The following is a 57671-nucleotide window of genomic DNA, read 5'->3' as shown; positions in this document are numbered from 1 at the left end:
GGTTCCCTTGGCGGCAACGCCGTAATTGTTATCACTCTGGTTTGTTCATCCCACTCCACCTTTTGATTCAGCGACTCACTAACAAATCGTAGAGGAACATAAGTCCGACTATCGCGGAGAATAGCTGGTGCATCCAAGCGCTTCGTATAATTTGCAACTTCTGCCCTCTTCTCTCCAATTTTCAGCGAAATTTTTTCTCCTGCACGATCGATCTTTACTGTGTTTTTCGAACCATCCCACGTTACTTTGCCACCCAGTGCCTCACTCACAAACCTCACCGGCACCATCGTCCTGCCCGTTTTAACATCGAGATAAGGCTTGGCATCGGGAAACTCGACCTCCTTGCCCTCCACCACTACTTTGATCTCGCTCGTTGAACTGTCCACCGCCTCTTCGGCCTCCACTGCCTGGCCAACGGCTCCCAGCCCAATAGCAAGTGACGCTACCACCAACAAGTTCATCAACCGCTTCACGCTAAATCCCCTCCACTTTCCATTCCTTCTCTATATACACGTCATCCATTTTCCTGATCAAAGAGGCTGCCTGCTCATAGGTAATATTCTGCTCGGCATCCCCCGCGGGCTTCGCCCAGGATTCGATTTGCTCCCAGGAGACCACCTGCTGATTTCCCTTCCGATTGATCCCCAGCATCACGAATTTGGCCGCTTCTTTCAGCGTGAGCGGAAAATCAGGTTTGATCTCACAAGAGCAGTCGATGACGCCCTTTGCCTGGGCAAGCGCGTAATACTCAGAGGCCCAATGATTCTCCGCCCCGGTTGGGACGCGAAGGCCGCCCTGCTTCTCCCCGTACACTTCCATCACCATCTTCATGAACTCCGCTTGCGGGATCTCTGCTTTTGGGTCGGTGCTGTCTTTGAGATATCCGACTGACCTTGCCCAATCCATACTCGAGGTATGTACCGCAGCCGCCGGCATCGTTCCTGCACTTTGGGTCGCCAGCATCCCGCCTAGAAACGAACAGAGTCCAACCGCCGCCAGCACCAGTGCAAATCCAAGTGATTTCAGTCTCACCTTTTTCATAGCCATTTCCTTTCCTTTTCCCTTTGGAAATCCAAACGACACGTATTCCGCTGAAAATTCAGTCACCTGCTGCCAATGCAGGCTCCTGCTCCATTATCCGCTATAACGTTGGGACAATAAAAATTGATACTGCATTCGGAAGGGTTTTCATCCGTTCCTGTCATCTCCAAAATGAAAAAAGATTGACCCGCTTAGGAGGGATCAATCTTGTATGCCTGTCCACTACTGCTTAATCATGTCACGCAGCTCGTCCATAAACGCGAGCGCCTTTTGGATTTCCTCTTCCGTATACTTCTGCATGCTTTTTAAGGTGAAGACTTTGCTTTTCATCTGTTCGTAGGGAAGGTGCTCAAAGTAGAGGACTGTCGAAACCAGCTCCAAAAAGCGCGAGTTTTCCTGGTTCATCCGGGAGATGAGCCGATCGCCGTAACCGATGTCCACGTTGTGGTACTGCAAAAATTCGCGCCCGTCTTCGTTTAACTTGTAGCGGTAAAGTTCGATTGCCCCTTTGCTTTCTTTTGTCTCGTCCAACATGCCGAGGCTGCAGAGTTCATCTACACGGAGTGTCAATTCCTCAGAGTACGGCCCGTACATGTGAAATTCAAAGCGTTCGTCGAAATCCACCTGCAGTTTCTTCGCTATGTACACCATCTTATGCAGCTTCTTTCGTCCGGTCACTTCACCCGCCACCTCGACGAGCCGCATAATTTTGGCATGTGCCTTAAGCATCCTCCATCACTCCTAGACGTTCTCGAATCAAGCCGGCGGCATCTTCCGGCAAAGACATCAGCTTATCATAAGGGAAATAGAGTTTGTGGTCAAAACGGCGCTTTCCGCTAATGGCCTGGACGATTTCCGATTTTCGCGAGAGCTCGATCAGTTCGCCGGAAGACATCCGAAGCATGATCGGTATACGTTCCTGCTCTTCGCCAGGGCGATAAAAGTCATAAGGAAGGTCCGAGGTCGAGTCAACCTCTACATAATACGCCGGGTCGATTCCCGCTTCAAGGAATAGTTTTTTGATCTCTTCCAGATTGATAAAGTCCCTCGGATTATATTCGACGTATTGAAACAGATTCCTGTCCATAAATCGGGCGCACAGATCGGACAGGATCGGATCTTTCTCCATCCGCCACTGCCCCATATAGTAGAAAGCCACGTTTTCATCAAGCATCAGATAGTCAGCCAGCGTAATTTCCCCGCGAAAAAATGGGAGATAATGCCTAGGCTCCTGCTCAAAAATGTATCCAGAGTCATACAACTGCCTTGCCCTTTGGAAAATTTTGCACAGGATCACTTCGGCGCTGCGGGTTACGGGATGAAAGTATACCTGCCAGTACATTTGATAGCGCGACATAATGTAATCTTCCACCGCGTGCATGCCGCTAAACTTAAATACTACGCCGTCTTCGTGGGGGCGCATGACGCGCAAGATCCGCTCAATGTCGAAGTTGCCGTAATTGACGCCGGTGTAGTACGCGTCACGCAGCAGGTAATCCATCCGGTCGGCGTCGATCTGACTGGATATCAAACTGACGATTAATTTATTTTCATAGGTCTTCCCAACGACTTCCGCCACTTTCTGCGGAAAGTGCTCGCCCACCGACCGCAAAATCCGATTGATCTCGGTATCCCCGGTCAATATTTTCCGCGTCCACTCTTCGTGGTCAAAGCGAAACACCTTCTCGAATGTATGGGAGAACGGCCCGTGCCCGACATCATGCAGCAGCGCCGCGCAGAGACAGAGCAGTTTTTCTTCCCGTGACAGCTGCACCCTGCCCTCAAAGGTCTCCAGGATCCGCCGCATGATCTCGTAAACGCCGAGCGAATGATTAAAGCGGCTGTGTTCGCCACCGTGAAAGGTCAGATAGCTGGTGCCGAGCTGCCTGATCCGGCGCAAGCGCTGAAACTCCCGCGCATTGATCAAATCCCAGATCAGCTTTTCCCGCACGTGTACATAACGGTGAACGGGGTCTTTAAAGACTTTTTCTTCACTTAAAAGCTGTGGTTCCTGCATCGGGCATGCCCCCTTTTGCGACCAGCGGTATTTTCTGGCTACAGTATAGCACAAAACAACCGCTTTTCTGCGAAAAAAAGAGGCAGGCAGCTAGACTGCCGCTGCCTCCTCCGTCCTTTTTGCCTTTCTCTTTTCCTTGCGAACGGCCAGCACCATGTAAAAAGCAGGCACGACGATCAGTGTCAGCATCGTGGAAAAGAGCAGCCCAAAGATGATCGTCACCGCGAGCGGTTGGAAGAGCACGTCGCCGGAAATCACCAGCGGCATGAGACCGGCAACCGCGGTAAACGTGGTCAACAGGATGGGCCGAAGCCGCGCTTCACCCGCCTGGATCACCGCCTGCTTCAGCTCAGCACCGGCATGCCGGGCGTCCTCGATAAACTCGATCAGCACGATTCCGTTGCGCACGACAATCCCGGACAGTGAAATCACTCCCATCATCGTCATAAATCCAAGCGGTATCTGCGTGAGGAACAGCCCAATCATGCTGCCCGCAGTCGAGAGGTAGACGGTGCTCATCACGAGAATCGGCAAACTCAGCGAGTAGAACTCCATCGCGATCAAAATGATGATTAAGAACACCACAATGACAGACAATTTCCCCATGTCGATAAAAATATCGGCCTGTTCAGAGGTTTCTCCGCCCGTCTCCAGGCGATATCCCTCCGGCAACGAAAATTCCTTCAACAGCGGCTTCACATCGTTCATGACTTCCGTCGCAGTCCGTCCCTTCACGTCGCTGTAGACAGTCACCGCCCGCATCAAATTGCGGTGCCGGATCGATTGGATGCTGAAGTCCGGCTTGATTTGAGCGATTTCCGACACAGGGATCTGCTGCCCCAGTGCATTTGGCACAGTCAGCCGCTGGAACAGCGTTGACATGTCACTGCCCTGTTTGTCAGCGTAAAGAGTCATATCGTACAGATCACGGCCATTGTCAAACTGGCCGATGGGGATTCCCTCGCTGACCAGCCGCAGCGTTCGCGAAAGATCGGCTGAATTGACCAGTTTCTGATCCATCAGTTCGCGATTCACTTGAAACTCCAACGTGTAGCGCTCGATGCCAAGGTTGTCCTTTACTTCGTGGGTACCGGGCACTTTTGCCAATTTTTGCTTGAGTTCTTCGGCAAGCGACCGCAAAACGGCCATGTCTTCCCCATAAATACGGATCACGATCGGATCGCCCACCGGCGGACCGGCCTCAAGCTGCTTCAAGACAACATTTGCCTGCGGATACTGCGCGGCGAGCTGCTGCTGCCACTCCTCCAGCTTTTCTTCCAGTTTCACCTGTTTTTTGTCGAACTGGGCGACCAACTGGCCGACCTCGATGCCTTCACCTGCCGCTGTATCCCCGCTGAACATCTTCGGTGCGCTTCCGCCGCTGTATCCCGCAATCGTCTTGATTCCCGGCTGCTGAAGCATCCAGTCGGAAATGCCTTTGACAACATCAGCTGTCGCCTCGACGCTGCCTCCGACCGGCAAGTTGACATTGATTAAAAATTGGTCGCGGTCATCGGGCGGAAACAGCTGGACCGGAGTAAACGGAATCAAACCGTAGCCGCAGGTGCCGATCAATACACCGATCAACCCTGTCCGAAGCGGCCGTTTCAGTGCACTCGGCATCAGCTTGCCGGCATACCACTTGGTTAGTTTATTGATCTGGTTGCCCAGCAAGCCGGCGGGTTTGCGGTAGATGTCTGCGCTCTTCTTCCGGCGTTCCTCATTCCACTTTCGGTAGATGGGAATAATCGTCAGCGACATCGCCATCGAGGCCAGCATCGCCGAAGAGATAATGACCGGCACCGGCTTGATAAACTGGCCGACATCTCCCTTCAAAAACATCAGCGGCCCGAATGCAGCGATCGTCGCCAGCGTGGCCGTCACGATCGAAATGGCCACTTCTTTGGTGCCGTTCACCGCCGCGTCAAACGGCCGTTCACCCAGCACGGACAGGCGGCGCTCGATGTTGTCATTCACCACGACGGCGTCATCGACCAGGATTCCGAGTACGATGATGAGGGAAGCGATCGAGATCATATTCAGCGAAATCCCCAGAATCGGCAGCAGAATGAACCCGATCGCGATCGAGATCGGAATTGCCAGCGCCACGACAAACGAAGTGGTCAGATTCAGCCCCAGTGTGCAGACGACGAGAACCGAGATGATGGCGATCAGCATCTCGCGGGAAAGGTCGCCAAACAGTTCATCCACACGCTCGTTCTGCGAGTAGATCGAGTCTTTCTTGGCCCAGACAGGCAGCGATTTTTCCAGCGTCTGCATCATTTCGTCCACACGCCGCTGCAGCGAAGGAACATCGCTGCCTGTTTCCGCGTTGATGCTGAGCGAAATGGAAGGTCTGCCGTTGAAATACGCGTAAAGATCCGCTTTTTTCGTTGTCAGCGCTGCTCTCCCCACGTCTTTGAGGTATACCGGAAAGCCCTCATGAGTACGGGAGATGATAATATTGTTCAACGCAGCCGCATCGTATGTATCGGATAATTTTAGCTGGTACGTGCGATCTTGGACAACCAGGTCGCCCAGCGGCGTCTTTTCGTTTTCCGCCTTGATCGCCGACATGACTTGCCCCCAGGAGATCCCGTACTGCTGGAGTCTTTGGGTGTCAATGTCGATTCGCACTTCCTGCTCAGGCAGGCCGGTTATCCCTACGTCGGCAACCCCGGGGATGGTCCGAAGCTGTTCCCGCCAATTTTTTACCAGATCGCGCAAGCTGTAGACCTGTTCGAAGGTATCGGCGGAAAGAGCAATGGTTTCGACAAAGGTTCGATTCAGGTCGTCATTGATGATCGGCTGTTTGGCATCGTCGGGCAGATCAGCTTCCGCGTCTTTCACTTTCTTGCGCAGTTCATCCCATTTTTGCTTGGGATCAACACCGTCTTTTGCTTCCACAACAATGGTCGACAGACCCAGGCTGGAGGTTGATGTGACCGATTTTAACCCCTGCAGCTCATTGATTTTTTCCTCGATTTTTTTCGTCACCGTCTGCTCCACTTTTTCCGGTGAGGCACCCGGCAGGGCGGTTATCACCATCGCCATGTTGATGATGACTTCCGGCTGTTCGCGCTTGGGCAGTTGCAAAAAGCTGAACAATCCGATCATGATCAGCATGACAAAGAACAACAGGGTGATTTTGCGCTTCCTTACGACGTAATCGATCACGGCTGACTACCCCCTGCCGACTCGACCGGGTCACCGTCAAACAGGCGATCCACCCCTTTGACGATTAACGAATCACCTTCCTGCAAACCGGAGGAAATCTCCAGTTTATTATCGTGCAATTCTCCAATGGTCACATGCGTTTTGACCGCTTTTCCGTCAACCGCGAGGAAGACGAACGGCTTCTCTTCTCCCCGGCTGATCACTGCCTCTACCGGGACAAAGATGCTTGGGCTGCCTGCGAGCTTGCGATGGGCGACGACAACCTGCCCCGCATACCAGTCGTGCTGCGGATTCGGCACGCTTACTTCTACCCCGATCGTCCCCGTGCTTTGATTGGTCGCCGGGTAAATCTTGCTTACAGTGCCCTCGCGCTTCTCCCCGTAGAGCTCAAGCGTTACGCTGTCTCCTGTCCTCCAGGCCGCGATCTCCTTGTCCGGGACGGGGAGCACGACCTTCAAAGCATCAATATTGCCAATCTTGTAAATAGGCGTACCAGCATTGATCAGCTCGCCGACCGAGGAGTATTTGGCAATGACGGTTCCCTCAATCGGCGCCTTCAACCTGGTCTTGTCAAGGGAAAGCGCAGCCTGCTCCTTGGCAATGACCGCCAGATCGTAGGCGGAACGGGTCTGCTCGCGAACCTCTTGGCGGGCTCCCTGCGTCACCAGAGAATACGCCTGCTCTGCCGTCTGCAAATCTTTCTCGGCAAGCACGAGGCGATTTTTCATGTTCTCGTAGTCATTTTGGGAGATGGCGTCCTGCTGGTAGAGGACTTCAAAACGCTCATAATCGCTTTTTGCCTGGTTATAAGCGACGGTCGCTTTGTCGAGAGCGGCTTTTGCCTGTGCAATCTCTTGTTCGCGTGCCCCGTTTGTCACTTCCGCCAGACTGGCCCCGGCTTGCTCCACCCCGGCATTGGCGCGAGCCAACTGCAGCGACAAGTCACTGGTATCGACCCGGGCCAAAACTTCCCCCGCCTTTACCTTGTCTCCTTCGCTGCGGCCAAGCTCGACCAAACGGCCCGGCACCTCAAATGAGACAGTCGCTTCCTCGCTGGGCTCAAGCGTCCCCGACAGTTCAAAAGTGCGGACTGACGGCTCTCGCTTCACCTGTGTAACCTGTACTTTTTTCACATCCCGCAGTGAGTCAGCACTGTCTGACCCCTGGCTGCTGCACGCGGTCACCAGCATGGACCCGATGACAGCGGCAGCGATCCATCTCTTTTTGTACAACATGGCATACACCCCATCTTCTTGAACCTTTCACTCCAATTCTTCTTCGATGGCGGCTATCAACTGTTTGATTTGTGCGAGTGCAGGTCCGACTTGCAAAGAATAATAGTTTTCTTTTCCTTTTTGTTGAATCTCGACGAGCCCGGCATCCCGAAGCAATTTCAAATGGTGGGAAATGGCTGGGCGGGAAAGTGATAATTGTTCTGTAATCTGTTTGACATTTAATTGTTGGCAGTAACCGAGCAGCAGGATGATTTGTTGCCGGGCCGGGTCCCCCAATGCCTGAAACAGCGGAGTGCATTTTTGGAACAACTGCAAGCCCGGGCAGTCTGCCCACGGGTCTTTCCCCATCAATTAGTCTCCTCTCCGGCAAAATAAAATCGGACATTCATGTTTATACGTTTAAACCTATCGACCTATTACATTATATGCGGTACAGATTTCCTTGTAAATATGTTCCTGTTCCTTTACAGTACAATCTCTCCCCAGCGTTTCCGAATCAACTGCGCCAAATCGTCCGGCAGCGATGCTGTGCACTCCACCTGCTTCCCGCTGAGCGGATGGATAAACGACAGCTGATGGGCATGGAGGGCCTGCCGGCGGAATCCGCCTTGTTTTTGTCCGCCGTACAGACTGTCTCCGACGAGCGGATGGCCGAGATGGGCAAAGTGAACACGGATCTGGTGTGTCTTCCCCGTCTCCAGTTGAATTCGCAGCAACGTGGCGTCTGCTTGCAGGGCCAGTACCTGGTAATGTGTGATCGCTGCGTCGCCCCGCGGACTGACCCTCCGCTTCAACGGATGGCGCGGATCGCGGCCAATCGGCGCCTGAATCGTTCCCCGGTCCGTTTCAACGCATCCCTCTGCTACGGCAAGGTACGTCCGTCGAAGCCTCCCCTCCCGGATGAGCCGGTCGGCCAGTTGATGGGCATAACTGCTTTTGGCCAAGAGCACGGCTCCGGATGTCTCCTTGTCCAGACGGTGCACGGAATGCGGCACCGACGTTTGTCCGCCGCTTTGCAGATACGCCGCGAGCCGGTGCACCAGCGTGTCTGCCTGACCGCTCTTTACCGGGTGAACCAGCATGCCCGCCGGCTTGCTCGCGACAAGGAACCACTCGTCTTCGTAGAGGATCTCAGGCACTTCGAGCTCCCCCGAGTGTCCAGGCGGTAACGGAGCCGGGGAACGGGGCTGGTCGGCTGCCTTGACGGAGACAATGTCCCCCTCCTTTACCTGTCGCTGCAAATAAACGGGTTTGCGGTTTAGCTGAATCCCCTTGCTCCGGGTCAGCCGCTGCAGCATGCGGCCGGAGACGGATAGTTTTTGCCGGGCAATCTGTTCTACCGTCATGCCCGCATCTGCCGAAGTTACGGTATACATGAGCCATGATGATGATGACAATGGTCTTCCCCCTGACGTCAAAGGCTTCTCTGGTGTCGATTGTAGCGAATCACTGACCGGAAGCAAAACAGCCCGGGCACATACGCCCGTGCTGATCAGAGCTTGCTTCTACGATTTAAGGTTATCCGGGTTGAGACCGAGTAAGGCTTCATGGACAAACAGGCCGTCTTTGCGGATCAACACGCCGTCAAACCAGATTTCCCCGCCGCCGTACTCAGGACGCTGGATATTTACCATATCCCAGTGTACCGTGCTGCGATTCCCGTTATCGGCATCTTCGTAAGCCTGCCCGGGCGTAAAGTGGAAACTGCCGGCGATCTTTTCGTCGAATAAGATATCGTTCATCGGGTGCAGGATGTACGGGTTGACCCCGATGGCAAATTCCCCGATATAGCGGGCCCCTTCATCGCTGTCCAGGATTTGATTGAGCCGTTCGGTATGATTGGCGCTCGCCTCCACGATTTTCCCTTGCTCGAAGGTAAGCCTCACCTGGGAAAATTTCGTCCCGTGGTACTGGCTCTCGGTGTTGAAGGTAATCGTGCCCTGCACCGAATCACGCACGGGCGCGGTAAAGATTTCGCCGTCCGGAATATTGTTTTCCCCGGCACAGATCACATTGGGAATTCCTTTGATGGAGAAAGTCAAATCGGTTCCCGGCCCGACCAGCCGGACCTGATCGGTCGCATTCATCAATTCCTGCAGCGGCAGGAACGCAGCCTTCATTTTTTTGTAGTCGACCGTACAGACATTGTAGTAAAAGTCGGCAAAACCGTCTGTAGACATGTTGGCCTTTTGCGCCATGGATGGAGTCGGGTAATTCAGCAGCACCCATTTGAGGTTGGCAGTAATGTGATCGTTGATCGGCTTCATCACCTTTTGCTGGATAAGCCTTTTCTCCACCGGCACATCGGACATCTCGCTGTCATTGGGCGCCCCGGCGATCACGATAAATGCCTGCATCTCCTGCCACATCGGCTCTTCCCAGCGTTTGATGAACCCCGCCCGCTCTTCTGACGTGTGCATCATCAACTCCCGCTGAATCGCCATGTCCAGGAGGCGGACATGCGGGTAAGCCCCCCGAGCATACGCCTGTTTGACCAGTTCCTTGGCCAGTGCTGCTCCTTCCCCCCGCACCTCGATCATCACATTTTCCCCTGCCCCGAGCCGGACAGAGTCATCCAGCAGATTTTCCGCCAGTTTTGCGATCCGTGGATCCAACATAAAACAACCGCCCCTTTTCTGATGAATTCCGCGTTATTGTATCACATGCGGGCCGCTTTGGAATCGCTGTGCAACAAAATTGATGATGTCAGCTTCCGCGTCGTCCAGCCGGGTGGCGTCCACCTCGTAAAAATCGCCGTTATAGCCGCTTCCCTGCTTATGAGTGTAGCGCGGGTCGTAATAATGGACCAACAGAGCGGCTATCGCCGTCTTGTAATCCTCTGTCTCAAGCGCGTGCCGCAAAAGGTGGGCCTGTTCCGTAGGAATTCTCCGGGAGATCTTCTGAAAGGCCTCCATCGTATTCTTCCGAAAATCAGGGCGCCAGGAAAATGGCACGATGTACTCGTCGTACAAACGCTGCACTCTCACCTCAAGCGGCGCGGTGATGTTGAGGTGAATCGAATCCGACTTCAACTCGTACAGAAATGCGGGTATGACTGCGTTGCCGATGCGTTTGCTCTCTGCCTCCATCAAGAAAAACGGGGCATCCTTGTATTTTCGCAGCGTCTCAAACAGGCGGGCATCAAACATTTTCTGATTGGCCGGACGCCCTTTGCCGATATGCCCAAACACAGAACCGCGGTGGCCCGCCAACCGTTCCAGATCCAGTACCGGCAAGCCCTTTGCTTCCAGACGGCGCAGCAGCTCCGTTTTGCCTACGCCGGTAAGACCGTGCAACAGAATCAGCGGCACCTTTAATTCGAAAGGTTCAATCGTCTTTACCACGTGCTGGCGATAAGCCCGGTATCCACCGATCAACCGCCTGACGGGGATTCCGGCATAGGTGGCAAAAGTGGCCATCGCCCGGCTGCGCATCCCGCCCCGCCAACAAAAGATTGTCGGCGGCTCGCCGGCCTCGATCCCCCGCTCGCGAATCGTCTGCATCAGCAGTTCCATTTTGGGCGACACAATCTGCATCCCAAGCCACTGGGCGGCGGCCTGTCCCTCCTGTTTGTAGGTAATGCCGACCTGCGCCCTTTCCGCATCGCTAAATAACGGTATATTCACAGCCCCGGGAATCGTGTCGCGGGCAAACTCACCCGGGGAACGTACGTCAATCAAATTGCCGTAGCCTTTTAACAGCATCTCTTCCACAGTGATTTCTTGCAATGAACAAATCCCCTTTTTTCTGGTATGCTAGAGAAGAAACCAAGTATCTTTGGATGGATACCCTTATCTTTCATTATACATGAATCAAAGGAGGTCAAAACGTGAGTACTTCTGTAAAACTTACTTCCCTGACGGCCAAAGGAGGCTGCGGCTGCAAAATAAGCCCCGACGCGCTCTCCTCTGTACTGAGAAACCTGCCTCGCCCGGGACAGGACGACCCCCGGCTGCTGGTCGGGGTGGAAACTTCGGATGACGCCGGCGTGTACCAACTAACCGATGAGCTTGCCATTGTGCAGACATTGGACTTTTTTACCCCCATTGTCGATGACCCGTACTGGTTCGGACAAATTGCCGCCGCCAACGCTCTCAGCGACGTATTTGCGATGGGAGGAACACCGATAACCGCACTCAACATCGTCGGATTTCCGATCAGCAAGCTGGACCCGGCGATTCTGACGGAAATCCTGCGCGGTGCAGCCGACAAGGTGGCCGAAGCAGGAGCGGCATTGGTCGGCGGCCACTCGATCGACGATCAGGAACCAAAATTCGGCCTCTCCGTCACCGGGACAATCCACCCTTCCCGGATTCTGACCAACGCCGGAGCAAAGCCGGGAGACGTGCTGATCCTAACCAAGCCGATCGGCGTCGGGATCCAGACGACCGCAATCAAGCGGGATGCCCTGACTCCGGAAGCGACCCAGACGGTGATGACGATCATGGCCACCCTAAATAAGCAGGCGGCCCAGTGCATGCTCGCCTTCCCGGTCAACGCATGTACGGACGTCACCGGCTTCGGCTTATTGGGACACGCGCTGGAAATGGCGGAAGGGAGCAGCGTCGGCATACGCCTTCACGCTGCCAATGTGCCGATATTGCCCGGCACGCGCGATTTGGCCGAGCAAGGCATCATCCCCGGCGGCAGCAAGTCCAATTTCCGCTGGGTAGCAGGCCGCGTCCGCTTCCCGGAAGAGATGGCCGAAATCGACCGCCTGATCCTCTGTGATGCGGTCACGTCCGGCGGCCTGTTGATCAGCCTCCCGGCAGATGAGGCCGAGCAGCTGCTCGCTTCCCTGCATCAGCACGGAGTCGAGTGGGCCCGGATCATCGCCGACGTCACGGCAGACCATCCCGGAACGATCGTGGTAGAGCAACGGTAAACGAATACGGCTAAAAACAAAAACAGCCCCCTGTTTCCGGTACAGGGGGCTCTACTGTTTCCATTTTAACCTCGTGAATCTGCTTTTGAAGCATCCGATCTGCCCACCTGCTTGACCGCGGCTTTTCGGCCCAATGCCACCAGGATGACGACAATGGCTGCTGTCCATATCGTCTGGCTGGTGACGATCTCGCCGAGCAGGAAAGCAGACGCCACTATCGTCAAAAACGGCTGCAAATACTGTACCTGGCTTACTTTTGCGACACCGCCCAGGGCCAAGCCGCCGTACCAGGCAAAAAAGCCGAGATACTGACTGATCAGGCTGACATAGGCAAAACTTAGCCAGGCTGCCGGAGTGGCACGGAGAATCTCCGGAGACAGGGAGCTTGCTACCGGCCAGATCAAGAACGGCGCCGAAATGACCAGCGACCAGCTGATGACCTGCCACCCGCCTAGCTCTCGGGCAAGCCTTCCGCCCTCTGCGTACCCGACAGCAGCAGATATGACTGCCCCAATTAACGCCAGGTCGGCCACCTGCAATCGGCCAAACCCTGCGCTAAACGCGTAGATCACAACTGTCGCGCTGGCAGCCGCACTCGCCAGCCAAAAGCCGATAGACGGGCGTTCCCCGGCCCGCAAGGCAGCTACAACCGCCGTGGCAATCGGCAGCATCGCGATGACCACCGCTCCGTGTGAAGACGGCACCCGCTCCATTGCCCAAGAAGAGAAAAAGGGAAAACCGATCACCACTCCAAATGCTACGACAGCCAGACTTTTGATCTGGTTCCAGTTGGGGATGCGCTCCCGGCGAATCCACAGCACCATGCCGGCCAATACCGCAGCAACCAGTGCGCGTCCCAATCCGGTCACCGTGGGATTGAAAAATTCCACCGCGACACGGGTAGCGGGCAGAGACAGGCTAAACCCGGCGACACCCAGCAGGCCGTAGAACATGCCAAGCCCTTCTTTGCCCTTTTGTACGCTGCTTGACGCTGAAACATCCGCATTTGGTTTCATCTCACCGATACTCCTTTGCCCTTGTTCTACATCGTGTATCACCATCCTACCTGTCAGCCTGGAATCCTGCTCCAGCCAATTGGCTGTCATTTTGACCAGCCAATTTTTTCTTTTCTCCTGTCAGCCGTCGGTTTATGATACAAGTATCAAGAACAGTCGGAAAAGAGGGACAATATGCCTTGGCAACCTGATATGGCAAGCGATGAGCCGATCTTTCGGCAAATCGCCCGCCACTTTGAAACGAGCATCATCCGAGGTGATCTTCCGCCAGGCACCCCGCTTCCCCCGCAGCGAAAGCTGGCCCGCCAGTTCAATGTGAACCGCAGCACGATCACGCAGGCCTACGATGAACTTCATTCGCTCGGACTGGTCCAATCGCATCAGGGGAAGGGAACCTGGGTAAGCGAAAACATGTGGGGTGTCTCGTACCGCCGGATCCCCAATTGGCATCAGTATACAAGCGGAGGAGCCTTCCTGCCTTCGCGTCCGCTGGCAAAGCTGATCCGCGAGGCAAGCAGCTACCCCGGAGTGATCAATTTGGCAGAGGGCGGCTTGTCCCCCGAATTAATGCCTTCGGAAGATATCGAACGGCTGCTTCGGCAAATTTCCTTGCCTCCTTCCCTCAGTTATGCAAACCCGAGGGGAGACGGGGAACTGAGGGAGACCCTGGCCGTCCATTGGGCCAAAGAGCACAACTTGTACGTCGATCCGGACGAAATCCTCATCACGACAGGATCGCAGCAAGCCTTGCACCTGATCACGCAATGCCTGCTCAGCCCTGGTGACGCCATCGCCATGGAGGGGCCTTCCTTCGCCTATTCCCTGCCGTTATTCACATCCGCGGGACTCCGCCTGTTTCGGCTGCCGCTTGACGATCAAGGCTTGCTGCCTGAAGAAGTCATTTCGCTGCATCGAAAGCACAAGATCCGCATGATTTTCACCAATCCAACCTATCAGAATCCCACCGGCACCGTACTTGGCGGGGCCAGAAGGAAGCGTCTGCTTGCCATCTGCGAAGAATTGCGGCTGCCGATCGTAGAAGACGACGCATACGGATCGCTGACGCTTATCGGCTCTGGAAAACCTCCCCGCCCTTTGAAAGCGATGGATATGGGAGGCTCTGTGCTCTACATCGGCAGTCTTTCGAAAACCCTGGCCCCGGGGCTGCGCATCGGCTGGCTGGCTGGCCCGAAATCGGTCGTCGAGCGCCTGGCGGACGCCAAGCACGTGATGGATTCGGGAACGGGGATCATCTCGCAAAAATTGGCTCAGGCGTATCTCTCATCGCAAATATGTCAGCAGCGTCTCGACGAACTGACTGTCGCTTTGACAGAACGGCGGGATTGCATGCTGGAGGCGCTTGAGAAAAACCTTATGGAACTGGCGGATTGGACCCGCCCCAAGGGGAGCTTCTACGTCTGGTGCCGCCTGCGCCAAAGCATCAACGAGGCGGATTTGCTTGAGCTGGGAATAAAACACGGAGTCATCTTCTCACCGGGCGGCATCTACGGGGCAGAACGGGGATATGTCCGCCTCACCTATGCCCAGGCCAACCGCCGGGACATTACGGAAGGAGTACGTCGGCTGCGTGCCGCGTTGGTTGAAGCAAATCCTGTATTTCGTTAAAACCCGATAAAAATTTTTCTTGCGTTTTTCACAGATTATGACATATGCTAATCATGTAAATGTTTTTTATTGAACAATAACGGGAGTGTTGTACTGATGGCAATTCCTGCAAAATCAATGATTTGACGGGGCCTTTCCGGGGGTCCCGTCCCCCGGAAAACCTGTCATGTCGATTGAATCGCAGGATGCACTTGTCCGCTTCCGTTTCCATACGTGTCATTGTGTGGAGGCGAACGCTTCTTTCCGTGTATGTACTACACCGGATGGGCTTTCGCCTTCCCTTTTTATCCTCTGTCTCCAAAAATGGGAATTCATTGTGGTCACGATCCCAATTGATTGGGCGGTTAGCGAAAATCCTGCAACACCGAAACAAACAGTTGGGAGGAGAAAGACGTGTTCTGGTCCACGTGGGATTTAAATTTAAAGGTGAGATTGATCGGGGAAACGATATTCCATACGTTTTACTGGATGTTTTTCCCCTTTATGGCGCTCTATTTTTCTGATGCGTTCGGCAAGGACCTGACCGGTATTTTGTTGATGTTCCCGCCGCTGCTCGGAATCCTTGCCAGTCTTTACGGGGGACAGTTATCCGATCGGGTCGGACGCAGACCGGCCATGCTGATCGGCGCCGCTACGGAATGCCTGATGTTTGCCCTGTTCGCTCTCTCCTGGTCCCCCTGGGTTGACTACGCCGCATTTATCGGCCTGAACATCGCAAGCTCCATTTACTGGCCTGCCAGTTCGGCGATGGTTGCCGATTTGACCAGGGAAGAGGATCGGCGCGAAGTCTACGCCACTTTTTACACCGCAATGAACATCGGTGTTGTGCTGGGGCCGGTCTTGGGCTCGTTCTTTTTCTTCCAACACCGTCCGCAGCTGCTGCTGGTCTGCTTTCTTGTCAGCTTTGCCTTCACCCTTACGCTGTATTTGGTCATCAAGGAGACTCTGCCAAACAAAGGCCGCTCCAAACATAAGGCTCATGGCTTAAAGGAACAATGGCGGAGCTACACCGTGATTTTCCGCGACAAAGTGTTTGCCTTGTACATCCTCGCCGGAATTCTGGTAGCCGTCACCTTTTTACAAATGGATCTGTACATGGGCGTCTACCTGAAGGAATACGTTCCCCTGCAAAATCTCATCTCATGGGGAGACGGGTCGATTTCCGTGGGCGGAACCCAGGCGTTCGGCTGGATGATGAGCCTTAACGGATTGATGGTCGTCCTGTTTACACTGGCGGTCACCCGCCTGTGTGCCGCCTGGAGCGACCGGCGTTCGTTGATTGTCTCCTCGGTATTATCCGGGCTTGGCTTGTTCGCCATGTCTTTGACCGTGAACGTCTGGCTGTTGTTCGCCTGCATGGTTCTTTTTACAATTGGCGAACTGATTCGCACGCCGGTCACACAAAGCTTCGTCAGCAAATACGCGCCGGAAGATCGGCGCGGACAATACATGGGGGCGTCCACCCTGCAGTTTTCAATCGGCCGGTTTATCGCCCCCCTGACTATTGCCCTGTCTGAGTGGTTTGCCCCGATCGGGGTCTTTGGCATCATCCTGATGTTCGCGCTGGTGGCTGCGCTGCTTTACCACCGGATGTTTATCCTGCTGCCTGCCGCCATGTTAAAGGACACAGGAGCGGCGCAGCAGCAGGATTCCGCCCAGCGGCAGGAGGATATCATTTAACCGGGAAACTCGTCTGGCTTCGGCCTCGGCGGCCTGGGGCCGAAAAACTGATAGTAGTCTACCTTGATATTCCCGTTGTACAGCTTCCGTTTTTTACTGGCTCTTCGCCCAAAGTGCTGCTCAAACTGCTCGTCCGAAGTAATAATGTAAAACGACCAGGTATCGAGCTGTCCAAACACCTTGCCCATTTCCCGGTAGAGCCGTTCCACCTCTGCCCGTTCGCTGAGACGCTCGCCATAAGGAGGGTTGGAAATGATGCAGCCGTATTTTTTCTTGGTCCGCAAATCGCGCATCTCCATCCGCTGAAAGTGGATCGACTCGTCCACCCCTGCTTCCCGGGCGTTGCGGCGAGCCACTTTCAACACCTCGTCATCGAAGTCCGTGCCGATGATCTCCATGGGCCGATCGTACTCGGCCAAATCGTGGGTCTCGGCTCTGGCCTCCCGCCAAAGTGTTTTAGGGATGACAGGCCAACTCTCCGACGCGAATTCCCGGTTCATGCCGGGGGCGATGTTCTGGCCGATCAGTGCCGCTTCGATCGGAATCGTTCCCGACCCGCAGAACGGGTCGATCAGCACGCGATCGGGTTTCCAGCGGGCTAATTGAATCAAGGCGGCGGCCATCGTCTCTTTTAACGGAGCGGTTCCGATCCATTCCCGGTACCCTCGTTTATGCAGTCCGGCACCGCTGGTATCAATCGTCAAGGTGGCGATGTCTTTGAGCAGAGCCACCTCAATTTTATAGAGCGGGCCATCTTCCGAAAACCACTCCCGCTTGTACCTCTTCTTTAAACTCTCCACCACTGCCTTCTTCACGATTGCCTGGCAATCCGGCACACTGTACAGTGTCGACTTGACCGACTTGCCCTCTACAGGGAACGTTCCGTTTTCCGGTATCCAGTCAGCCCACGGCAGCCCCTTGGTTTGTTCAAACAGTTCGTCAAACGTCTTCGCTTGAAACTCCCCTACCTTGAGCCGGACGCGGTCGGCTGTGCGAAGCCATAGGTTGGCACGCGGAATCGCCCCCAAATCGGCGCTGAACGTCACCTTCCCGTTGTCCACACGCACCTGTTCATAGCCCAATCTTTTCACTTCTTCTGCAACCACAGACTCAAGGCCGAAAGTAGCGGTCGCAATCAGTTCCACATTTTGCATAGAGGTAACTCCTATCTCCCCGAACAAGGGGATACTAAATCATTCCTATCATACCCCAACGAAGGCCAAGGTTACAGCCCGGCTGTGCATCGGGAACGAATTGAAAAAACAGGCCTTTTAGCTCAGTTTGATTGGATTGGGTGAAAGGTACTTAATATAGGTACTTTATTCGAGGGCTATGGAGGAATCATTTATGAGGTATCTTTTGTTAATGCTGCTCATTCTCTTGATGGGATGCTCCACAGGGTATTCGCAAGTGTCTGCCGATCAGGAGGTGGGGAAAATGGCGGCTGGAGAAAAAATCAGGGCTACGTGGTTGTGGAATACGCCGATTATCGCATCGGAAAAGGATCAAATCATCTCGTTTGCAAAAGAAAACGGAATCAATTTGATCTATCTGCAGGTCAACAGGCGGGTGGTCACCCCGGAACAATACCGAGCTTTTCTCAAATCGGCGCATGCGGCCGGCATAGAAGTGCATGCTCTGGACGGAGCGCCTGACTGGGCACTCGGCAAAAAACAGGATCGCTTGGCAGCACTGGTCACATGGGTCAAAGACTACAATCAAAGTGTCGCGGAAGATGAGCGTTTTCGCGGCGTTCACGTCGACATTGAGCCCTACCTGCTCCCCGAGTGGAAACAGGACAAATCCGCAGTCATTCGCCAGTGGCTGGACAATGTTCAGGTTCTCGTGCAGCAGGCCAAAGCCGATCCAGAGCTTGCGACGGGCGCCGACCTGCCGTTCTGGCTCGACACGCTGCAGGTGCCTGACGACACCGGCGCAGAGTCAGTCAGCCGATGGATGGCCCGCACCTTTGACCACGTGACGCTGATGGCTTACCGCAATCATGCCGAGGGGCCCAATGGCATTCTGCAGATCGTCTCGAACAAGCTGGCGGAAGCAGATGAGCTGGGCAGGAGAATCGTGATCGGCGTCAACATCCGGGAAAGCACGGAAGGTGATTTCGTCACCTTTTACAAGGATGGATACGAGGAGATGGAGCGGCAAATCGCCATCGTCGATGACCGCTTGTCCGGCCGCCCCTCCTATGCGGGCATCTCCATTCACGATTACCAAAGCTGGAGAAACAGCGTCGAAAATAGCCGCTAAAGCAGGCAAAGCCGAACACTCCGTTTGCCGTATCGGGAAGCACGCGATGAGCCATGCCCTCCGATACGGTAAGCAGAGCTTCTATTGGAAGAGAAGCTTCTTTACATAGCCATAGAAGTCTCGGCCATTTGCGGCAGCTTCGCCGTAGATCCAATCCGGTAGATATTCGGCAGATCAATTCCGGCGAAGGCATTTCTCGTATCCACAATCGCCACGCCCAAGTCCGCGATCTTCTGATAGTCAAAGACCCGGTGATTGGTGACCAGCACCATGCAGTCATACTGGCGCATGCTGTTCAGATCATACGTGATCGAGTGAACCTCATTGCCCCGCTTATCGCGAAAACTCTTGGCATAAGGGTCGTAGTAGTGAACGATCGCTCCGTTTTCACGGAAAAGCTCGTACAATTGCAATCCGGGCGATTCCCGCAGGTCGTCAATGTCCGGTTTATAGGCCATCCCGAGCAGCAGAACGCGAGAATTGCGCAGTGATTTGGCGTACATGTTCATGATGGTCGCCGTCTTGCTGATCACGTAATCCGGCATATTGCTATTAATGGCCTGGGCCAGATCGATAAATTTGCTGTAAAACCTAAATCCCTTCGCCTTCCAGGACAGGTACATCGGATCGAGCGGAATGCAGTGGCCGCCAATGCCAGGGCCCGGGTAAAACGGCATAAATCCAAACGGCTTGGTCGAGGAGGCTTCGATTACTTCCCAGATATCGATGCCCATCTTCTCGCACATCATCGCCATTTCATTGATGAAGGCAATGTTGACACTGCGAAACGTATTCTCGAGCAGCTTTGACATCTCCGCCACTTTTGTGGAAGAGACGGTCACAATCGACTCGACAAACGACCCGTATAAGGCCGTCCCCAGTTCGATGCACTTTTTCGTCGTACCGCCGATTACCTTCGGGGTGTTATGGGTCTTAAAATTGGAATTTCCCGGATCGACCCGCTCAGGGGAAAAGCACAGGAAGAAGTCGACTCCGACCCGATACCCCAGCTTCTCCAATTCCCACTGGATCAGCTCTTCCGTCGTCCCCGGATACGTCGTGCTCTCAAGCGTAATCAGCATGCCATTTTCCATGTAGTGCTTGATTTGGTCTACCACCTGAATGATGTAGGAGGTATCCGGATCCTGGTTTTTGCTCAGCGGCGTAGGCACGCAAATGCTCAGCGCATCCAGTTCTTTCAACACCCGATAATCCGTCGTGGGAAAAAATCGCCCGGTCTCGAGGCTCTCTTTTACCACGCTGTCGGAGACGTCCTTTACGTACGAAGTGCCTTCTTGCAGCTGTTTTATCTTTGCGAGGTCCAAATCGATGCCAAAAACGGTAAACCCGCTTTTCACCATCTCCATTGCGAGCGGCAATCCAACGTAGCCCAGCCCGATTACCCCAAGTTTTGCCGTTTTGGTCTCAATCAAATTTTGCAGTGCCGAATATCTATCCATCCTTACTCACTCCTTTGTGGCGGTTTGTAGTCTTATGCAAGCAGCCTTCGTATCCTCAACTCCAACTCGACTGGTGAAAATGGCTTCGTCACATAATCGGAGACGCCGCGCTCAAAACATCGACTGATGTCATCTTCCAAGCGCTTCTGCGTCAACACGACGATTTTGCAGGAATCAGGAAAGCTTTCCTTCTTCTGAATCTGGTCGATCAACTGATACCCGTTAAGCACGGGCAAGGTCAGTTCGGTTACGACTAAACGGGGAGACAGCTGTTCGAACAGGCGCAAGCCCTCTTCCCCGTCTCGGGCAGTATGAATCTCGTAGCCCTTCAAGCTCAGCCTGGCCTTCAGGAACTGGCATACCGTTTCGTCGTTGTCCACCACCAGCAGCGGCTGTGCCAGTCTGTTTTCGGAGCGGTCCGTAATGATCCGGATTTCTCCCGCTCCTCCAGGCCCGCTGGCCAGTAAGCCGCTGATCTCCGCCAGTATGTTTTGCGGAGAAGGGGCGCATTCCGGAAGGCTGGAAATCAGCACGTCGCTCTTAAGCAGACCGCGGCTTTGCAAAAAGTCTTTCAGTGCCAGCGACAGATAGTGGGTATCGCTTAGCTGGCAATCGTGAATCAATACCGCCAACAGCCCTACGGCATCGTCGTAAAAGAACTCGGTATTGGCTGCGTACGAGGAAACCTCTTTTCGAAAGTACGCCGTCACCTCCTGCAGTCCGTCCTTGCCAAGCAGCGGACACAGGGAAAAAATCATTCCATATCTGGAGCCATTCGCTTCGTAATGCTGTAAAAAGTGGCTTACTTTCCGCGTAAAATCTTCGTGTATAACCGTTTGTTGAGTGTTGGTACGCACAAGCACGAATAACCACTCCTTTACGTCGTTTGCGATTTGGTTGTTTCCACCTTCCAGCTCTGTCTGGTCATCACTCCCCAGGTATTGTTGTTGCGCAGGAATTCTACGTGACCGAGCAGCCGCCACAGCGCTCCAATCTGACGGTAGCCAAAGAACATCAGAAAGGAGTACCAGAGCATCTTTCCGACGTCCCTCATCCTCGGATAGCGGCGGAAGGCTATCTCTTCCAGCAGAATCGACGCGACACTCAGAAGATAGCCGAACAACAGGTTGATTGCCATAAAGACAAGCACGATGTTGGCATTCGTCATATCCATCAGGCTGTATCCGATCAGCGCAAGCAAACCGGAGATTTTAAAATACGGATTCAGCGTTTCGAAGATCACGTTGTAGGGCATGGTCAAGAGTCCCATCACCTTGTACCTGGGGTTGAAGATCATGTCGCGGTTCTCCAGCATGTTCTTCAGGTTTCCCCGCCCCCAGCGCTTCCGTTGGCTGCCCAAAATCCGCAACGTGTCTGGCGCCTGGGTCCAGCAGACGGCATCGGGGCAAAAGGCGATCCGGTAAGGCAGCTTCTGGTCCAGCATGTACCGGTGCAGTTTGATGATGATGTTCATGTCTTCCCCGGGGTAGCCTTCGCGGTATCCGCCGACCTTGACCACGTAATCCTTGCGAAACACGCCGAATGCGCCTGAGACGATGATCAGCCCGTTGATCGAGCTCCAGCCGATGCGGCCGCCCAGAAAGGCTTTCATGTACTCCAGTGTCTGAAACATCGGGAGAATCTTGTCAGGCAACCGGACTTTCTTGACGATGCCGTCTTCAATGGTGCATCCGTTGGCAATGCGAATGTTGCCGCCGATCGCTACGGTCTCTTCCGGGTTTTCCATGTACACCTGGGCAATCCGGATCAGCGCATCCTTCTCCAGCAGAGAGTCGGCATCGATGGAAGAGATCATCGGATAGTGCGACAAATTGATGCCTGCATTGAGCGAGTCGGCTTTGCCCCCGTTATTTTTGTCAATCACGTAGAGATTCGGGTAGGCAGGATTATGGTATACCCCCTTAATCGGGGTAGAGTGGACGACTTCCTTGATGGCCACCTTGGACTGCCGCTTCAATCCAAACTCGTCGATCATCACCTGCAGGGTTTTGTCGCGGGATCCATCATTGATGACGATCACTTCATAGGTCGGATAGTTCAGGGCCAACAGGGAACGTACATTTTCGATGATCGTCAGCTCTTCGTTAAACGCGGGAACCAGTATCGAAACCGGAGGGACGAATTGCGAGCCGGCCAAAGACTGGTAGCGCGAGTAAGCTGCCCGTTTTACCGTCTTGAAAATGTTGGCATATGAACAGCAAATGATCGTAAAGTAGATCGTATTCACGATCAAAACGTAGTACATGGCGAACCATCCATACCCGAGTAAAAGGTCCCTCATGGGTCCCCCCTTTCCGGCGAAATTCTCAGATCGCCTGATTACTCTGCATGTCTTTTCCAAAGAACATTTCATAGATGTGCAGCTTTCGATTGTGGCTGATCAGCTTCTCTACGTTATTCAGATCGTGCATCGGCCTGATCAGCGACTCTTCAATCGCCGACTGCGCCATGTGGGAAGCCTCCAGATTAGACGTGTCGGCCGCCGCCTCACACAGAGCGTAAAACCCATCTTCTCCCAACATCGCGAGGCTGCTGGCGCTGTTGTAACTGACCCACCAGTTCGGGTCCCGCAGAGAATCCTTCAGCAAGCCGATGTATTCGGTAGTGCCCCAAAACCCGATCGCCTTTGCTGCGGCTGCGCGAACCTCCCAGTCGGCATGCCGCAGCAGCGCCTTCACATTTGCCACTGTCAGCCAGTTGCTCGTCCTGGTGAAGAGCTTGACAGCCTTGATCCTCAGCTCCTTTTCGCCTGTCGTCAGCAGGCTGGACAACTGGCCATCGAGTCGGGAGTCGATCCCCACGGACAGACCGGTCAGGCCCACTTTTACCAGTTCAGCATCTGATTCGCCGAGGAATTCGATGAGCAGCGGACTGCAGTCGATCGGTGATTCCCGCAGGATCTCGACGATCAGCTGGTGCGTGTGTTTTGACTGCTGGACCAGGTGCACTGTCATCTGCCGCAAATCATCCTCATCGCGGGCACATCTGGCGATAGCCCGGGCGACGATGAACAGGTCCGGCTGCCGGCGCTGCTTCCTCAGTAATTCCAGCAAGTCCGGCACGGCCTGCTGTGCGCGCATGACCCCTAATTTGTAGGCGGCATCCATTTGCACAGTGGAACACCTGCTGTGAAGACGGCGCTGTTCCAGATCGGCCAGACCCAGTTCCTCGCAAAGCTGGGCCAATTTTTTGGAGTCGTTTCCCCTGACTCGCTCCATCCAGTCCATCAGCTGCCGCTGAATGACTGTTAATTCCCGGGCACTTGGCGTTTGGGGAGGCAGCTTCAGCCTCTCCTCGCCTCCCAGGTGAGCCTGGATGTAGGAAAAGTAATCGGCGTATTTGCTGCGGATCTTCGCCTCCTGCTTTTCCCGCGAAATTCCCCTTGCTTTTACTGTCAGAATCACGGCAAGCAGCACGGCGATTAAAACAATCGAGACGTAAATGAACCCCATTGCAATTGCCATATGGTCAACCATCCAGGTTCCTCCTCTGCCTATTTTCCGGTATTGTTTTTCGCTTGATCACCTATCTGCAAATATGCCTTCCGCATGATCTCGTAACTCTGTTTTGTTCGCTCGTGGTAGTCGACTTTTTCCCACGCAGGCCAGCGATAGATGGGCAATTTCGTCACGGGATAGACCGGGCCGTCGCTCGCAAGCCCGATCACCTGATTGGCAATCCGCTCCTTGATCCAGGGGATGAGGCGAATTCCCTCGGATTGTTCACTGGCAAATCCTTTGCCTTCGTCCCGGTAGCTCATGACTTGAAGCGAACTGGGATCGGTAAAGCCGAGCAGCATCCACGGAATCCGCAATTCGACAACCTGCCCGCTCGCTTGCCACATCGCCAGCGAATCGTAGTCCGGGTCTGCGGGGTCAGTCGTCCCCCGTCTTAGCTTGCCTACTGTCACATCTTCGAAGGGGTGATATTCCTTCGTATCAGGCGGCTCCATCTGCAGGCTTACCGCCAGCTTCCACGGAACGAACAGCCCGGAATCGTCCTGCATCGCCTGTTCATCCACTGGGATCATCCCGTACCGCTGCCCGTACAACCGGGTGTGAAAATCGTAGTTGGAGGCGATTTTCACTTCGCTTTCCGCCTGATTGCCGAGGACGACCAACGCCTCCATCCCCTCGTCCAACTGCTTGCCGGGAAGTTCCGGTCCATGCCGGTTCCCCCCTGGGATGGTGTCTGCCCCGAGGTAAAGAATCTCTTTGGAAGGGTCAAACGGCTTCGTCAATTTCATCAGCACGTACACATACCCTTCGTCATGCGTCATCCAGATCTCTTCAAAGCCTGGCGCATTCACATTCAGCCTCGTTTTCTCCTCCGGCGAAAGCTGTTCCCAATCATCTGCGCGGCCGTCGATCCGCAGAACCCCTTCTTTCCCCGGATACATCCCCAGCACCCCAAACATGGACTCGTTTGTCAAAACATTCAGCCAAAACGACCGGCGGTCCTCTGGGAGCTCAAATTTCATCGTATTCCATGTCTTTTTAAACCACTCGTCCTGCCATGCGAACAAGATCGCACCTGCGTACCCCTCCTGGTAGATTTCACGGAGCAATTCGGCGTCGACTTCCCCTTGTTCCTTTTCGTTGTGTCCGCCTTGATCTCGCCCCAAATTGCCGATATGGGCCACTCCGAGCGATGATGGAACGCCAAATTCCGTCACCATGATCGGCATCCCTTTGTGGTACGCTTTCAGCTTCTGCAGGTACGCTTTATATGAATCCGCTTTTCCCGCTTCGTTTTTCACCTGCTGCAGTTCCTGATCGTGGCGGAATAAGTCGGGATAGTAGGGATAGACATGATAAGAGGCAAAATAGCCCGCTTGCCAGTCAACCGCTTTGATGTGGGTCGGATCGACGCTGACCATGTCTTCATGGATCATCGGCTCGCCCGGATGGGTAAGCGGATCGGTTGTCACCCAGTTGGTAAACGTCATCGGGTGGCGCCAGCCTTGCCTTGCTTCCAGCTCGGCCGTATAGTTGATCATTTCCGCCAACCAGCTTTCAAACGGGGACGACTTCTCCGTCGCCTGAAAGTGCTCCCCCTCAAACCGGGGCTCTCCCTGATGTTTTTGGTTTGTTTTTTTCACCATCACCGGATCCCATTCGGTACCGATATGCCAGGCCAGCAGATACTGTCCGGCATTCGCACGGTAACGTCCGCTCGCTTTCCCCGACTTTTCCGGAATGGTGACATTTCCGTATACCGCCCCCACAGCATCGGCGATCTCGCGGCGAAACTCCTCGCGTATCTCCGGCAAGAAGGCATCCTGCTTTTCAATCAGCGCCTCTTCCGGCGTCCATACTCCTTGTATAAAGTAAAGCGGATCGTCTTTTCTCTGACGGTTATATTCGACAAGCGCTTCATAGAAGACAGGCTGGTGAATCGTATACACCCGGATGACATTGGCCCCCATATCCTGAATCATGGCGAACCAGCGCAGGTAATCCTCCTTGGTGACGGGCAGTTCCCCCGGATAGCGGCCGGGCAGCGACGCGCCCAAATTGACCCCTTTGACAAAGAAAGGCTGCCACTGTTTGTCATGGTAAACTTCCAGCTGCTCGCCGTTTGTGCGGAATTTCACATAAGCGCCTTCTGCTGTCTCCATGCTTTCAACAGTTACATTCGGCCAATACCAACTGAAGTACCCAATACAAGCGCCGGCAAGAATCGACAAGACGACCAATCCCAACCGATTTTTTGAATTGCGCCTCATCATGTTTTTCTCCTTTGGACCAACATTTTATCGGGTTCGGTTGTCTCATGTGGGTCATTATATAACGTAAAAACTGCCACCTTCTATAGTCGCAGCTACCTAATCAGCTTCAGGGCAAGTTGTTAACACTTTTTTAATAACTTTTTGAGTTTGAACTTAAATCCCCATATTTTTGTTAGTCAAGTCATGCAACTTTTTTCCAAATACAGCTTTTTTCCTAAGTCTAATCAGATGGGTCAGATGCGATTTTGGGAAAGAAGAACGGATTAAAAAACAGGAGGTTGCGCCTATGTTTCAGAAAATTTTTACCAATCCTTAGCATTCACCCACCCAATCCATCCGTTATTTTCTACCATTTTAAGGAAAATAATCAGCCGCGGAACGACTGGCTCGGCCTTGTCAGCGAACTTTTTCGACACCAGTTCGGCAATTTCTCTGACTGTATGACTGCCGTTGCAGTGGCGTATCACCCAACTGCCAAGGTCGTCCAGCTGGATGCGGAAGCAGGCCGGTTGATTCAGGAACCTGACCGACAACCGCTCCAGCCAGCTTGTTCGGGGGACAATCAACGTATGCCTGTCCCCGTCTGTTTCCAGCTGCAATCCTCGGCGAAGAAGCGGAGACATCTCCAACATATTCGGTACAGGCCGCTTTTTGCCGATTGGCACGATTCTCCTCACCTCTCCTGCTTTGCCCGAACGGATACAAACCAGAGGAGAAGAGCCACCGCTGCGAACAGCAAGAGAGAAACCAGCCCGTTCGGTATGGCCACCTGGTTGGGCAGCTGTACTTTTAGCCAGATGAGGACGGCGATCACCACGCCGATCAGGGACTCGCCCGCGATCAGGCCCGAGGCAAACAGCGTGCCTGTCTCGATGCGCACTTTTTTGGCCCCGTCGCTTTTCGCAAAGCGTTCGACTAGCCATCTAATGATCCCTCCCACCATAATCGGCATGCTGGTGTGGATGGGCAGATAAATCCCGACGGCAACCGTCAACGAGTTTAATCCTAAAAACTCGATGACAATTGCCGAAGCGGCGCCGATGAAAATCAAATCCCAAGGCAGATTGCCCGCCATCAAGCCTTCAATAATCAATTTCATCAGGACAGCTTTGGGAGCCGGAAGTTCTGGCGACCCCATCACATAGGTTTGGTGCAGGACGACCAACACAAAGCCGATCACCAGCCCTGACGCGATCACGCCGATCATCATCGCCAGCTGCTGCTTCCAGGGAGTAGCTCCGACCAGATAGCCCGTCTTCAAATCTTGGGAAATATCGGCGGCTACGGCAAGTGCCGTACAGACGATCGCCCCTACGGTGAGAGAAGCTGCCATCCCGACCATGCCGGTCACGCCAGCCAGTTTGAAGACGATGGTTACGATCAAGAGCGTCGCGATGGTCATTCCGGAAACCGGGGAGGAGGAGCTTCCGACAATCCCGACGATTCGCGAAGCGACCATCACAAAAAGGAACCCAAACACGGCAATGGCAATCCCGCCGATGATGCCCACATCGGTAAGCGGAGAAAAAGCAATGACCAGAATCAACAGCACAACGCCGACGAACAGCCAGATATTCGGAATATCATGTGCAGTTCGTTCGATCGTCTGCACCCGATTGCCGCGCTGCAGCCCCTTCAAGGTATCGCGCAGGGAAGCAAACAGCATCGGCAGCGTTCTGACCAGCGTAATCAACCCTCCGGTTGCAATGGAGCCGGCGCCGATATAGCGAATGTAGCTGTCCCAGATCCCCCAGGCGTCCAGCTTGCCAATCGGTTCGGTCCCGGGAAAAATCGGATGCGCAGTTCCCGCTCCAAAGAAACCGATTATCGGTGTGAATACCGTCCATGCCAGAACCCCCCCGGCCAGCATTTGACCGGAGATCCGCGGGCCGATAATAAATCCGACTCCCAGCAGGGCAGGAAACGTATCCATTCCGATCAGCGCATTTTTAAACCGGTAAATCCCCGTTTCGATCTCCGTCTTAAACAACAGGAACCCGTCGCCGAGCGCCTTGAACAAGCCGCCCACCGCGAAGCCGGAAATGACGAGCCAGGCGGTTTTTCCGCCGGTCTCCCCAGAAATAAGCACCTCTGCGCATGCGGTACCTTCAGGATACGGCAATGTATGATGCTCGTTTACAATCAGCAGGCGCCGCAGCGGAACCATCATCAAGACGCCCAAAAAGCCTCCCGTCAGAACAATGAAGCTGACGACAGCCTGGCCAGGGGTCAAGTTCCACAAAAAAAGCGCCGGCAGAGTAAAGATGGCACCCGCTGCCACTGCTTCCCCAGCCGTCGTCATCGTCTGTACGATATTGTTTTCCAAAATCGATTCGCGCCGAAAAATGCCGCGCAAAATGGCCATGGAGATAACGGCAGCCGGAATCGAGGCGCTTACTGTCATGCCGATCTTCAATCCCAAATAGGCGTTTGCCGCACCGAAAACGATCGCCAGAATGATTCCGAGGATGACGGCAAAGACCGTCAATTCGGGCAGTGATCGCGCAGCCGGGATGTAGGGGACAAAGCCAGCAGATGATTTGGTTGCACCGACTTTCACTGTTGTTACCCCCCGGTTGTGACATTTGCTGTTCGTATTATCTGCTTTTCCCGGTAATCTACTCAAAAAATGAGCCCCTTCCTTGAAGAAGGGACTTCTGCTAGCCGATTTTATACTTCTCCAGCTTGCGGTAAAGCGTAGACAAACTGATCCGCAATTCATCAGCGATCAAAGCCTTGTCATTCTGATACTTCTCGGATAATAAATAGCGCTGCAGCACGCTTTTTTCGTACAGGGAGACCATCTGTTCCAAACCGCCACTACCAGAGGTCGGCTGCCTGTTTTCCGGAGGAAGCAAATAGTCGGGCAGCTCCTCGGGTCCAATCACCTCAGACTCCGCCATGTTGACCATGTACTCAACAGCGTTCTCCAATTGTCTGATGTTGCCGGGCCAATCGTACCCGACGAGCCACTGTTCCAACTGGGGTTCGATCCGCAGCGGCGGACGGCCTAACAGCTTGCAGTACTTTTCCAAAAAGAAGTGCAGGTAGAGATGGATGTCGCCGCGGCACTCCCTGAGCGGCTTTGTATATAACGGGATCACGTTGATCCGGTAATACAAATCTTCGCGAAAAGAGCCGTTTTCCACCATCTTCTCCAAATTTTTGTTGGTGGCGGCGATTACCCTGACGTCAATCGGTATGGATTGTTTTCCGCCGATCCGATCGACAGACCGCTCCTGCAGTACCCTGAGCAGCTTTGGCTGCAGCGACAGCGGCAAATCGCCTATTTCGTCGAGGAAAATCGTCCCCCGATGGGCCAGTTCGAATTTCCCGACATTGCCTTCCCGCTTGGCCCCGGTAAAGGCTCCTCCCTCATAGCCAAACAGTTCGCTTTCCAACAGGTTTTCCGGAATCGCCGCACAGTTGACCGCGATAAACGGGTATCCTCTCCTGCTGCTTTCGTAGTGGATCGCTCTGGCCAACAGCTCTTTGCCGGTCCCGCTCTCTCCCCTGATCAATACGGTCGAGATGCTGTTGACAACTTTTTTCGCCTTGACGATGACTTCGCGAAGTCCGCTGTCCTTGCCAACGATGCTGTCAAACGAAACGGCCCGCTGGGGAACCGTCTCCTCCTGGATCTGACAAGCGCTGTCCAGACTGATGATTTTATTCTCCAGCAGGGTGCTCATGTGGTGAAGGAATCTGATCAGCTTATCCGAGTTTCGGATCATCTTATCCTTTTGTTCCGCGGAAAAGCCGATGATCCCGATCACACCGACCGGTTTATTCCGCTTGAATACCGGAAATCCGATCGTCGCCAGTTCTTTGCACTGGTGGAGAAACTTGCAGCTCATGCACTCTGCTTCGTTTTTCTTCATATCGTAGATCATTCCGGGCTGCCCCGTTTTTAATATCATCCGGAAAAAGGACCCGTCAGGCGCCGGCTCACCGACCAAGTCCCGGTAGTAGCCGGTCCCGCTAATACGGACGCCGTTTTCGTCGAGCATCGTCACGTCCAGACCGAGTACATCGGCGATGTTTTCAGCGTACGCTTGGACAAATTCCTGCATGTGTGCAAAGACGGCCATATTGTCCTCCCGTTTTATCAGTAGTCAGGCCGCGGGAAGTGGGACCGGATTACACCGTGGCGAGATTTGCACCAGTCCTGCTCACCTGTGCCAAGGCCTGGTCCAAATCGTTGATGATATCCCGGGTGTCTTCCAAGCCGGTCGAAAAACGAATGAGACCATCCGTAATTTTAAAGCGTTCCCGCTCCTGCGGCGGAATTGAAAAATGCGTCATGGATGCCGGATGCTGAACCAGCGTTTCCGGATCTCCTAAACTAAAAGATATCATAGCCAGCTGCAAAGAATTAATGAATTTTTTGGCTGTTTCATATCCGCCCTTCACTTCAAAGGAGACGATCCCGCCCATACCGTTCATCTGTGCTTTTGCCAGCGAGTGCTGAGGATGTTCCGGCAGCCCCGGATAGTACACCTTGTCAATCGCGGGATGGCTGCTGAGAAAGCGGGCTACCTCCTCGGCGCTGCGGCAGTGCTGGCGGATTCGCAGCCCCAGCGTCTTTAAGCCGCGCAGGATCAGGAACGAGTCCCAGGCGTTCAGCGGCTGCCCCAAGTCTCCCATGATATTTTTCCGCATGAAGTGGATATCCTCTTTTCGCCCGACGATAAAACCGGCGATAACATCTCCGTGTCCATTGAGGTACTTGGTCGCGCTGTGAATGACGACGTCCGCCCCCAAGTCCAGCGGTCTCTGCAGGACAGGGGTCATAAACGTATTGTCGATGATCACTTTCATCTTGTAGCTGTGCGCCAGTTCAGACAGCCGGCGGATATCCAAAACCGTCAGGCAAGGGTTGGACGGTGTCTCGATGTACAGTACTTTCGTGTTCTTTTGAATCGCATTCTCGACGGCCTTCAGGTCGGTGCAGTCGACAAAATCGACCTCGATCCCAAACCGCGGCGCCAGCGAGGTGAGAAATTTATGACTGCCGCCGTAGACATCCTGCGTGCAGAGTACGTGATCGCCGTGCTTCAGAAAAGCCAGCAGAGATCCGGAAATGGCTGCCATCCCGCTGCTCACGCCCAACGCCGCTTCGCCGTTTTCCAGCTGGGCAATCTTCTCCTCCAGCGCCTGTGTCGTCGGATTGCCGTATCGTCCGTAATACGTTCCCGCCCGCTCGCCTGCGACGACCGCCGCCGCCGTGTCAACGTCGGGAAACGCATAGGCCACAGCGGGAATCAGCGGCGATGCGATGATGCCGGTCTCCCTGTCAGGACCTTTGCCGGCATGTATAATTGTCGTGTCTACGTTCCATTTCATCATCAGTAATCCTCCTGCTTTTCGTTTCCCACCCTCTTATGCAAATACCGTGCCAATTGGCAAAAGGGGATAAAATCGGGCTTCTCCCTTCGGTCATTCGCAGTCTTGCAAAAAGGCGTTCTTGGCTTTGACAATGGACGGCCCCCTATGAATGAAATATTGAGGCCAGTTCTTGAAACATAATGCAGCCCCCTGACTTATTGCCCACCCAAATTGTCAGGGGTTTGCCTGTTTTCACGGTTGGAGTTGGACGGCGGCGGCAGGGAGTGGCGGCGTTTTCTGCAGGTTCTGCGCTGTCGGCCCTATGCGGTTGATCGCATCGAGATTGACTGCAAAAAGTAGGAGAAAAATATTACCAAATCATCATTTACTCTAAATTCCAATTATTTAAAAATTAAGATGAAAATATATAGGATGGGAGTGGTGGAAGAAATGGTTTCTGCAATCCGGAAACAAAGCAAAATGCTGCAGAAGACAAGGCTGGCGTTGTTGGGCCTGGCCTGCGCGGCGCCTCTCTTCTGGGGAAGAGAGGCGGCGGCGGAAGTTGGGCAGGTGCAGTGGGAAAGAACGTACAAGTACCTGTGGCAGGATAACTATAACAATTTTCAGCACGCCTCCGACGGAAGCATTCTCTTCTCCCGGAAGAACGGGAACCAGTATGAAATCGTAAGGGTGGATAAAGCGGGGAAGTTGAGGCCGGAGGTGGCTGTGCCCAGTGAAAAGCTGCGCCAATTGACCGGTTTTGCCAAGACCGGCGACGGTGGGTACCTGCTGTCCGGGCTTATCCCGGCAAGCGGTTACGACCGCAATATCCGCCTCGTCAGAGTGGATCAGGATGGACAAGTAAAATGGGACAAGACGATCACCGGATCAGGCTACGAATACGCCCAGGCCGTGCGGCAGACCGCCGACGGTAACATCGTACTGCTCGGGAGGGACATAAAGCTGGACGATGAGTATCGCTATAACGGAGATATCTACTTGGCGAAAGTTGACCCGGCAGGGCAGACCATATGGGAAATCAGGCATGAGACCGGCGGCAACACTACTGGCCAGTCGCTTGTGGAAACGCCGGACGGGCGACTGGTGGTCGCCGGAAATGAACGCACAATCAGTCACTTCCGGGAGGGCATCGGGCTGGGCTATCTGCTCAAGGTAGATCAGGCGGGAGAGAAGGTATGGGAGAAGACGTTGCCAGGCGACACCAGAACAAGCGGAATCAGGGACATTCAACTGACGAAAGACGGCCATCTGCTCGTCAGCGGCTACGTACTTTACAACGATATCAACATGAACGCCAGTAAGTCGGACGAGTACGTCGCTTGTCTCGATCAAGACGGGAACAGCGCCTGGGAAAAAGTGTTTTCCGGCGGTGAAGAGCATCGGGAAGGATATTTGATTCAGTCAACCGCAGACGAGGGCTGTCTTGCCGTTGGACTGGAAGAAAAGAACTACAGCAGTGAATGGGTGCTGCACGTCAACAAGCTGAAGGGAGGGGAGGACGAATAGCACATAGCCTCGCTGAAAGCGAGCGGGTCAGAGCTTGCGGTATTGAGAAAAAGTAAAAAATAGCCCTGCAACACTGCAACGGTGCTGCTCGGGCAATGGAAGGCCCCGAGCGGTTTCGGGGCCTTTGCCAAGCGATTTACTTCGTTAATTCGATTGCCGATTCGGCTGCATTCCAGGTCACTTTGTACCCGAGTGCTTCGGCTACTTTTTTGACCGGAAGGAAATATTTTCCATTTATTGTAATTCCCTCTTGCTGGAATCCAGAGGTGTCTCCTTTGAGCCCAAGCAGCAGTTTGTCCGCTTGAATATACGCCGTTCCGTCCTTTAATACCATTTGGTCAACCGTGTACGGATAAGCATTTCCATTTACCTTTAAAGTAAACGGTCCCTGCTGCACGTCCTCGACGGGCTGCGGCTTCGGCGCGGTGAAGCGGACGCCGTCGACGCCAAGCACGGTTCCTTCCCGGGTGGTGTCAGCACCGCCGTACATCTTGCCCGTCTCAAAATCGTACAGGACGGACTGCACGTTGCCAATATCGCCGGGCTGTTGGTCAAATACGTGTCCTTTGGACATCAGCTTCAGGATCACGTCCTGATCGATTCCGGCTTCCCACTGTACATTCGGATAACTGCTGGTAAAGATTCTCGGTGTCGTGATCGCTTCCTGGATCGGCAGCTTATGATCGATGACATTGAGAATCGTCTCGGCGACGGAAGCGATGATCGTGGAGCCTCCCGGCGAGCCTACTGCCATAAAGGGCTTGCCGTCTTTTAGGACCAGCGTCGGAGACATGCTGCTCCGCGGACGCTTCCCAGGCTCTACTTGGTTGACCCCGCCCGGTTCTGCGTCAAAGTCGGTCAATTCGTTATTCAGCATAAACCCGTAGCCTGGGACCATGATACCTGATCCGAACACGTCTTCAATCGTCGTCGTATACGAAACGAGATTGCCCCATTTGTCCATGACGGCAAAGTGGGTGGTTTGGCCAAGCGGAGCTTCCTGACCGCTAGGTTTTACTTCAGCCGGCTTTGCTTTGGTCTCGTACTTCCAAGGATCTCCGGCCGCAACGTTTTGGTTGACTGCATCCGGATTGATCAACGCCCGTCTTTCTTTGATATATTGGTCGTTGATCAGCCCTTCCTTGGGCACGGGGTAAAAGTCCTCATCGGCCATGTACTTGGCCCGGTCGGCGTAAGCCAAATGCATCGCCTCGATCAAATGGTGCAGGTACTCAGCGGAATTGACGCCGTCCTTCTCGTTGTCAAAGCCCTCCATCAACTTCAAGATCTGCAGGACCGTCAATCCACCCGAACTGGGAGGAGACATCGATACGACCTCATAGCCGCGGAACATCCCCCTGACCGGCTCCCGCTCCTTCACCGTGTAATTCTTCAGATCTTCCATGGTCATCGAGCCGCCGCGTTTGTTCACCTCAGCTACCAACGCCTGGCCGATCTCACCGTTGTAGAGGGCGTCGATGCCTTTGTCTTTGATCAGTTTAAACGTTTTGGCCAAGTTCGGCTGGACCAGCAGATCTCCTTCCTTCAAAGGAGCTCCTTCCGGCACAAAAACCCATCCGGCCGTCTCGTACTGCGTCAGCTTTTTCGTTGAATCCCGGATGTATTGAGCTGTAATCCAGTTGACCTTTACGCCCTTTTCCGCCAGGTCGATGGCCGGATCAATCACCTCGGACAGCTTCATCGTCCCGTATTTTTTCAAGGCCGTATCCACGCCCATCAAAGTGCCGGGGACACCGACCGCCTTGCCGTTTGTATGCCGCTCGTAGAAGGGAACCGGCTTGCCATTTTCGTCTAAGAACTGCTCCGGGAAGGCACTCCCCGGCGCCACTTCGCGGCTGTCGATCACGGTGATTTTATTTTGGTCCTTGAGGTAGATCATCATAAATCCGCCGCCCCCGATACCGGACATCATCGGCTCTACGACGTTTAAGGCGAACTGGATTCCGGCTGCCGCATCGACCGCGTTGCCGCCTTTCTCTAGGATCTGTTTGCCGACTTCTGCCGCAGCAGGGTGTGATACCGCAACGATCCCCTGTGTAGCCGCTTCCATCTTGTCGGAAACCCCGGGCACTTGTGCAGCAGCAGGTGCGACAAGGGAAAATACCGTGAAACCAGCAACGAGCATAGACGCAAGTTTTTTCATACAATCCCCCTTCTTTTACAAATTTTGAATATCCAAAACATATTATATACCTCTGTCGGTTCATTAGTAAATATTTTCTGATAATTCAAACTGTAAATGTCTTCTGCGGTTTGCCGCCCTTCAGCTTGCGCTTCATCCATTCCTTCCCTTCCAGAATCCGCGCCACCATCATGCTTGCAACCGTATCACCCGTCGCGTTCACCATGGTCGCAGGAGGATCCACCAGCGTCCCGATCATCGCGAGTATCGGCAGCGCCTCAGGCGGGAAGCCGTACATCGTGACAATCAGAGCCTCTCCAATAAATCCGCCGCCAGGTACCCCAGACATGACCACTCCGCTTAAGACTGCGATCAAAATGGCGGTAAAGTACGTGTCGATCCCGTGAAAAGGCATGTTAAAGATGCCGAAGATAAACGATATTTTTAAAATGGCGCTCAGACACGAACCATCCATATGGGCCGTCGCCCCGATCGGAATCACGATCTCGCGAATATCTTTCGGCACCCCGATCTGCTCTGCCGCTTTCAAATTGACCGGGATGGTCGCGACGCTGCTTGAGGTTGCCAAGGAAGTGACCGCCGGAGAGATGACTTCCTTCCAAAAGAGCTTCATGCCCGTTTTTCCGCCGGCAAACAGCGAATACAACGTAAATGCCACAATAAAATAGAGAATGGAAATCGGATAGTACACAGCCATCGCTCTGGCATATGAGCCCAACAGCTCAGGACCGAAGACTCCGACCAACGTCGCAAAATAAGCTCCTAAACCTATCGGCGCATAGTACATCAGGATCTGCACCAGCTTTAGCATGACATCAGACAGGACCGTCAGACCTTCCGATATCTTGCGTCCCTTTTCCCCCGTCAGGCTGACCGCCAGCCCGAATAAAATGGAAAATACAATGAGTGCCAGCATGTTTTTTCTTGAAAGAATGTCGCCAAAATCAGGGACGGTGAACGCCTTGACGATCTGATCGGCTGTTTTGAGCGGGCTGAAGTCTTCCGGCGGAACAAGCTCCAGGTTAACTCCTTGGGCCGGAGGAAACAAGCTGACGCCGGCCAGCATCAAAATCGACGAAATGATTCCGGTTACGATGAACACTGCCAGCATGACGCCCAATATCTTTCCGAGCCGCTTCAGATCGGCTACCCCGGCCACCGCACTGCTGATATTGATGAACACCAGCGGTACGACGATCGTGAACATGGCGTTAATGAACAGATCCCCTAACGGTTTGAGCACCTCCGCCTTGGGCCCCGCAATCAAGCCGATCACGGCACCTAACGCCACACAGATGAGCAGTTTGATCGGGTATTTGTAAGAGTTCCATACCCCGCCCTTTTTCGCTTGTACCATCCATTCCATCATCCTTTCAAATACCTTTTATTGTATTGCTTTCAATGCTGATACAAGTATATTCCGAATAGGCCAACGATACAAACGAAATATGCATGGTCGCAATCGGTATGGAAAAGAAAAAACTGCTGAGCGGATCAGCAGTTTTCAACGGTTTCCAACTGTTTATTCATCTTGACGGAAGTGGCGTATTGCTTGCCTTTTTCCGTATCGTATTGGCCTTCCCACTTGGAGATGACAACGGCAGCCAGCGAGTTGCCAATGACGTTGACCACAGTGCGGGCCATGTCGAGGATGCGGTCAATGCCGGCGATAAACGCCAGGCCTTCCAACGGTATGTTGACCGAACCTAAAGTGGCGAGCAGGACGACGAAGGAAACACCAGGGACACCGGCGATTCCCTTGGAAGTGATCATCAGCACCAGCATTAGTGTAATTTGTGTGCCGATCGGCAAGTGGATGCCGTACATTTGGGCAATGAACAGCGCGGCCACCGCCTGATACAAGGTAGATCCGTCAAGGTTGAACGAGTAGCCGGTCGGGATGACGAAAGAAGTGATCGCCCGGGGACATCCGAACTGCTCCATCTTCTCCATGATTCTCGGCAGTACCGTTTCCGAACTGGAGGTAGAGTACGCCAGCAGCAGTTCGTCTTTCAGGATGCGGATGAGCGAGAAGATGCTCACCCCGGCCTTCTTCGCGATCGCACCCAGGACGACCAGGACGAAGAAAATCATCGTTGCGTATACCAAAACAACCAGCTTGGCGAGTGGGAGCAGCGATTTCAACCCGAAGGTAGACACCGTCACGCCGATCAAGGCAAATACCCCGAAAGGCGCAAACTTCATGATTTGGTTGGTCACCCAGAACATCGCGCTGGCGACGCCCTGGAAGAACGAAATGACCGGCTTGCCCCGCTCTCCGATCGCGGCTACGCCAAGACCGAACAAGACGGAAAAGAAGATAATCGCCAGCATGTCCCCTCTGACGATCGCATCAAAGATGTTTTTCGGGACGATATTAACGAAGGTGTCGATAAAGCTGTGGCCGCCAGTTCCCTCAGCCGCCTCGACGTACTGGTGAATATCGGTCTTCGTCAGCTGGCTCATGTCGACGCCTGTTCCCGGTTGGAACAGGTTGGCGACCAAGAGCCCGAGGATGATCGCGACCGTCGTGACAATCTCAAAGTACAGAATCGCCTTCCCGCCAATCTTTCCGAGCTTCTTTACATCACCGACGCCGGCGACGCCGACGATCAGCGTGGAGATAACGATGGGAACGACAATCATCTTAATCAAGCGAAGAAAAATATCCCCGATGGGCTGCAGGTACGTTTTTACTTCAGGGCTGCCGTAAAAAATCGCACCCACGACGATACCGAGGATTAAGCCTATCAAAATTTGCAATGCCAGGCCGTATTTTTTCATAGAATGCACCTCACAACATGAAGATGAAACCGGTTACGCAATAAATGAAGATACTATCGAATATTGTCGATTAATGCCTATTTTATCTGGAATTAACTTTATAGACAATATATTTGAAAATATTACCACTACTAGTAAACTCCTTTATTTAATGAAAAAAACCCTCTTCCAAGAAGAAGAGGGGGTACGAAAAATACCACTTAAATTCTTGATGAAATAACTATTCCGAAGTGGCTGGGATGAATCCGCGCCAGATAGAACAGAACGGCGATTACCCCCAGCCCGATCAGCAGCATGATGATTTCATGCGTTTTCCAATTTGGCATGCTGTAAAACCGATGCTGGCGGTTTCTCATCTTGAAGCCTTTCGCGTCCAGAGCGTTGGCAATTAACTGAACCCGTTTTAAAGACGTAAAGATCAGCGGGACCAGCAGAAAGCCGTATTTGCGAATTTTTTGAAGGAGTGAGCCTTTGCCGAATTCCAATCCTCTCACCAACTGCGCCTCCCGTATCGTCATCAAGTCATTCTTGACCAACGGGATAAAGCGAAAAATCAGCGAAAGTAAAAAACCGACGGAAAAGGGAACACCGATCCCTTTTAAGCCCATCGCGATCTGTCGCGGCGAAGTGTGAAACAGATAAAACATCGACAACAGCGTGACGTTGGCAATGCGCAAGCCCATCCCAAGAGCCCATAAGACGCCAATATCGGTAATCTGCACCGGATACCCGATGAGCGAAATCTTACTCTCCCAGTAGGCGTGTCCAAGGTTGACAAAAGGCAGCCAGGTAATTGTCGTGAACAGGCCGCCTACTCCTCCTACGAGCAGATAAACCCTGCGGATTCCTTTCGACCAGCCTAGCTTGCTCACTACACCCAAGTTAAGGATCAAGATAAAAACCAGCACGCGAGGGTCTTGAAAAATAAACGGCAGCATCCCCAGCATGACGAAGGCAAGCAGGGCGAAGCTGGGATGAACGCCGGTATGATGTCGAGGTGAGAGCGGCCCCGTCTGTACAGAGTGATTCATCGGTACGTTCCTTTCTGCTCTTTCGCCAATCTGTCCTTTAGGGCGGACAACGTAAGCGGCAGCGGCTCACCCAGCCCGGCCAACAAGCTAAACCTGCAGACGGCCGGCGGCTCCACTTGCGCCTTTGCGAGCAGGTCAGGTCTGGCAAAAACAGCCTGCGGAGAGTCGTCACAGATGATCTCTCCCTGACTGAGCACAAGGACCCGGTCGGCGTATTCCGCCACCAGCCTCATGTCGTGGGTAATCACCAGGATCGTATGGCCGTCCCGGTGCAGCTTCCGGATCAGCGACATCATCTCTTCGACTCCGCGATGGTCGAGGCCGGTTGTAGGCTCATCCAGGATGATCGCTTGCGGCTTCATGGCCAATATCGATGCCACGGCAATTTTCTGGCGGGTCCCCTTGCTCGCAAAGTAAGGTTCTTCCTCTCGAAGCTGATCCAGCCCGACTGCCTGCAGCGCTTCACTCACCCTCGACTCCACCTCATCCGCCGGCAAACCCATGTTGCGCGGGCCAAAGGCTACTTCTTCCCCGACCGTCGATTGAAAGATCTGATGGTCAGGATTCTGGTAGCAGTAGGCTGCCTGACTGACCAATTCGGCGACCGAACACGTCTTGGTGTCCCGCCCGCCGACCCGCACGGTTCCCGCCACAGGCTTGTACAGTCCGTTGCAATGCTTGGCCAATGTCGTCTTGCCTGATCCATTTCCCCCGATCAAGGCGATAAATTCCCCTTGCCGAATCGTCAGATTGATATTTTTCAATACCGGCTGCCCGGGCGAATATGCGTAATGGACCTGATCAAACACGATGTGGTCCGTCATCGCCCTACCTCCATCTTCCGCGGCATCTCCTGATAGAGCCGCAGCATTTCCTCGACAGTGAGCGGAACCTTCCCGGCTCCCTGTTCGATCATCCCTTCCCTTTGCAGCCAAAAGTAGAGTTGAATCATATCCGGCACGTATACACCGCAGGCGGCAAGCTCATCAGGGCGCGAAAAAAACTCCGCTGTGGGCAGGTCGCACGCGAGTGTACCGGAGGAGATCAGCAGCATCCGGTCACAAAACCGGGCGAGCTCCTCAGTCGCGTGCGAGGAGACCACAATCGTCATGTTCCTCTCCCGCTTCAACTGCCAGAGCAGGGCAAACACTTCTCTTGCTCCCTTCGGATCCAGTTCGGACGTCGGTTCATCCAATAGGAGAATCTGCGGTGAGGCTGCCAAAGCCGAAGCAATCGCCACGCGCTGCTTTTCCCCTCCGGAAAGCTCAAAAGGAGATCGTTTGGAAAAGCCCTCCAACCCCACCAGCTGCAAAACTTCCGCTATGCGCCGCTTGATCTCGTCATCGCCATACCCCGCATTTTCCAAGGCGAAGGCGATTTCCTCCTCGACTGTCAATCCGATGAACTGCGTCTCCGGATCTTGAAATACGACCCCTACTTCACCCGATGCCTGGCGACTGCCAGAAAAATCCCCTGCATAATTTGCAGGGATCAGCCCGGCCAGCGCCAGCAGCAGTGTGGTCTTGCCTGCACCGGAGGGGCCGACGACACCGACGACCTCTCCCTCGTGCAGATTCAGATGAATATTGTCCAGTGCCCGGTCGTGTGCCTCTTCGTAACGCCAGCTTAGCTCGTGCAGCGTGAGCAAAGCTTTCCCCGTCACTGGAGTTGGCTCCTCGTCGGCAGCAGGGCGATGCTTTCGTATGGACGGCCGCGATAGAGCCCTGCCCGCTTGACAAACGGGAACAGCAATTTCAGCAGGACCGGGCCGAGTACCGCTGTGGCGATCGCCTGATTTAAGAATACGGTTGGCACGAACAGGGCGGCGATCTCCATCGGCGTAAAGCCAAGGGCGACGTTGAGCAAAATCGTGCAGGCCACCACGGCGGAAGCGATCACAACGACAAACACGTAGTACTGAACGTAGCTGCGGGTCGTTTTCAGCGCCGGGTGACTGACGGCGATCAACGGAATAAAACCGCCCAAGAAGTTGGAGATCAGCCCGGCAATCAGGATATGGGGTGCGGCGCTGCCCTGGAACAGGTCACTCACCATGTTGCCAAAGGCAAGTCCGATGCAGCCGGGGATCCCAAACAAGATGCCGAACACAGGCTGCAGTGCGTTGGCTGGACGAATCGGAACGGAAGGGATCAGCTTGATTTGTGCCAACATAAGAAGCGCGACGGCATACAGAGCCGCGGTCACGACAATCAAAACAAAGTCAACCGTTGTCCACTTACGGCGAAAGACAGATGTCCACATGTGAACCTCCTGCATCACGACAAATATGGAATAAAACCTATGTCCTATCTTATACCTCTCACTCTTGGCTGACAATGGCCGAGCATGTTTCGCCGATTTTAGAAAAATTTTATAGCAAGAAAAAAAGGAAATAGTGTTGAATGTTTCGATTTCATATTTTATTATATTTAACATTACTTTAATTCGTCCTTTTCAAGCAAAAAAACAGATGTAATTAGGAATGAAACAACAATAATATGACGAAAAGAGGTTGATTTATGGAGGAAAATTACCAACGTTCGCTCTATTCAGGACTGGATGACCTCGACTACAAAATCGTGTCCTTTCTTCAGGAAAACGCCCGCATTCCCTTTACCCAAATCGCCAAAGAATTGGGAGTAACAGAGAAAACCGTCCGAATGCGGGTCCAGCAGATGCAAGATGACGGAGTTTTAAGCCTGGTGGGAGTCGTCAATCCGATCAAGGCCGGCATCCGCGTGGAGACGGTCATCCTGATCGCAGTCGATGAGAACAGGTTGGACGAGGTTGTGGCGGAACTGCAGGTTCTCGATGAGGTTCGCCTGGTTGTGCTGATTTCCGGAGAATATCACCTGATGATTCAAGTCTTCTCTCGCGATTATGACGAGTTCGCCGAGTTCATGATGAAGAGATTGAACAAGATCGAAGGGATCTCCAAGACCAATGTGATCATGGAACTGAAAGTATTAAAGTCGAAGCTGAAGTTCATTCGCGATTACCGGAGCTTGTAAAGGAGGGGACGGCAGGGGGCCGATTGTCATTTCAAAAATTGTCTAAAGATTAAAATGATAAATAGCAGGAGGGACAAGCACATATGTTATCCATAAAAGTTCGCAAGTCTTTAGCTGTAGTGCTCCTGGGGAGCATGGTGGCGCTTGCCGGATGCGGCGGCGGCCAATCGGCATCTGAGCCGGCAAAAGAGGGCGGCACGAGCTCGCAGAAGAAAGTCGTCAACATCGGGTTAAAAGCAGACCCGCCCAGCATGGACCCGGTCATGTCCACATCCCTGTACGACCGGCAGGTTCAAAACAGCATTTACAACAAGCTGTTTGACGTTGACCCGGACGGCAAAATCGTGCCGGTGCTCGTCGACTCCTACAAGGTCTCGGAAGACGGAAAGACCTATACGCTGACGCTGAAAGAGGGCATCAAGTTCCACGACGGCACCGACTTCAATGCCGAGGCGGTCAAATTCAACCTGGAACGCGGGCTGGGAGACAAATCAAAGCGCAAAGGCGAGCTGAAGCTGATCAACTCGGTCACTGCACCGGATGCCAAGACAGTGGTGATCGAATTGAAGGAGCCATTCTCTCCTTTCATCTCGATCCTTACTGACCGTTCCGGTATGATGGTCTCCCCTGCAGCCGTAGAAAAATACGGCGATGACTACATCAACCACCCTGTCGGGACGGGACCGTATGTGTTCGTAGAGCAAGTAAAAGGCGACCACGTTACGCTTAAAAAGAACGAAAACTACTGGGATGGAGAAGTAAAAATTGACGAACTGAACTACAAAGTGTTTACCAACAGCACAGCCGCTGTGCAAAACCTGCGCTCCGGCATGCTGGACATCGTCGACGAAATCCCTGTAAAAGAAATCCCGACGGTTGAGAATGATCCCAATCTTCAAGTTGTCGCACAGGCCAACATGGGATACCAGGGCATTTACCTGAATACGACCAAAGCGCCGTTCGACAACCAATACCTGCGCCAAGCGGTAGACCGTGCTATCGACCGTGCGACAGTGGTAAAAGTCCTGTTTAACGGATACGCTTCTCCGGCTAACTCGCCGTTCTCGCCCGGCAGCCTGGCTTACGGCGATTCGGACAAATACGAACAGCCGGACCCGGCCGTCATCAAGGATCTGCTGACCAAGGGCGGCAAACCGGACGGCTTCTCGTTTAAACTGCAAATTTCTACCAACCCGGTCAACGAGCAGTTTGGCGCAGTGATTCAAAACATGCTGAAGCAGTACAACATTAACGCGGAACTGGAAAAAGTGGAGTACGGCACGATGATCGAAAACGGCGACAACGGCAACTTCCAGGCTCTGCAGCTGGGCTGGTCGGGACGGATCGACCCGGATCAAAACATCTACGACTTTGTCGTGACAGGCATGCCCAACAACAACTCGCGCATCTCCGTTCCGGAATTGGACGACGCCTTGAACAAAGCCCGTGCCGAGCTTGATCCGGCAAAGCGCAAAGCGCTCTACGACCAAGCGATGGAAATCCTGCACGAGAACGCCGGATACAGCTACATCTATCACAACTACGACAAGATCGGCTTGTCGAAAAAGATTTCCGGCTTTACCTACGTACCTGACGGCATCATCCGCACTGCGAAGTTGGACAAGCAATAAAGCAATCGTGCAGCAAGCATAAAAGACCTAGGGGAGATCAGCCATGATGTTTGTACTAAAGCGTCTGTTACTGACGATTCCGATTCTCTTCCTGGTGTCGATCATGACATTCTCCTTCATTCACATGATCCCGGGCGACCCAGCCCGGGTCATCTTAGGACAAGAAGCGACACCGGAGGCGTACCAAGCCCTGAGACAGGAGCTTGGCCTGGATAAACCGATTGCCTGGCAGTATGTCAGTTGGGTAGGAAAAGTCCTTCACGGCGATTTGGGCATCTCGATCACCGACAGAGTGCCCGTCGTCGATCTAATCGCACAGCGGCTGCCGGCAACAGTCGAGCTGACGATCGGAACGTTTGTTTTTGCCTTACTTATCGCGCTGCCTACCGGGATCTTGGCCGCCATGCGGCGCAATACCTGGATTGACTACACCAGTTCCTTCATCGCCTTGGGCGGGATGAGCATCCCGAGCTTTTGGCTGGCAATGATGGCGATTATTTACTTTACTGTTGAAAACCACTGGCTGCCTTCTTCAGGCTATGTCCCGTTTTTTCAAGACCCCAAACAAAATCTGCTGGCAATGATCCTCCCTTGCATCGCGACCGGATTGCGCGAATCGGCCGTACTGATGAGGATGCTGCGTTCTTCCCTGTTGGAAGTGGTAAATATGGATTTCGTCCGGACAGCCAAGGCCAAGGGCTTGAACGAAGTCAGAACGATGCTTGGCCACGTGCTGCGCAACGCTTTGATTCCTGTCGTCACCACGTCCGGTCTGATGGTTGCCGGGCTGCTCGGCGGTCTCGTCATTACCGAATCGATTTTCTCGATCCCCGGCTTCGGCCGCCTGATCGTCGAATCGGTATTCAAACGCGATTACGTGACCGTTCAAGGAGCCATCCTGGTCTCCGCCATTCTCGTCGTGTTCGTCAATTTGCTCGTCGATTTGCTCTACGTGTTGATCGACCCGCGCATGAAAGCAGGCAAGGGGGCTGATTCCTGATGAAGTCCTTGAAAAAGTTCTTGCGGACGGGTCTGGGACTGATCGGGGCACTGATTATTCTGGCGCTGATATTCGTCGCACTGTTTGCCAATCAAATCGCACCGTACGACCCGAATGCACAGAATTACGACCAAATTTTGATGCCGCCGAATGCCGAGCACATCTTCGGCACAGATGATTTGGGCCGGGATATCTTCTCCCGTGTCGTCTTCGGTTCGCAAGTTTCCATCAAGGCGGCACTGATTTCCGTCGGAATTGCCATGATCATCGGCGTGCCGATCGGCCTGTTTACAGGGTATTACCGCGGATTTTGGGACGAGTGGGTCGTGATGCGAATCATCGATGCCATGCAGGCGTTCCCCTTCCTGATCCTCGCCCTGGCGATCTCCGCCGTGCTCGGCAGCGGATTCGGAAACGCGATGCTCGCGATCGGGATCGGCTTCGCGCCTTCATTTGTCCGCATTACCAGAGGACAGGTGCTCTCGCTGCGCAATATGGAGTACGTCAACGCGGCCAAATCCGTCGGGGTAAAAGACATGCGGATTATCTTCCGGCACATTTTGCCGAATGCCTTGGGCCCGATCATCATTCAAGCCACGCTGGCGATGGCGACCGGTATTCTCGCCGAGGCATCGCTCTCGTACCTGGGGCTGGGCGTCCAGCCGCCGACCGCTTCCTGGGGCAGCATGTTGAATCAGGCACAGTCACTGATGTCCGTCGCCCCTTACGCCACCTACTATCCCGGTCTGGCCATCTTTATCGTCGTACTCGGATTTAATCTGCTTGGGGACGGGCTGCAGCAATTCCTCGACCCGAGAACCAGAAAATAGAAAGGAGTGGGGAGGATGACCGCCATCTTAGAGGTACAACAACTGAAAACCCGGTTCAAAACGGATCACGGCAAAGTGGCTGTGGTAGATGGTGTTGATTTTGTCATTCGGCAAGGCGAGACACTTGGGGTTGTCGGTGAGTCCGGTTGCGGTAAAAGCATGACCAGCCTCTCCATCATGCGGCTGCTCCCGTCAAACGGATCACCGGAAGGAAAAGTGCTGTTTGAAGGCAAAAACCTGTTGGAGCTGACGGAAAAACAGATGCAGAAGATTCGCGGCAACGAGATCGCGATGATCTTCCAGGAGCCGATGACCTCGCTCAACCCGCTCCACACCGTGGGAAAACAGATCGAAGAAGCCATTCTCCATCACCGGAAAATCTCCAGGGAAGAGGCGAAAAAGCGGGCCATCGATATGCTGAAGGCAGTTGGCATGCCTCGCGCTGATGAAATATACGGCGAATATCCGCACCAATTGTCCGGAGGGATGAGGCAGCGGGTGATGATCGCCATGGCGATGGCCTGCGATCCCAAACTGATCATCGCCGATGAACCGACGACAGCGCTTGACGTGACGATTCAGGCGCAAATCCTCGAATTGATGCAGGAATTGAAGGAAAAGACTGGCACCTCGATCATGCTGATCACTCACGACCTTGGGGTAGTAGCTGAAATGTGCGACCGGGTGATCGTGATGTACGCGGGCCAGGTCGTCGAAGAGGCAGATGTCAAAAGCCTGTTCGAAGACCCGAAGCATCCCTACACGATCGGCTTGATGAACTCCATTCCCGATCTGGAAGACGAACGGGAATACCTGGAGACGATTCCGGGTTCGGTGCCCCTCACCCACCAGATGCCAAAAGGCTGCCGCTTCGCTCCAAGGTGCAGCAAGGCGATGCCGGTCTGCCACGAACATCCTCCGGAGCTGCTTTCACTCGATGATCACAAATGCCGCTGCTGGCTGTACGTGGAGGTGGATGAATAAAATGGAACCGCTATTGGAAGTAAAAGGCCTGCAAAAGTACTTCCCGATTCGCTCAGGAGCCTTGAAGAAAACGACTGGCTATGTCCGCGCGGTCGACGGGATCGACCTGACTGTTTATCCCGGTGAAACCGTCGGGATCGTCGGGGAATCCGGCTGCGGCAAATCGACGACAGGCAGAACCATTCTGCGTCTGTTGGAGCCGACCGCCGGAGAAGTCTGGTTTAACGGCAAGGACCTGGCCAGGCTCAGCAAAGAAGAGATGCGCCGCACCAGAAAAGATATTCAGATGGTGTTTCAGGACCCCTTCGCTTCGCTGAACCCGCGGCAGACGATCAAGCAGATCCTGCTGGAGTCGCTTGAGGTCCACGGAATCGGCACGAAGGCGGAGCGGCTCAAAACGGTAGAAGAAATCATCGAGGTAGTCGGTTTGCAGAAAGAACACCTGAACCGCCATCCTCACGATTTCTCCGGCGGACAGCGGCAGCGCATCGGGATCGCCCGGGCACTCGTCCTGAAGCCAAAACTGATCATTGCCGACGAACCGGTCTCTGCACTGGACGTCTCGATTCAATCGCAAATCTTGAATCTTTTAAAAGACTTGAAGAAAGACTTCAACCTGACCCTGCTGTTTATCTCGCATGATCTTTCGGTCGTCAAGCATATTTGCGACCGCGTTGCCGTGATGTATTTGGGCCGCGTCGTTGAAATAGCCGACAAGCAGACACTCTTTAAGAACCCGAGCCATCCCTATACGCAAGCTCTTCTCTCCGCTGTCCCGCAGGCCAATCCGAATGTGAAGCGCGAGAGAATTATCCTAAAGGGCGATCTTCCCAGCCCCGCAAATCCGCCAAGCGGATGTACGTTCCACCCCCGATGCATCCATGCCACCGAGGAGTGCAAAACAGCGGTCCCGCACTTGCAGGATATTGGAGACGGCCAGTTGGTTTCTTGCCACTTGCTGAAGGGCCGCTGATTACCTGGCAGAGAGGATTTTCAAAATGATTTACTGGCAGTTGTTTCTCGCTTTCTTCCGCATCGGAATCTTCGGTTACGGCGGCGGCCCGACGATGATTCCGCTCGTCCATGCAGAATGTGTAAAAAAGTACAATTGGGTTTCCGCAGAAGAGTTTGCAGACTACTACGCTTTGGGAAATGCACTGCCGGGACCGATCGCGACGAAAATGGCCGCTTACGTCGGGTACAAAATGAAGGCCTGGCTGGGCGCGACGGTCGCGATAACAGCCGTTTCCTTGCCAGTCGTCATCGGCATGGTCGTTTTGATGCAGTTCGTCAGCGTCCTGAAGAATTCCAGCACCGTTAACGGGATGATCCAAGCCATCCAGCCGGTCATCGCCGTGATGATGATCACGCTCACTTACGAATTCTTTATCAAAGGCTGGAAAGGGGCCCAGAAAAAGAGCGGCTATCTTGGATTGCTTGCATTGTCCATCGTCGGGCTGCTTCTGCTTGACATCCATCCCGGCCTGCTGGTGGCCGTCATCTTGTTGGGTGCCTTCCTCTACTCCACTTGGCATGCGAAACAGCAAAAGGCCAAGGAACAAAGGAGTTCTCGCCAACTATGATTTACTTGCAGATCTTTTGGGCCTTTTTTATTGCGAATATATTGGGGTACGGCGGCGGCCCGCCCGGTATTCCGCTCGTTCAAAATGAAGTCGTCAATCACTACCATTGGCTGACCAACCAGGAATTCGGCGAAATCCTGGCTGTCGCCAACGCTCTGCCCAGCCCTATCTCAACAAAGCTGGCCGGTTACATCGGTTACGAGGTGGCGGGTGTGCCGGGAGCTGTCGTCGGGCTAATCGCTACCGTGGCTCCGACAGCGATCGCGATGATCCTGCTGCTGGGTTTTATGAACGTGTTTCAAAAAGCCCCGCAAATCAAGGCGATGACTCAGTCCGTTCGCTCGATCGTCGCCGTCATGCTGGGGATCCTGGCCTACGAGTTTATCCAAGGCTCGATTGAGCAGATTGGTTGGGTGCACACGCTGATTCTCGCGGCAGCCGCCTTTTTCTTCTTGGAGAACAGAAAAATCCATCCTGCTGTCGTGATCGCAGGGGCGATGGTATACGGTGTCGTATTTTTACATTAATCTTTTTTAGGGAGGCAGCATATGATACAGTTCGATCCACTCACATACCCATATCCTTCGCAACGCACCGCAACCTACGCCAGGAACGGTATGGTGGCTACCTCACAGCCGCTTGCCGCCCAGGCCGGGTTGGAAATTCTCAAGCGCGGCGGCAATGCCATCGACGCTGCTATCGCTACAGCAGCCTGTCTGACTGTCGTCGAGCCTACCTCCAACGGAATCGGCGGGGATGCCTTTGCGCTCGTCTGGACGAAGGGAGAGCTGCACGGGCTGAATGCCAGCGGCCCCGCCCCCAAGAGCATTTCGATCGAAGCGGTGAAACAGGCAGGACATGACAAAATCCCTACCTATGGCTGGATCCCGGTAACCGTTCCCGGTGCTCCGTCCGCTTGGGCGGCACTGTCTGAGCGATTTGGCAGACTTCCGCTGACAGAAGTGCTGCGGCCCGCGATTGAATACGCGGAGAACGGCTACCCGCTTTCTCCAACGTTAGGTAAATATTGGGAATTGGCCTACAACAAGTTTACCAAAGCGCTCGATGGAGCCGAATTCGAACACTGGTTCAAGACCTTCGCGCCAAAAGGGCGGGCTCCGCGCATCGGCGAGATCTGGAGTTCGCCCGATCACGCCAAAACGCTGCGAAGCATTGCCGAGACGAAAGCAGAATCGTTCTATCGCGGCGAACTGGCTGAAAAAATCGACGCCTTTTCCAGGCAGCACGGCGGCTTTCTCTCCAAGGAAGATCTGGCTGCGTATTCGCCGAAGTGGGTCAAGCCGATCAGCGTCAACTACAAAGGCTATGACGTCTGGGAAATCCCGCCCAACGGCCAAGGCCTCGTCGCCCTGATGGCCCTCAATATATTGAAGGGATATGAATTTGCGGCAAAGGATTTGACCGAGACCTACCACAAGCAGATCGAAGCGATGAAACTGGCTTTTATCGACGGGTTAAAGTACATCACCCAGGCAGATAAAATGTCTGTAACGGTCGAGGGGCTCTTGTCCGACACGTACGCTGCCTCAAGGCGGGCCCTGATCGGCGAGGAAGCGCTGCAGCCTGAGCCGGGCGAACCGGCCAGAAGCGGCACCGTCTATCTGGCGACAGCCGATAGCGAGGGAAACATGGTCTCCTTTATCCAGAGCAACTACATGGGCTTCGGCTCCGGCATTGTCATCCCGGGTACGGGCATCGCGATGCAAAACAGGGGTCACAACTTCTCGCTCGATCCGTCCCACGACAACCGGCTGGAGCCGGGCAAGCAGACGTACCACACGATCATCCCGGGCTTCCTGACGAAAGAGGGCAAGCCTGTCGGACCGTTCGGGGTGATGGGCGGTTTCATGCAGCCGCAGGGTCACGTCCAGGTGGCGATGAACCTGATCGATTTCGGACTAAACCCGCAAGCTGCTTTGGATGCGCCGAGATGGCAGTGGATCGAGGGCAAAACGGTAGAACTGGAGCCGCATTTTCCTGAGCACATCGCGCTCAATCTGGCCCGGAGGGGACACGACATCAAGCGTCCGCTGGGCTCCGGCGGATTTGGCCGCGGCCAGGTGATCGTGCGGGACGAGAACGGCGTTTTAAGCGGCGGAACCGACTTCAGAACTGATGGAGCCGTGGCCGCCTGGTAATGAACATGAACAAGGACCGGCCTCACGTTTTGTGAGTGCCGGTCCTTGTTTGAAGCAAGTTTATCGTTTTAGCGGAACGATCGACTCATCCACAAGCTTCAGTTCCCCGCCTTTGACCGACCAGGTGGATACCGCCGTCGCCAGGCCGTCGGCGTGATAGGCCCCGGAGATGCGCTGCATGCCGCGCAGTTCGTAGACGCCGTCTTTGTTCGGGGCGAGGTCGACCGGCTGCCGCAGGCCAAACCCGTCCACCATACCTTCCGTCGCCTTCAGCAGTTTGCCCGATTTGTCGTAGATACCCATTTCGATGTACTCGTCCTTATTCTTGCTGAGGTCGATCGTCGCTTGTTTTTTCGTCACTTTGTTGACGACTTCTACCTTGTATTGGTCTTGAAACTGCACATCGTATTGGAGTCCCGCGTTCAACTTGTCCTGGGCGATCAGTTGGGCCGGCTTGTTGTCCGTAAAGCGAAGCAGGCTGTATATCGAAGTTCCACCGCTGCCGCCTGTTGCCATTGACACAAGCACGTTCTTGGCCTTGCCGTCATCGAACCGGCCGATAAACAGTGTCGGCCCGTAACCGCCGTTGTCCTCTCCGACCGATTGTTCCACACGCTGTTTGGTCTTGCCGTCTTCCACCACGACGCGCAGATTGGTTGTGTAGATGCTGTCTTTTTCCCGCTCACCGACGAGCAGCACGTCGTCACGCACGCCGTCACCGGTCACATCGGCGTACCGGGTGTCGAGGATGACGGACTTGTCATTGAACGGTGTCCCCGCCTGGTAGTTGGGCGACGGGATGTTGTCCCTGTTGATGCTGTTTATATCGACGCTCACCGGGACGAGCTTGCCTTCTTCCAGTTTCCAGGCGGAAGCAGCCACGGCGATCTTGTCGGCGTTGTACTGGCCGGAAATCGCCTGGACGCCTTCCAGCAGGAACGTTCCATCCGGCTGCCAGACGGGGGCAAGCTGGCTGAAGCCATTGGAAAATCCCGCTACCTCCTGTTTCAGCTTGCCGTCCTTGTCGTAAATGCCCGCTTCGATGTAGCCTTCCCTGCCTTCACTGATGTCGACTGTCGTCTCGGTTTTGGTCTTTTGCTCCGTGATCTTCGCTTGAAACTGGTCGATAAACTTCACTTCGAACTTCAAGCCCGCGTTTAGCTGCTCCTGGGCGACGACCGGTTTGCCGACGCCGTCTTTAAAGCTGATCAGGCCGTATGTATTGACCCCCCCGCTGCCGCCGGTCGGCATGGTGACCAGCAGATCGCGTTCGCCGCTCTCGCCAAGGGTAACGGCCGTCAGATTCGGCTCATAGCCGCTGTTCGCCTCGCCGACAGAGACTGTCGTGGACTTCTTTGTCTTCCCGTCGCTGAGCACCAGTTTGATATCCTGAACGAAGATGTCCTCCGGCTTGTCCTTATGCCCGATCAGCACTACGGTATCCGGCTCTCCGTCACCGGTCACATCGTCCTGGAGCCAGTCAAGCACGTACATGCCGTCCTTGGCCGAGATGCCGTTCATCGTGAACAGACTGTTCTTTTCCAGGTTTTGCATGACCGCATTCGTGGCCATCGCATTGACCGGAATGCTCCCCAAACCCGCTGCCGCCAGCATTGCCCCGCTCAGGGCGAATGCAGGCGCGATATTTACGATCTTCTTCATAACATTGTCCTCCCATCTATCTCTCTTGACCATTTCCATTGTAAAAGGGCCGGCCGAAAAAGTAGTTACAAACTGTTAACAATAGCTGTCAGCGAATATCCCGCTTGACAAAGATCAGGTCGGCGACGATCAGCAGCACAACGATGTAGGCCAGGATGACCGCCAGCGAAAACCCGAGAGTCATCCCGGCAAAGGGAGGCTGCATGCCGCTATTGATCAGCGGGTCGGGGTCGTACACGGTCAAATCCGTGTTGGCAAATATGATGTACTTGGCCCAAGCGTATTTGGACAGCATGGTAATCAGCAAGCCTCCGATAAAATTGGCGATGATTGCAACGCTGATCGCGAGGCCAATGCCGCGAAATACGACTGCCAGGAAAAACGAGAGCGTCATGATAAACAGCATTCCCGGCAAATCGTACAAGATCTTTTTGTAAAGAATCGCGAAGCTGACATCTCCCGGCGAGCTTGTCCCAAAGAGAACCACGCCCGTCAACAGGCTGACGAACAGCAAGACAGCGTACGCGATCAGGACGATCAGGATAATGCTCACGTACTTGGACAACAGCACCGCCGTCCTGCTGGCAGGGCGAATCAACAACTGTTTGATCGTGCCGTCTTTAAATTCCTCCGTGATCGTCTGCGCCCCCATCACCACCGCGAAGATGGTAATGAAGGGAGCCAAAGCCATTTTCATATAATTGCTGAACTCTACGAAGTTGATCGTTTCCCCGGCAGCCGGGATCATGTACTTCATCAGGATCGCAGAGGCGATGACACCCATCACTAAAAACAAGTAGTAAAACCAACTATTGCGTTTGCTGTGAATTTTCATCATTTCATTTTGGATGAGTCGGAGAAATCTCATGAACGGGTTCCTCCTTCGGTCAAATCCAGGAACATGTCTTCCAGCGATTGGGTGAGCGTCGTGATCTGATAGATTTTCACGCCATTGCCGACGAACAGACTGATGATTTCCGGAACTTCTTCCTTCTGGGCCTCAACCGTTACGCTGTTCTCGTCCGACCGTACCATCCCGTACATGGACAGCAGTTTTGCAGCCTTGCCGGCGTCATCTACTTCAAACACGACCGGCAGTCGATCTACCGCCGCCTTCTCACTGCGATTCAGCACCCTCTCGGCCACGAATTCCCCGTCTTGAATGATCACGACCCGGTCACACATCAACTCCACTTCGGGCAGCAGATGGCTGGATACGACTATCGCGATGTCCTCCTCTTTTGCTAATTTACGCAGGTAGTCACGCAGTTGGCGAATCCCTTTGGGGTCGAGGCCGTTGGTCGGCTCGTCCAGGATCAAAACAGAGGGCCGATGCAGCAGGGCCTGCGCGATCCCCAGGCGCTGTCTCATCCCCAAGGAATACGTTTTGACCTTTTGATGAATCGCATCCTCCAGTTCGACCAGCCTGACGATCTCTTCGATCCTCTCCTCGCTGACCGGCGTTTCGCTCATCCGGGCGAAGTGGATCAGGTTCTTCATTCCGCTCATGTATTGGTACAGCTCTGGATTCTCCACAATCGCACCGACATGAGCCAGGGCCTTGCCCCGCTCTCTTTTGATGCTGTGGCCTTCGATGTAGATTTCTCCCTTGGTGATAGAGATCAAGCCCACGATCATCCGGATCGTCATCGTCTTCCCGGAACCGTTGGGGCCCAAAAACCCGTACACCTCTCCCCGCCGGACGGAAAAGGAGAGATTCTTGATAATTTGCTTGCGCCCGATACTTTTTGAAACATTTCTTAACTCTACAACGGCTTGATTTGGCATCTCCCTATCCTTTCTTGTGTTTAATCCGTTCCCTTACTTATACGTTATATCTCCTTTTTGCGTTTCCCAAGAAACAGAAAAAGACCGTCTACCAGCCATTTTCAGGCGGCAGAACGGTCTTTTATCCCCTGTTAGAAATTAAAGTTGTCCGGGTCAGCCCCAAAGCGTTTGTTCTGATTGAGCTGATTGATTTTCTCCATGTCTTCTGCGGAGAGTTCGAAATCAAAAATATCTTTGTTCTCGATAATCCGCTTTTCATTGACCGACTTCGGAATCGTGACGACTTCATTTTGCAGGTCCCAGCGCAGGACGATCTGTGCCGGCGACTTTCCGTATTTTTTGCCCAGTTCTGCAAGGGTGGGATTGTCCAGATTGCCCTGCATCAGCGGACTCCAGGCCTCCAGCTGGATCTGCTGGCTGCGGCAGAAGGAACGAAGCTCCTGCTGAGAGAGCAGCGGATGGTACTCCACTTGATCGACCATCGGCTTGATCTCGCTGTCCGCAAGCAAATCCTCCAAGTGGTGAACGTGGAAGTTGCTGACGCCAATCGCCCGGACCAAACCGTCTTTGTACAATTTCTCCAAAGCGCGCCAGGTGTCCTTATACTTGCCCTTGACCGGCCAGTGAATGAGGTACAGATCGACGTATTCCAGCCCCAGCTTTTTACGGCTGACTTCAAACGCCTGCAGGGTCGACTCGTATCCCTGATCCGTATTCCAAACCTTTGTAGTGATAAACAGCTCTTCCCGCGGCACGCCGCACCCGGCGATCGCTCTGCCTACCCCTTCTTCATTGCCGTAGACGGCCGCTGTATCAATGCTGCGATAACCGGCTGAAATCGCCGCTGAAACGGCATGCTCCACCTGTTCCCCATCCGTCACTTTCCACACGCCAAGTCCAAGCCAGGGCATCTTCACACCATTGTGCAATGTCGTACAGTCTGCAACATGTTTTGCCATCCCGGTTCCTCCATTCACATATGTAACTTACCTTATCTTCGTAATCATACCACAAAGCGGCGAGGCCGTTGCACTTTCGGGCCGCCTCGCCGCTTCCTTCACCTGTTTCCTTCTTTATTTTTTGACTTCAAACGAGCTTTTCAGGGAGACGATCAGGTTGAATACCAAATGTCCGTCTCTTGTGTCCTTCGGATCGACATTAAAATAGCCGTGGCGGAAGAATTGGAACTTGTCTTGCGGTTTTGCGTCCTTCATATTGGGCTCGACAAATCCTTTGACAACTTCCAAAGAATGCGGGTTGATATAGTCTAGGAAGGTCTTTCCTTCCTCTTCTTCTTCCTCGTCGAGAATCAACGGCTCGTACAAGCGGAATTCAGCAGGGACCGCCCGCGAAGCCTCTACCCAGTGGATCGTCCCTTTTACCTTTCTGCCGGTAAAGCCGGATCCGCTTTTGGTTTCCGGGTCGTAGGTGCAGTGCAGCTCGACGACGTTTCCGTTCTCGTCTTTGACGACGTCGTGGCACTTGATGAAATACGCGTGCTTCAGCCTTACTTCGTTGCCCGGAAACAGCCGGAAGTACTTGCTCGGCGGGTTTTCCATAAAGTCGTCCTGTTCAATGTAGATCTCGCGGGAAAACGGAATTTGCCGCATGCCCATGTCCGGATTTTCCGGATTGATCTCGGCGTCGAGCCATTCGATCTGCCCTTCCGGGTAGTTGGTGATGACTACCTTCAACGGTCTCAGCACAGCCATCGTTCTCGGAGCCTTTAATTTTAAATCCTCGCGAATAAAATGCTCCAGCATTTTCATATCAACGACACCATAGTTCTTGGCGACGCCCGTCTCCCTGACAAAATTGCGGATCGACTCGGGCGTGTAGCCCTTTCTGCGCAGGCCGGAAATGGTCGGCATGCGCGGGTCATCCCAGCCGTCCACGACTTTTTCATCGACGAGCAGCTTTAGTTTTCGCTTGCTCATCACGGTGTTGGTCAGGTTTAACCGGGCAAACTCGTACTGCCTCGGCTGATGTTCTGTTTCACATTCGCGGATGACCCAATCGTACAGCGGGCGCTGATCCTCAAATTCCAGCGTACAGATGGAATGGGTGACCCCTTCGAAGGCGTCTTCCAGCGGATGGGCGTAAGCGTACATCGGATAGATGCACCACTTGTCTCCGGTGTTGTGGTGAGGGGTGTGGGAAATGCGGTACAGAACCGGGTCCCGCAAGTTGATGTTGGGCGACGCCATGTCGATCTTGGCCCGCAGCACTTTCTCACCGTCTGCAAACTCTCCCTTGCGCATCCGTTCAAATAAATCCAGGTTTTCTTCCACGCTTCTGTTGCGGTACGGGCTCTCTGTTCCTGGCTCCGTCAGCGTGCCGCGGGTCGCTCTGATCTCTTCTGCGGACAGGTCGCAAACGTACGCCTTGCCTTTTTTGATCAGCAGCACGGCTTTATTGTACATTTCCTCAAAGTAATCCGATGCGAAAAACAAGGCTTCCCACTCAAAACCCAGCCATTTTACATCCTCTTTGATCGACTCTACAAACTCGACATCTTCTTTTACCGGATTGGTGTCGTCAAAGCGCAAGTGGGTCTTCCCTTTGAACTCGTCGGCTAATTCAAAATTCAAGCAGATGGATTTGGCATGTCCAATGTGCAAGTAACCGTTGGGCTCCGGAGGGAACCGGGTGACCACTTGATCTACCTTGCCGGATTGTAAATCTTCTATGATAATATTTCTTATAAAATTTGAGACAGCCGGCTTGTTCTCCACTTTTATCAACCTTTCACAAAAAGTCATCGTCGCTAGCATCAGTTTATCTTTAATAAATAATACCGATTGAAACCAAAGAGTTCAACTTTTTACAGCCATTCTGCGGCTTTTTTCCGAGGGAAGAGGGCCGCCAGTCAATAAACCAGATCCATCAGGCGGTAACATGCGATAATCTCGAACGGGTGAAGCTCTTCCCCGTAGACGGTAACCGTCCTCATCCCCTTTAAAACAGGGTGGTCATACGTTATTTCGGCCAAACAATCGCTGGACTCTCCGCGGTAGCAGTACGTTTTGCGGTCGAAGAGGTTTACACTTCCCCTGCTCATCGGCGATCTCTGCGGCAATGCCTGGGCTATTTCCCTCCAACGTACTTATTGTTACCACAATTATACGTCATAAAACCAACCTTATTAAACACACATGTCAATAATCGGATGCGGTAATCATCAGGCAATGTAAAACAGCAAAGTTGTCGCATTGATATAAACGAACATTTATATTAGAATATAATTAGAGGCACTGAAAAGGAGAGGAATATGGCGAACATGTGGAAAAAAATCCTAATGCTGTTTACGGCGCTTACCTTAGTCTTCGCATCTGGCGGTTTTGGTTATGGACATGTAGAGGCAAAAAAAGTATACAAATCCGGCACCAAGTCATTTAACTCGAATACGACCAATACATCGGGAACAACCTCGAATACGACAAACGCCACCACGAATAAAAGCACCAACACTCAGACCAAAAACGCTGCCCCGGCGACGCCGAATACCGGCGGCTTCATGAAAGGGCTGCTGTTTGGCGGATTGGCCGGCTTGCTGTTCGGAAGCTTATTTGGCGATATGGGCATGCTCGGTGCAATGCTCGGCTTCCTGATCAACATCCTGGCAATCGTCGTGATCGTGTCGCTCATTCGCAGGATATACCTTTTCTTCAAAAACGAAAAGAAAAAGCAGGAACCTAACCCATGGAGACAATAAAACTATCGGAACAAGAATTGGTGAATGCAGTTTGTCTGTACGTAGCCGACAAAAGACAGATTCAGCCCGAAGAAGTGACGGTTGAATTGGTCTGGGATGACGAGTACGGCTTTTCAGCCGAAGTCTACGTTTCTGGCCGTCAGCAGGTGCTGGTGGAGGCCAACCTGTTGGAGGCGATACGCCTCTGGCTGCAGACTCAGTTAAACCGCAATCCGTACTCTGCCGCTCTCGAGCTGGTGCTTGATGACGACGAGGGGATTATCGCCCTCGCAAAATATTCGGCCTGACCGGCACAAGGGAAAAGCCCGTGGACGCACATT

At 53.7% G+C, this 57671-nt stretch carries 50 protein-coding genes (1 of these 50 only partly in view); 16 read left to right on the top strand and 34 right to left on the bottom strand.

The window, feature by feature from the left end; translation table 11 throughout:
- The 10 genes from HGBM_RS28875 to mnmH all read right to left on the bottom strand — a co-directional run.
- Positions 1-473 carry the 5' portion of a copper amine oxidase N-terminal domain-containing protein gene (locus HGBM_RS28875; protein WP_019121025.1) on the bottom strand. It extends 352 nt beyond the left edge of the window, so only the first 473 of its 825 coding nucleotides appear in the window; the start codon lies at positions 471-473; its stop codon lies beyond the left edge, outside the window.
- 1 nt (position 474) lies between these two features.
- Positions 475-1041 (bottom strand): hypothetical protein, encoded by a 567-nt coding sequence (locus HGBM_RS10285; protein WP_245552930.1) that lies wholly within the window; start codon positions 1039-1041, stop codon positions 475-477.
- A gap of 222 nt (positions 1042-1263) precedes the next feature.
- Positions 1264-1770, bottom strand: coding sequence for a YwgA family protein (locus tag HGBM_RS10280; protein WP_019121023.1), 507 nt, complete (start codon positions 1768-1770; stop codon positions 1264-1266).
- Positions 1763-3058 carry an HD domain-containing protein gene (locus tag HGBM_RS10275; RefSeq protein WP_019121022.1) on the bottom strand — a complete coding sequence of 432 codons (1296 nt, stop codon included), beginning with the start codon at positions 3056-3058 and terminating at the stop codon, positions 1763-1765. The genes HGBM_RS10280 and HGBM_RS10275 overlap by 8 nt, the downstream gene beginning before the upstream one ends.
- Positions 3059-3148: 90 nt before the next feature.
- The gene (locus tag HGBM_RS10270) at positions 3149-6235 is read right to left on the bottom strand and encodes an efflux RND transporter permease subunit (RefSeq protein ID WP_019121021.1); all 3087 of its coding nucleotides are present in this window, start codon (positions 6233-6235) and stop codon (positions 3149-3151) included.
- Entirely contained in the window at positions 6232-7470 is a 1239-nt protein-coding gene (locus HGBM_RS10265) for an efflux RND transporter periplasmic adaptor subunit (RefSeq protein ID WP_019121020.1), read from the bottom strand. Before HGBM_RS10265 ends, HGBM_RS10270 begins: the two co-directional genes overlap by 4 nt.
- 27 nt (positions 7471-7497) lie before the next feature.
- The gene (locus HGBM_RS10260) at positions 7498-7818 is read right to left on the bottom strand and encodes an ArsR/SmtB family transcription factor (protein ID WP_019121019.1); all 321 of its coding nucleotides are present in this window, start codon (positions 7816-7818) and stop codon (positions 7498-7500) included.
- A gap of 116 nt (positions 7819-7934) precedes the next feature.
- Positions 7935-8867 (bottom strand): RluA family pseudouridine synthase, encoded by a 933-nt coding sequence (locus HGBM_RS10255; protein WP_026074310.1) that lies wholly within the window; start codon positions 8865-8867, stop codon positions 7935-7937.
- Positions 8868-8975: 108 nt separating this feature from the next.
- On the bottom strand, positions 8976-10088 hold the full coding sequence (locus HGBM_RS10250) for an aminopeptidase (protein WP_019121017.1): 1113 nt from the start codon (positions 10086-10088) through the stop codon (positions 8976-8978).
- 33 nt (positions 10089-10121) lie between these two features.
- The gene (mnmH, locus tag HGBM_RS27170; protein WP_019121016.1) at positions 10122-11198 is read right to left on the bottom strand and encodes a tRNA 2-selenouridine(34) synthase MnmH; all 1077 of its coding nucleotides are present in this window, start codon (positions 11196-11198) and stop codon (positions 10122-10124) included.
- Between the two features lie 101 nt (positions 11199-11299).
- On the opposite strand from mnmH, the gene selD reads away from it, so the two are divergent.
- Complete coding sequence (gene selD / locus HGBM_RS10240) at positions 11300-12355, top strand: selenide, water dikinase SelD (protein ID WP_019121015.1); 1056 nt, start codon at positions 11300-11302, stop codon at positions 12353-12355.
- Between the two features lie 65 nt (positions 12356-12420).
- Here the strand turns inward: selD and HGBM_RS10235 are convergent, their stop codons facing one another.
- A complete protein-coding gene (locus HGBM_RS10235; RefSeq protein WP_019121014.1) occupies positions 12421-13371 on the bottom strand; it encodes a DMT family transporter in 951 nt (316 codons plus the stop codon).
- 174 nt (positions 13372-13545) lie between these two features.
- Here HGBM_RS10235 and HGBM_RS10230 point away from each other — a divergent pair, with 174 nt between their 5' ends.
- A complete protein-coding gene (locus tag HGBM_RS10230; protein WP_019121013.1) occupies positions 13546-14997 on the top strand; it encodes an aminotransferase-like domain-containing protein in 1452 nt (483 codons plus the stop codon).
- 393 nt (positions 14998-15390) lie between these two features.
- On the top strand, positions 15391-16677 hold the full coding sequence (locus HGBM_RS10225; protein WP_019121012.1) for an MDR family MFS transporter: 1287 nt from the start codon (positions 15391-15393) through the stop codon (positions 16675-16677).
- On the opposite strand, the gene HGBM_RS10220 is transcribed toward HGBM_RS10225, so the two are convergent.
- Positions 16674-17831, bottom strand: coding sequence for a THUMP domain-containing class I SAM-dependent RNA methyltransferase (locus HGBM_RS10220; protein ID WP_019121011.1), 1158 nt, complete (start codon positions 17829-17831; stop codon positions 16674-16676). The two genes, HGBM_RS10225 and HGBM_RS10220, sit on opposite strands and share 4 nt — an antisense overlap.
- Before the next feature lie 193 nt (positions 17832-18024).
- Between HGBM_RS10220 and HGBM_RS10215 the strand changes: the two genes are divergently transcribed.
- On the top strand, positions 18025-18942 hold the full coding sequence (locus HGBM_RS10215; protein ID WP_019121010.1) for a glycoside hydrolase family protein: 918 nt from the start codon (positions 18025-18027) through the stop codon (positions 18940-18942).
- A gap of 101 nt (positions 18943-19043) precedes the next feature.
- Here the strand turns inward: HGBM_RS10215 and HGBM_RS10210 are convergent, their stop codons facing one another.
- The 9 genes from HGBM_RS10210 to HGBM_RS10170 form a co-directional block, all read right to left on the bottom strand.
- The gene (locus HGBM_RS10210; RefSeq protein WP_019121009.1) at positions 19044-20402 is read right to left on the bottom strand and encodes a nucleotide sugar dehydrogenase; all 1359 of its coding nucleotides are present in this window, start codon (positions 20400-20402) and stop codon (positions 19044-19046) included.
- Between the two features lie 32 nt (positions 20403-20434).
- The gene (locus HGBM_RS27165; protein WP_019121008.1) at positions 20435-21265 is read right to left on the bottom strand and encodes a response regulator transcription factor; all 831 of its coding nucleotides are present in this window, start codon (positions 21263-21265) and stop codon (positions 20435-20437) included.
- A 14-nt stretch (positions 21266-21279) separates the two neighbouring features.
- Positions 21280-22704: a glycosyltransferase family 2 protein gene (locus tag HGBM_RS10200; RefSeq protein ID WP_019121007.1), complete on the bottom strand. Its 1425-nt coding sequence runs from the start codon at positions 22702-22704 to the stop codon at positions 21280-21282.
- Positions 22705-22729: 25 nt separating this feature from the next.
- On the bottom strand, positions 22730-23899 hold the full coding sequence (locus HGBM_RS10195) for a HEAT repeat domain-containing protein (RefSeq protein ID WP_019121006.1): 1170 nt from the start codon (positions 23897-23899) through the stop codon (positions 22730-22732).
- Between the two features lie 17 nt (positions 23900-23916).
- Positions 23917-26151 carry a hypothetical protein gene (locus HGBM_RS10190; RefSeq protein WP_019121005.1) on the bottom strand — a complete coding sequence of 745 codons (2235 nt, stop codon included), beginning with the start codon at positions 26149-26151 and terminating at the stop codon, positions 23917-23919.
- Positions 26152-26456: 305 nt separating this feature from the next.
- Positions 26457-26819, bottom strand: a complete 363-nt coding sequence (locus HGBM_RS10185; RefSeq protein ID WP_019121004.1) for a PqqD family protein — start codon at positions 26817-26819, stop codon at positions 26457-26459.
- A gap of 8 nt (positions 26820-26827) precedes the next feature.
- Positions 26828-28714 (bottom strand): OPT family oligopeptide transporter, encoded by a 1887-nt coding sequence (locus HGBM_RS10180; RefSeq protein ID WP_019121003.1) that lies wholly within the window; start codon positions 28712-28714, stop codon positions 26828-26830.
- Positions 28715-28814: 100 nt separating this feature from the next.
- A complete protein-coding gene (locus tag HGBM_RS10175; protein WP_019121002.1) occupies positions 28815-30245 on the bottom strand; it encodes a sigma-54 interaction domain-containing protein in 1431 nt (476 codons plus the stop codon).
- Between the two features lie 49 nt (positions 30246-30294).
- The gene (locus HGBM_RS10170) at positions 30295-31503 is read right to left on the bottom strand and encodes a trans-sulfuration enzyme family protein (RefSeq protein WP_019121001.1); all 1209 of its coding nucleotides are present in this window, start codon (positions 31501-31503) and stop codon (positions 30295-30297) included.
- Between the two features lie 429 nt (positions 31504-31932).
- Between HGBM_RS10170 and HGBM_RS10160 the strand changes: the two genes are divergently transcribed.
- Entirely contained in the window at positions 31933-33009 is a 1077-nt protein-coding gene (locus tag HGBM_RS10160) for an outer membrane protein assembly factor BamB family protein (RefSeq protein WP_245552940.1), read from the top strand.
- A 136-nt stretch (positions 33010-33145) separates the two neighbouring features.
- Here HGBM_RS10160 and ggt read toward each other — a convergent pair whose 3' ends face one another.
- From ggt to HGBM_RS10125, 7 genes are all read right to left on the bottom strand, one after another.
- Positions 33146-35173: a gamma-glutamyltransferase gene (gene ggt, locus HGBM_RS10155; RefSeq protein WP_019120997.1), complete on the bottom strand. Its 2028-nt coding sequence runs from the start codon at positions 35171-35173 to the stop codon at positions 33146-33148.
- Between the two features lie 85 nt (positions 35174-35258).
- Positions 35259-36530 carry a dicarboxylate/amino acid:cation symporter gene (locus tag HGBM_RS10150; RefSeq protein ID WP_019120996.1) on the bottom strand — a complete coding sequence of 424 codons (1272 nt, stop codon included), beginning with the start codon at positions 36528-36530 and terminating at the stop codon, positions 35259-35261.
- Between the two features lie 137 nt (positions 36531-36667).
- Positions 36668-37957 (bottom strand): cation:dicarboxylate symporter family transporter, encoded by a 1290-nt coding sequence (locus HGBM_RS10145; RefSeq protein WP_019120995.1) that lies wholly within the window; start codon positions 37955-37957, stop codon positions 36668-36670.
- Between the two features lie 200 nt (positions 37958-38157).
- On the bottom strand, positions 38158-38988 hold the full coding sequence (locus tag HGBM_RS10140; RefSeq protein ID WP_019120994.1) for an energy-coupling factor transporter transmembrane component T: 831 nt from the start codon (positions 38986-38988) through the stop codon (positions 38158-38160).
- Complete coding sequence (locus HGBM_RS10135; protein ID WP_019120993.1) at positions 38985-39812, bottom strand: energy-coupling factor ABC transporter ATP-binding protein; 828 nt, start codon at positions 39810-39812, stop codon at positions 38985-38987. Before HGBM_RS10135 ends, HGBM_RS10140 begins: the two co-directional genes overlap by 4 nt.
- Entirely contained in the window at positions 39809-40651 is an 843-nt protein-coding gene (locus HGBM_RS10130; protein WP_019120992.1) for an energy-coupling factor ABC transporter ATP-binding protein, read from the bottom strand. Before HGBM_RS10130 ends, HGBM_RS10135 begins: the two co-directional genes overlap by 4 nt.
- A complete protein-coding gene (locus HGBM_RS10125) occupies positions 40648-41250 on the bottom strand; it encodes a QueT transporter family protein (RefSeq protein ID WP_019120991.1) in 603 nt (200 codons plus the stop codon). The genes HGBM_RS10130 and HGBM_RS10125 overlap by 4 nt, the downstream gene beginning before the upstream one ends.
- 257 nt (positions 41251-41507) lie before the next feature.
- Here HGBM_RS10125 and HGBM_RS10120 point away from each other — a divergent pair, with 257 nt between their 5' ends.
- The 9 genes from HGBM_RS10120 to HGBM_RS10080 all read left to right on the top strand — a co-directional run bounded on the left by HGBM_RS10120 (position 41508) and on the right by HGBM_RS10080 (position 50186).
- The gene (locus HGBM_RS10120; RefSeq protein WP_019120990.1) at positions 41508-41999 is read left to right on the top strand and encodes an Lrp/AsnC family transcriptional regulator; all 492 of its coding nucleotides are present in this window, start codon (positions 41508-41510) and stop codon (positions 41997-41999) included.
- Between the two features lie 83 nt (positions 42000-42082).
- Positions 42083-43630, top strand: coding sequence for an ABC transporter substrate-binding protein (locus HGBM_RS10115; protein WP_019120989.1), 1548 nt, complete (start codon positions 42083-42085; stop codon positions 43628-43630).
- Between the two features lie 43 nt (positions 43631-43673).
- The gene (locus tag HGBM_RS10110; protein ID WP_019120988.1) at positions 43674-44630 is read left to right on the top strand and encodes an ABC transporter permease; all 957 of its coding nucleotides are present in this window, start codon (positions 43674-43676) and stop codon (positions 44628-44630) included.
- Complete coding sequence (locus tag HGBM_RS10105; RefSeq protein WP_019120987.1) at positions 44630-45460, top strand: ABC transporter permease; 831 nt, start codon at positions 44630-44632, stop codon at positions 45458-45460. Before HGBM_RS10110 ends, HGBM_RS10105 begins: the two co-directional genes overlap by 1 nt.
- A 15-nt stretch (positions 45461-45475) precedes the next feature.
- Complete coding sequence (locus HGBM_RS10100) at positions 45476-46444, top strand: ABC transporter ATP-binding protein (protein WP_019120986.1); 969 nt, start codon at positions 45476-45478, stop codon at positions 46442-46444.
- Between the two features lies 1 nt (position 46445).
- Positions 46446-47417: an ABC transporter ATP-binding protein gene (locus HGBM_RS10095; RefSeq protein ID WP_019120985.1), complete on the top strand. Its 972-nt coding sequence runs from the start codon at positions 46446-46448 to the stop codon at positions 47415-47417.
- 25 nt (positions 47418-47442) lie between these two features.
- The gene (locus tag HGBM_RS10090; RefSeq protein ID WP_019120984.1) at positions 47443-48027 is read left to right on the top strand and encodes a chromate transporter; all 585 of its coding nucleotides are present in this window, start codon (positions 47443-47445) and stop codon (positions 48025-48027) included.
- Positions 48024-48554 (top strand): chromate transporter, encoded by a 531-nt coding sequence (locus HGBM_RS10085; protein WP_019120983.1) that lies wholly within the window; start codon positions 48024-48026, stop codon positions 48552-48554. Before HGBM_RS10090 ends, HGBM_RS10085 begins: the two co-directional genes overlap by 4 nt.
- A gap of 21 nt (positions 48555-48575) precedes the next feature.
- Complete coding sequence (locus tag HGBM_RS10080) at positions 48576-50186, top strand: gamma-glutamyltransferase family protein (RefSeq protein ID WP_019120982.1); 1611 nt, start codon at positions 48576-48578, stop codon at positions 50184-50186.
- A 60-nt stretch (positions 50187-50246) separates the two neighbouring features.
- Here HGBM_RS10080 and HGBM_RS10075 read toward each other — a convergent pair whose 3' ends face one another.
- The 6 genes from HGBM_RS10075 to HGBM_RS10050 form a co-directional block, all read right to left on the bottom strand.
- On the bottom strand, positions 50247-51848 hold the full coding sequence (locus tag HGBM_RS10075; RefSeq protein WP_019120981.1) for a hypothetical protein: 1602 nt from the start codon (positions 51846-51848) through the stop codon (positions 50247-50249).
- An 88-nt stretch (positions 51849-51936) separates the two neighbouring features.
- Positions 51937-52716: an ABC transporter permease gene (locus HGBM_RS10070; protein ID WP_019120980.1), complete on the bottom strand. Its 780-nt coding sequence runs from the start codon at positions 52714-52716 to the stop codon at positions 51937-51939.
- Positions 52713-53636: an ABC transporter ATP-binding protein gene (locus HGBM_RS10065; RefSeq protein WP_019120979.1), complete on the bottom strand. Its 924-nt coding sequence runs from the start codon at positions 53634-53636 to the stop codon at positions 52713-52715. The genes HGBM_RS10070 and HGBM_RS10065 overlap by 4 nt, the downstream gene beginning before the upstream one ends.
- 131 nt (positions 53637-53767) lie before the next feature.
- The gene (locus HGBM_RS10060) at positions 53768-54595 is read right to left on the bottom strand and encodes an aldo/keto reductase (RefSeq protein ID WP_019120978.1); all 828 of its coding nucleotides are present in this window, start codon (positions 54593-54595) and stop codon (positions 53768-53770) included.
- Positions 54596-54709: 114 nt separating this feature from the next.
- Complete coding sequence (locus HGBM_RS10055; RefSeq protein WP_173391382.1) at positions 54710-56398, bottom strand: glutamine--tRNA ligase/YqeY domain fusion protein; 1689 nt, start codon at positions 56396-56398, stop codon at positions 54710-54712.
- 107 nt (positions 56399-56505) lie between these two features.
- On the bottom strand, positions 56506-56697 hold the full coding sequence (locus HGBM_RS10050) for a hypothetical protein (protein WP_019120976.1): 192 nt from the start codon (positions 56695-56697) through the stop codon (positions 56506-56508).
- Between the two features lie 210 nt (positions 56698-56907).
- Here HGBM_RS10050 and HGBM_RS10045 point away from each other — a divergent pair, with 210 nt between their 5' ends.
- Together HGBM_RS10045 and HGBM_RS10040 are read left to right on the top strand one after the other, a co-directional pair.
- Complete coding sequence (locus HGBM_RS10045) at positions 56908-57351, top strand: hypothetical protein (RefSeq protein ID WP_019120975.1); 444 nt, start codon at positions 56908-56910, stop codon at positions 57349-57351.
- Entirely contained in the window at positions 57339-57638 is a 300-nt protein-coding gene (locus tag HGBM_RS10040; protein ID WP_019120974.1) for a YxcD family protein, read from the top strand. The genes HGBM_RS10045 and HGBM_RS10040 overlap by 13 nt, the downstream gene beginning before the upstream one ends.
- The last annotated feature ends 33 nt before the right edge of the window (positions 57639-57671 follow it).

The sequence above is a fragment of the Brevibacillus massiliensis genome, from assembly GCF_000311785.1.
GTDB classification, from domain to species: domain Bacteria; phylum Bacillota; class Bacilli; order Brevibacillales; family Brevibacillaceae; genus Brevibacillus_C; species Brevibacillus_C massiliensis.
Note: the sequence above shows the minus strand (reverse complement) of the source record. Positions and strands in the feature narration are given on the sequence as shown.

Excerpts from the sequence above, each read along its gene's own strand:
- HGBM_RS10285 (WP_245552930.1), bottom strand. The coding sequence starts at position 1,041 with ATGAAAAAGGTGAGACTGAAATCACTTGGATTTGCACTGGTGCTGGCG.
- HGBM_RS10280 (WP_019121023.1), bottom strand. The coding sequence starts at position 1,770 with ATGCTTAAGGCACATGCCAAAATTATGCGGCTCGTCGAGGTGGCGGGT.
- HGBM_RS10275 (WP_019121022.1), bottom strand. The coding sequence starts at position 3,058 with ATGCAGGAACCACAGCTTTTAAGTGAAGAAAAAGTCTTTAAAGACCCC.
- HGBM_RS10265 (WP_019121020.1), bottom strand. The coding sequence starts at position 7,470 with ATGTTGTACAAAAAGAGATGGATCGCTGCCGCTGTCATCGGGTCCATG.
- HGBM_RS10260 (WP_019121019.1), bottom strand. The coding sequence starts at position 7,818 with ATGGGGAAAGACCCGTGGGCAGACTGCCCGGGCTTGCAGTTGTTCCAA.
- HGBM_RS10250 (WP_019121017.1), bottom strand. The coding sequence starts at position 10,088 with ATGTTGGATCCACGGATCGCAAAACTGGCGGAAAATCTGCTGGATGAC.
- HGBM_RS10235 (WP_019121014.1), bottom strand. The coding sequence starts at position 13,371 with ATGAAACCAAATGCGGATGTTTCAGCGTCAAGCAGCGTACAAAAGGGC.
- HGBM_RS10230 (WP_019121013.1), top strand. The coding sequence starts at position 13,546 with ATGCCTTGGCAACCTGATATGGCAAGCGATGAGCCGATCTTTCGGCAA.
- HGBM_RS10220 (WP_019121011.1), bottom strand. The coding sequence starts at position 17,831 with ATGCAAAATGTGGAACTGATTGCGACCGCTACTTTCGGCCTTGAGTCT.
- HGBM_RS10215 (WP_019121010.1), top strand. The coding sequence starts at position 18,025 with ATGAGGTATCTTTTGTTAATGCTGCTCATTCTCTTGATGGGATGCTCC.
- HGBM_RS10210 (WP_019121009.1), bottom strand. The coding sequence starts at position 20,402 with ATGGATAGATATTCGGCACTGCAAAATTTGATTGAGACCAAAACGGCA.
- HGBM_RS10200 (WP_019121007.1), bottom strand. The coding sequence starts at position 22,704 with ATGAGGGACCTTTTACTCGGGTATGGATGGTTCGCCATGTACTACGTT.
- HGBM_RS10195 (WP_019121006.1), bottom strand. The coding sequence starts at position 23,899 with ATGGTTGACCATATGGCAATTGCAATGGGGTTCATTTACGTCTCGATT.
- HGBM_RS10190 (WP_019121005.1), bottom strand. The coding sequence starts at position 26,151 with ATGAGGCGCAATTCAAAAAATCGGTTGGGATTGGTCGTCTTGTCGATT.
- HGBM_RS10175 (WP_019121002.1), bottom strand. The coding sequence starts at position 30,245 with ATGGCCGTCTTTGCACACATGCAGGAATTTGTCCAAGCGTACGCTGAA.
- HGBM_RS10170 (WP_019121001.1), bottom strand. The coding sequence starts at position 31,503 with ATGATGAAATGGAACGTAGACACGACAATTATACATGCCGGCAAAGGT.
- HGBM_RS10160 (WP_245552940.1), top strand. The coding sequence starts at position 31,933 with ATGGTTTCTGCAATCCGGAAACAAAGCAAAATGCTGCAGAAGACAAGG.
- ggt (WP_019120997.1), bottom strand. The coding sequence starts at position 35,173 with ATGAAAAAACTTGCGTCTATGCTCGTTGCTGGTTTCACGGTATTTTCC.
- HGBM_RS10150 (WP_019120996.1), bottom strand. The coding sequence starts at position 36,530 with ATGGTACAAGCGAAAAAGGGCGGGGTATGGAACTCTTACAAATACCCG.
- HGBM_RS10145 (WP_019120995.1), bottom strand. The coding sequence starts at position 37,957 with ATGAAAAAATACGGCCTGGCATTGCAAATTTTGATAGGCTTAATCCTC.
- HGBM_RS10140 (WP_019120994.1), bottom strand. The coding sequence starts at position 38,988 with ATGAATCACTCTGTACAGACGGGGCCGCTCTCACCTCGACATCATACC.
- HGBM_RS10135 (WP_019120993.1), bottom strand. The coding sequence starts at position 39,812 with ATGACGGACCACATCGTGTTTGATCAGGTCCATTACGCATATTCGCCC.
- HGBM_RS10125 (WP_019120991.1), bottom strand. The coding sequence starts at position 41,250 with ATGTGGACATCTGTCTTTCGCCGTAAGTGGACAACGGTTGACTTTGTT.
- HGBM_RS10120 (WP_019120990.1), top strand. The coding sequence starts at position 41,508 with ATGGAGGAAAATTACCAACGTTCGCTCTATTCAGGACTGGATGACCTC.
- HGBM_RS10115 (WP_019120989.1), top strand. The coding sequence starts at position 42,083 with ATGTTATCCATAAAAGTTCGCAAGTCTTTAGCTGTAGTGCTCCTGGGG.
- HGBM_RS10110 (WP_019120988.1), top strand. The coding sequence starts at position 43,674 with ATGATGTTTGTACTAAAGCGTCTGTTACTGACGATTCCGATTCTCTTC.
- HGBM_RS10105 (WP_019120987.1), top strand. The coding sequence starts at position 44,630 with ATGAAGTCCTTGAAAAAGTTCTTGCGGACGGGTCTGGGACTGATCGGG.
- HGBM_RS10100 (WP_019120986.1), top strand. The coding sequence starts at position 45,476 with ATGACCGCCATCTTAGAGGTACAACAACTGAAAACCCGGTTCAAAACG.
- HGBM_RS10095 (WP_019120985.1), top strand. The coding sequence starts at position 46,446 with ATGGAACCGCTATTGGAAGTAAAAGGCCTGCAAAAGTACTTCCCGATT.
- HGBM_RS10090 (WP_019120984.1), top strand. The coding sequence starts at position 47,443 with ATGATTTACTGGCAGTTGTTTCTCGCTTTCTTCCGCATCGGAATCTTC.
- HGBM_RS10085 (WP_019120983.1), top strand. The coding sequence starts at position 48,024 with ATGATTTACTTGCAGATCTTTTGGGCCTTTTTTATTGCGAATATATTG.
- HGBM_RS10080 (WP_019120982.1), top strand. The coding sequence starts at position 48,576 with ATGATACAGTTCGATCCACTCACATACCCATATCCTTCGCAACGCACC.
- HGBM_RS10075 (WP_019120981.1), bottom strand. The coding sequence starts at position 51,848 with ATGAAGAAGATCGTAAATATCGCGCCTGCATTCGCCCTGAGCGGGGCA.
- HGBM_RS10070 (WP_019120980.1), bottom strand. The coding sequence starts at position 52,716 with ATGAGATTTCTCCGACTCATCCAAAATGAAATGATGAAAATTCACAGC.
- HGBM_RS10065 (WP_019120979.1), bottom strand. The coding sequence starts at position 53,636 with ATGCCAAATCAAGCCGTTGTAGAGTTAAGAAATGTTTCAAAAAGTATC.
- HGBM_RS10060 (WP_019120978.1), bottom strand. The coding sequence starts at position 54,595 with ATGGCAAAACATGTTGCAGACTGTACGACATTGCACAATGGTGTGAAG.
- HGBM_RS10055 (WP_173391382.1), bottom strand. The coding sequence starts at position 56,398 with ATGACTTTTTGTGAAAGGTTGATAAAAGTGGAGAACAAGCCGGCTGTC.
- HGBM_RS10050 (WP_019120976.1), bottom strand. The coding sequence starts at position 56,697 with ATGAGCAGGGGAAGTGTAAACCTCTTCGACCGCAAAACGTACTGCTAC.
- HGBM_RS10045 (WP_019120975.1), top strand. The coding sequence starts at position 56,908 with ATGGCGAACATGTGGAAAAAAATCCTAATGCTGTTTACGGCGCTTACC.
- HGBM_RS10040 (WP_019120974.1), top strand. The coding sequence starts at position 57,339 with ATGGAGACAATAAAACTATCGGAACAAGAATTGGTGAATGCAGTTTGT.